This is a genomic window from Spongorhabdus nitratireducens (genome assembly GCA_947387575.1).
In the GTDB taxonomy this organism is placed as follows: Bacteria; Pseudomonadota; Gammaproteobacteria; order Pseudomonadales; family Endozoicomonadaceae; genus CANDOC01.
Genome location: CANDOC010000009.1, coordinates 57,672 through 115,342 on the forward strand (window position 1 = coordinate 57,672; position 57,671 = coordinate 115,342).

Below are 57,671 nucleotides of genomic sequence, written 5' to 3' on the forward strand. Positions count from 1 at the left end.
GCCTGCTGAAAATCATGTCAAAAATGGGAATCTCTACCATCGCGTCTTACCGGGGAGCTCAGTTATTTGAAGCTATCGGTCTGAGTGGTGAGGTGGTTGATACCTGTTTCAAGGGTGTTTCAAGCCGAATTCAAGGTGCCCGCTTTGAAGATTTTGAGCAGGAAAACAAGCTGCTTGCGGAGCATGCCTGGATCAAACGGAAAACTATTCAGACTGGCGGCCTGCTGAAATACGTCCATGGTGGTGAATATCACAGCTTTAACCCTGATGTGGTTCAGACCATACAAACAGCAGTAAAAACCGGCGACTATGTGATGTACAAGAAGTATGCGTCACTGGTTAACGAGCGTCCGGCTGCAACATTGCGTGATTTGTTGGGACTGAAGAAGGCCGACAAAGCTGTCGAGCTGGATAAGGTAGAACCGGTTTCAGCCATTGTACGCCGGTTTGATTCTGCAGCGATGTCGCTGGGGGCTCTATCCCCTGAAGCGCACGAAGCGCTGGCACAGGCAATGAACCGTCTTGGCGGCCGTTCAAACTCTGGTGAGGGTGGTGAAGATCCGGCTCGCTATGGCACTGACCGGGTGTCAAAGATCAAGCAGATTGCTTCCGGCCGCTTTGGTGTCACTCCACACTATCTGGTCAATGCTGATGTACTGCAGATCAAGGTGGCCCAGGGCGCCAAGCCGGGCGAAGGTGGTCAGCTGCCAGGTGGCAAGGTGAACAAGCTGATTGCACGGCTGCGTTACTCGGTGCCGGGTGTGACCCTGATTTCCCCACCGCCACACCATGATATCTACTCGATTGAAGACCTTGCCCAGCTGATTTACGACCTGAAGCAGGTTAATCCGGCAGCGCTGGTTTCAGTCAAACTGGTATCCGAGCCAGGCGTCGGCACCATCGCTGCCGGTGTGGCCAAGGCTTATGCTGACCTGATCACAATCTCCGGTTACGACGGTGGTACTGCTGCCAGCCCGATGACGTCTATTCGTTATGCCGGCTCCCCATGGGAGCTGGGGCTGAGTGAAGCGCAGCAAACTCTGCGAGGCAATGACCTGCGCGGCAAAGTACGACTGCAAACTGATGGTGGTCTGAAATCAGGTCTGGACGTAGTCAAGGCAGCTATTCTGGGTGCGGAAAGTTTTGGCTTTGGTACCACTCCAATGGTTGCAATGGGTTGTAAATACCTGCGGATTTGCCACCTGAATAACTGTGCGACAGGTGTTGCTACTCAGGATCAAAACCTGCGTGACAACTACTTTATCGGTACTGTCGATATGGTGACCAACTTCTTCACCTTTGTGGCTGAGGAAGTGCGGGAATGGCTGGCTTATCTCGGCTTCGAAAAGCTGGAAGATGTTATCGGCCGGACCGAGCTGCTGGAAGTGTTACCAGGACATACTGAGAAAACCCGTAATCTGGATCTGGAACCGATTCTGAGTCAGGCCAATATTCCAGCCGATAAACCTCTGGTTTGTCAGGTGGACCGCAACCCCCCATTTGATGAGGGTATGCTGGCTGAGCAGATGGTAAAAGACTGTCTGCCTGCCATTGAAGCAAGTAAAGGTGGTGAGTTCAGTTATGAGGTCGGTAACCAGGATCGTTCTATCGGGGCCCGTCTCTCCGGTGAGATAGCTAAACGCTATGGAAATACGGGTATGAGTGACAACCCGCTGGTTATCAATCTGAAAGGCAGTGTCGGTCAGAGCTTCGGGGTCTGGAATGCCGGTGGTCTGGATATGTACCTTGAAGGTGATGCCAACGACTATGTCGGTAAAGGTATGAGTGCAGGCAAACTGGTTATCAGTCCGCCGGCTGGTAGCGGTTTTGCTTCCCGTGATGCTTCCATTATCGGTAATACCTGCCTCTACGGAGCAACTGGCGGCAAGCTGTTTGCGGCCGGTCAGGCCGGTGAGCGACTGGGTGTCCGTAATTCCGGCGCGATGGCGGTAGTGGAAGGTGCCGGAGATCACTGTTGTGAATATATGACCGGTGGTCTGGTTGTGGTGCTGGGTAAAACTGGCCATAACTTCGGTGCAGGCATGACCGGTGGTTTTGCCTATGTACTGGATATGGATCGCAGCTTTGTTGATCGCTATAACCATGAGCTGGTGGATATTCATCGGGTTGATCCGGAATCCATGGAGATGTACCGGACTCACCTACGCGAAGTTATTTCCGAGTATGTAGCGGAAACCGGCAGCGAGTGGGGACGCGACATTCTGGAAGATTACTATGACTACATCGGCCGCTTCTGGCTGGTGAAACCCAAGGCGGCCAGCCTGGATAACCTGCTGGCAAGTACTCGCGGCAGACCGGAATAAGAGCATTGGGCCACAGGTAACAGCCTGCGGCCCGCTCTACGGTCAAACGTGAAAAAAATGTATGCGGGTACAGCAACTGCTGGAGAGGTTTTAACTGCAGAGGTTTTCAGCTGCAGAAAGCTTAAAGAGGTAAAGCGCCATGGCTGAACGATTAAATAACAACTTCCAGTTCGTCGATGTGGGGCGCAAGGATCCGTCCAAAAAGTCCTTGCGTGTGCGCAAGACCGGGTTTGAAGAAATCTATGAGCCGTTCACCGAGAAACAGGTGACAAGTCAGGCTCATCGCTGTCTGGAATGTGGTACGCCCTATTGTGAGTGGAAGTGCCCGGTTCATAACTACATTCCCAACTGGCTGAAACTGGTATCTGAAGGCAATCTGATTCAGGCTGCCGAACTGTCTCACCAGACCAACAGTCTGCCGGAAGTTTGTGGTCGGGTTTGTCCGCAGGATCGTCTGTGTGAAGGTGCCTGTACCCTGAGTGAAGACTTTGGCGCAGTCACAATTGGTGCGACTGAAAAATACATTACGGATACTGCAATTGCTCTGGGCTGGCGTCCGGATATGTCCAAGGTGGAATGGACTGACAAAAAGGTTGCAGTGATCGGTGCCGGACCGGCAGGACTTGCCTGTGCCGATGTGCTGGTGCGTAACGGTGTACACCCTGTAGTGTTTGATCGTCACCCGGAAATCGGTGGGCTGCTGACGTTTGGTATTCCGGAGTTCAAGCTGGAAAAAAGCGTTATGAAGCGACGCCGTGAAATATTCACCGAGATGGGCGTCGAGTTTCAGCTCAATACCGAGATCGGCAAAGATATTTCTATGGACCAGCTGCTGGATGAATACGACGCTGTGTTTATGGGAATGGGCACCTACACCTATATGAAAGGCGGCTTCCCGGGTGAAGACCTGCCGGGTGTGCACGATGCACTGCCCTACCTGATCTCCAATGTGAACCGTTGTCTTGAATTTGAAGAAAGTCCTGAGGACTTTATCGATATGAAAGACAAGCGTGTTGTTGTTCTCGGCGGTGGTGATACCGCGATGGACTGTAACCGGACTGCAATCCGTCAGGGTGCCAGAACGGTCAGCTGTGCCTATCGCCGGGATGAGGACAATATGCCGGGTTCCCGCCGTGAAGTGCAGAATGCCAAACAGGAAGGGGTTCAGTTTCTGTTCAACCGTCAGCCGGTAGAAATTGTCGGTAATGGACAGGTTGAAGGGGTAAAGGTGGTTTCTACCCAGCTGGGTGAGCCGGATGAAAACGGACGTCGTCGTCCGGAAGTGGTGCCGGGCAGTGAAGAAGTTCTACCTGCCGATGCAGTACTGGTTGCATTCGGTTTCCGTCCCAGCCCTGAAGCCTGGTTTACCGATCACGATATCCAGACTGATGACAGTGGTCGGGTGGTTGCACCTGAAGAGTCTTCTTACCCGTTCCAGACCAGCAATCCCAAGGTTTTTGCCGGTGGTGATATGGTACGTGGTTCTGATTTGGTGGTCACCGCTATCTGGGAAGGCCGTCAGGCTGCCGATGGCATCATGGACTATCTGAAGGTCTGATGTTTCTCTCACTGTAGCTGTTGCAAGTGACAGCTACAGTGATCCCTTCTTTATCTCGCGTTTTTCTTCTTCGCCTGTCCTTTTTGCCGTCTGTTTACAAAATCACAAGATTGGGTTGCGGCTTTCCTTCCTTTTTGGTGTTTTGTTTTCGTCGACTTTTGTTTTTCTTAGGTATTAATCGAACACTTTGTTCTTTTGGGTGAGTAACTGTGCTTGTCTGTGTCGGCAATCCGAATTGATGGGAATCAGGGGTGTGGTAGGATTTTTCGCCGGTTCAGGGGCATTTCGTCATCTGAGAAAAACATCACAACACTTTTCGCTCATGGCTTTTTGAGGCAAGGAATCTTCATTACCCATCATGGCAGAGGGAAAATGGTCAGAGAGCTTGTGAGGAAGAGATAGTGGAATCTACTCTGGTTGAATACGTCGGTTACGCGGCATCCGTGATGGTTGCTATTTCCCTGTCCATGAAGGACGTGAAATGGCTGCGCATCCTGAACTTCATCGGCTGCAGCCTGTTTGTGGCCTACGGTATCTGGATTGGTGCCATGCCTGTAATCGCTGCCAACCTGTACATTGCCTGCATCAATGTTTATTACCTGGCAAAGATGTATCGGACAAGCCCTAAACCGGCAACAGCCTGACGCCGGTTCAAATACAAGTCTGGTTTTACCTTCCCCCCGGATATTTAAACCAGACTTGTATTTAATCTCTTCCGCTCGATCTTCCCTTCTCAATCTCCCTGTTTTTCATCTGGCTTTTACTTATGCCGGAGAGTTGCTTATAGTGGCCGTGCTCTGATTGGTGCCGGATTCTACGGTGCCCGTATTTGCTTCTCGTCGGAATAAATATGAAGCCGCTACAAAACGATCGTTTTCTCAAGGCCCTGCTGCGTCAGCCAGTAGATATGACCCCGGTATGGATGATGCGTCAGGCGGGTCGCTATCTGCCAGAGTATCGGGCAACCCGCCAGCAGGCCGGTGATTTCATGAGTCTGTGTCAGGCTCCGGATCTTGCATGTGAAGTAACTCTACAGCCGCTGGAGCGGTTCGAGCTGGATGCTGCCATCCTGTTTTCCGATATTCTGACCATTCCTGATGCGATGGGACTGGGCCTGTATTTTGAAACCGGTGAAGGCCCCAAATTCCGCAAGCCGGTGGCAACCGCTGCCGATGTAGAAGCACTGCCGATTCCGAACCCGGAAGATGAACTGAAGTATGTAATCGATGCAGTTCGCGTGATTCGTCATGAGCTGAATGGTCGAGTGCCGTTGATCGGCTTCTCCGGCAGCCCCTGGACACTGGCAACCTATATGGTTGAAGGCAGCAGCACCAAGGACTTCCGCAAGATCAAAGGCATGATGTACAGCCAGCCGGAAGTACTGCATGCCCTGCTCGACAAGCTGGCAGATTCTGTTATCTCTTACCTGAATGCCCAGATTGCAGCCGGTGCCCAGGCGGTACAGATCTTCGATACCTGGGGTGGCGTACTGACGCCGGAAGCTTATCAGGCATTCTCTCTGCACTATATGCAGAAGATTGTGAAAGGTCTGGTACGTGAGAGTGAAGGTCGCAAGGTACCGGTTATTCTGTTCACCAAGAACGGTGGCCAGTATCTGGAACTGATCGCTGAAACCGGTGCTGATGCTGCCGGTCTGGACTGGACTACCGATATTGGTGATGCTCGTCGCCGTGTAGGTGACAAGGTGGCCCTGCAGGGTAACCTGGATCCTTGTGTACTCTACGCCCAGCCTGAGCAGATTCGTGAGCAGGTGGGTGTGGTACTGGAGAAGTTTGGTCCCGGTCCCGGTCATGTATTCAATCTGGGGCACGGGATTCACCCGCAGGTAAATCCGGATCACGCCAAAGCCATGATTGATGCAGTGCATGAGCTGTCAGCCAAGTATCACGCTTGATAGTTGGCTAATATAAAAAAGGCCTGAGTGCTAAATAGCGCTCAGGCCTTTTTTGTTAACGAGCTTCTGTCAGCTTATTCAGCTTCCTGCTCCCGGGCGATGGCACGGTAGCCAATATCCCTGCGGCAGAACATATCCTTCCACTGAATCTTGTCTACAGCCTCATAGGCTCGTTGCTGAGCTTCGGCAACACTCTCACCCAATGCAGTAGCGCAAAGTACCCGACCACCACTGGTAGCGACTTCTTCCTTATCATTCAGGCTGGTGCCGGCATGGAAGATATGAGCTGTCTCGTTGTTGGCGGCTTCAATTCCCGTGATGACATCGCCCTTGTTGTAGGAGGCGGGGTAACCACCGGCAGCGAGAACAACACCCAGTGCTGCGCGGGAATCCCACTCAACTTCGGTCTGATCCAGCTGACCTTTAACCGCGTCAGTGCACAGTGCAGTCAGATCGGACTTCAGACGCATCATGATCGGCTGGGTTTCAGGGTCACCAAAACGGCAGTTGTATTCCAGCACCTTGGGTGTGCCGTCTTTGTCGATCATCAGGCCGGCATACAGAAAACCGGTGTAAGGAATACCTTCGGAAGCCATACCCTGCACCGTTGGCAGAATAACTTCGCTCATAGCTCTATCGTGTATTTCAGCAGTTACGACCGGAGCCGGTGAATAGGCACCCATGCCACCTGTGTTGGGGCCCTGATCACCGTCATCACGAGCCTTGTGGTCCTGACTGGTTGCCAATGGCAGCACATTCTTGCCATCAACCATTACGATAAAGCTGGCTTCTTCACCTTGCAGGAACTCTTCAACCACAACCCGGGAACCGGCATCACCAAAACTGTTGTGCTGCAGCATATCTTCTACGGCATCAATGGCTTCCTGCTCGGTCTGGGCCAGAATAACGCCCTTGCCGGCTGCCAGGCCGTCGGCCTTGACCACAATCGGAGCGCCCTTGTCGCGAATATAAGCGACAGCCGGAGCAATCTCGGTAAAGGCCTGGTATTCAGCGGTAGGAATATTGTGGCGCTGCAGGAAGTCCTTGCAGAATGTTTTAGAGCCTTCCAGCTGGGCAGCCGCTGCAGTCGGGCCAAAAATAGCCAGATCTTCTTCCCGGAAACGGTCAACTACACCGGCAACCAGTGGTGCTTCCGGTCCAACGATCGTCAGGCCAACATTGGCTTCTTTGGCAAAGCCAACCAGCTTGTCCAGTTCCAGTACCCCGATATCAACATTCTGAATACCGGCTGCCTTTGCAGTGCCGGCATTACCCGGAGCCACATAGACAGTTTCAACCCCCTCACTCTGGGCAGCCTTCCATGCCAGTGCATGTTCACGGCCGCCGCTACCGATAATCAAGACGTTCATCTGTTACTGCTCCACCCGTTTGTAATAGGAAAGATTGGGTTGGTGAATGAGAAATAACTTTAACTACAATAATTGAACAACCCTGTGTGTACGATTCACAGGGTCGAGTTTCTAACTGTTTTCCGGCTATTAATGACGGAAGTGACGCATACCGGTAAAGACCATAGCCATGCCGGCTTCATTAGCCGCCTGGATCACTTCTTCATCACGCATGGAACCACCGGGCTGGATCACCGCAGAAATACCGGCTTCGGCAGCAGCATCAATACCGTCGCGGAACGGGAAGAATGCATCTGAAGCCATAACAGAACCGGCAACTTCCAGGTTCTCGTCAGCGGCTTTGATGCCAGCAATTTTGGCACTATAAACCCGGCTCATCTGACCGGCACCCACACCGATGGTCTGCTCATTACGGGCATAGATAATGGCATTGGATTTCACGAAGCGACCAACCTTCCACGCAAACATCAGATCCCGCAGTTCCTGTTCAGTCGGTTGACGCTCGGTCACGACTTTCAGCTCTTCCGGGCTGACAATAGCCAGATCGGCATTCTGTACCAGCAAACCACCATTTACCCGCTTGTAGTCCAGGCGAGGAGCCGGAGTTTCGGAGAAGGCACCACAGCTGAGCAGGCGTACATTCTTTTTGGCGGCAACGATTTGCTGTGCTTCCGCTGAAATCTCGGGAGCAATAATTACTTCAACAAACTGACGCTCGATAATGGCGGCAGCGGTTTCAGCATCCAGCGGGCGGTTAAAGGCAATAATGCCGCCGAAAGCAGAAGTTGGATCAGTCTGGAATGACAGGTTGTAGGCTTCCAGAATATTGGCGCCAACAGCGACTCCACAGGGATTGGCATGCTTGACGATAACGCAGGCGGGTTGCTCGAAAGATTTCACACATTCCAGAGCGGCATCGGTATCGGCAACATTGTTGTAGGACAGTTCCTTACCCTGCAGCTGTCGGGCAGTAGCAACGGAAGCTTCGGTGGCATTGGCTTCGACATAGAAGGCTGCGTTCTGGTGAGAGTTTTCTCCATAACGCATATCCTGAGTCTTGGTTACCTGCAGGTTAAAGGTGGCCGGGAATTCAGATTCGGTAGCGGCACCTTCGGATGTCCGGCAGCCAAGGTAGTTGGCAATAGCACCATCATAAGCTGAGGTATGCTCAAACGCTTTGACTGCCAGCTTGAAACGGGTGTCCTGAGCCAGACCGTTGGATGTTTTCAGTTCTTCAACTACCAGACTGTAGTCGCTCGGGTTGACGACAATTGCAACATGGTTGTGATTTTTGGCAGCAGCGCGCACCATAGTCGGGCCACCGATATCGATGTTTTCTATAGCGGTAGGCAGATCACAGTCCGGGTTGGCTACGGTGTTTTCGAACGGGTAGAGGTTAACAACTACCAGATCAATGGCCTGAATACCATTGGCGGCCATGACTTCATCATCCTGGCCGCGACGACCCAGAATACCTCCGTGAACCTTGGGGTGCAGGGTTTTAACCCGGCCATCCATCATTTCCGGGAAGCCGGTGTAATCGGATACTTCAGTAACCGCAATGCCCTGTTCCCGCAGCAGACGGCAGGTGCCGCCGGTTGAGAGGATTTCAATATCCAGAGCAATCAGGGACTGGGCCAGTTCAACGATACCGGTTTTGTCGGAGACGCTGATCAGGGCTCGCTTGACAGGGGACACGGACAGGTGATTATCACTCATGCTTTTTATTACTCACTACTGCGGGTCGCAAATCAATTCGATGTGGTGTCATCGAACAGCTATCAGAAAGCGATATAAAAAAGGCGGAATCATAATCCGCCTTTGAGTGGCCTAAATCAGGCCGTATTGTTTCAGTTTCTTCCGCAAGGTGCCGCGGTTGAGACCGAGCATTGTGGAAGCCCGGGTCTGGTTGCCTTTCACATAAGTCATCACGGCATCCAGCAGCGGGGCTTCGACTTCGGACATCACCATCTGGTAAATATCGGTGACGTCCTGCCCTTCAAGGTTGGCAAAGTAGTTGTGCATTGCTTTTTCAACACTGTCACGCAGGGTCTGGGCGTGATTCTCGGTTGAACTGACAAACTGGTGACGCGCGGCTGGCTCAGCCATGTTTCGTTCCTTGGGCGCCAGAGCTTCATGAGCCGTCATGCTGCGATGTCCTCTCCATTTTTTAAGCACGCAAAGTAGGTCGTGATCGCTTCGACCTGTGCTTCCGGGTCTTCCAATGCGTTGAACTGCTTACGGAACCCGACAGGGTCAGCACTGCTTTCGCTAACCTGGTCATTGTTGGGCCGGGCCTGCAGATACCAGCCTACATGCTTGCGGGCAACCCTGACGCCGGTGTACTCCCCGTAAAAACTGTGGAGCGCGCCAACATGGGACAGCAGTATCTGTTCAACTTCTTCAGTTGACGGTGGGGACAAGTGTTCCCCGGTTTCAAGATAGTGAGCGATCTCCCGGAAAATCCAGGGCCGCCCCTGAGCGGCGCGTCCGACCATAACGGCGTCGGCACCGGTTTTGCTGAATACTTCCTGAGCTTTCTCGGCGCAGGTGATATCACCATTGGCAATGACCGGAATCGATACAGCCTGTTTGACTGCAGCAATGGTCTCGTATTCAGCTTCGCCCCGATACATGCAGGCACGGGTGCGGCCGTGAACTGACAGAGCGTTAATACCAGCATCTTCGGCGATGCGGGCAATGTTAATGGCGTTGCGGTTTTCTGGACTCCAGCCGGTACGCATTTTGACTGTCACCGGAATATCAACAGCCTTGCGTACTGCGTGGAGGATTTCCTGTACCAGCTTTTCGTCACGCATCAGGGCCGAGCCGGCAGCCTTGTTACAGACTTTCTTGGCCGGGCAGCCGAAGTTGATATCGATAATCTGGGCGCCGCGCTCATGATTCTGGCGGGCGGCCTCTGCCATCTGCTCGGGATCGCCACCGGCAATCTGTACCGAGCGGGGTTCGGCTTCACCGGAATGATCCAGGCGCAGCCGCGACTTGCGGGTATTCCACAGTCGGGTATCTGAAGTCACCATTTCAGACACTACCAGTCCGGCACCAAGTTCTGAGCACAGGCGACGAAATGGTAGATCAGTCACACCAGCCATGGGAGCCAGTACAACCGGAGTTTCAATGGTATAGGGGCCTATTTGCAGCAAGCGAATGATGCCTCATCAATGCATTGGCCGACACGCTGCAATGCGGGAGTCCGTGCTTTTGTCGGCATTTCAGGTCACACGATCTTGTTTGCCTTTATCCCTTTGAGGCTGGCGTGTGCTGCTAACGAAGTATTAACTGACCATTTTATTGATCTGGTCAGCGGAATACTTCAAATCAGACGCGATATAATACTCTGTTGCAGCTGTTCAATAAAGCACCGGATTACGCGGAATCACCGGGGTTTATTACTGAGAACCCGTGGATTCAAGAAAAGAAAGATGATAGCTGACAGCATTTTCTCCCGGGTCAACAATATCCAGCGCCAGTCTCACCGGCTGATGGGGCTCCATTTGTTGTAGCCGTGCCGCCTCTCCTTCCAGATACGCTTCCGGGTTGAAAATCCGGCTGGCGATAACATTCCCCTGCAAATCACTAAAAACAAGTCCCAGTCGGGGAAAGGGCTGGGAGAAGTCAGCATCGTTATAAATGATGGCATCAACCCGCAGGGTATCGTCCTGATCAGGATGACTTCTTACCAGTAGCTGATCCACTCTGAGAGCATTCAAGTCGACTCGGGCTGGCAGGCTGCAGCGTGTCACTTCACAGAATACCTGGAGTACTGGCCACAACTGGTTTTTCCGAGCCAGAGAGTAACTGTTAAACCACAGGTATTGTCCGGCAAGAATTAATAGCGAGAGTGTTGTCCCTACTATCCAGAACGCTGTGCTGCGAAAAAAGGGGGGCTTGACCGGAGTGAGAGAAGGAATATTTGATGCCGCAATATCATCCAGCAGGCTGGTATCAGGTGCTGGCTTTGGAGGCTTACCCTGCTTGGGTGGCGTGCTTTCTTCTCTGGACGCGGTAATAACATCATCTTCCAGAGGCGCCGATTGGGTTTTGGACGGTTGGGAAGTAGGCGCTTTTGCAGCCGGAGTGACGGCCATATTTTTCAGCGCTGAAAAGACCTGACGGCATGATCCGCACCGGACTGAACCACTGGCGGCTTCAAGTTGCTTTGGGGTAACACGAAACGCGGTATGACAAAAAGGGCAGCGGGTCACTCGCGGTTCAGTCATGGCGTTCCGGGTATCAGGTTATGTTTTATGATTAAGCAGGCCGGTTCGAACCAACCAGACCTGCCTGAAACTGATAATGCCGGACAGGGATCAGCGCACTTTAATACCGTTGAGGCGACTCCATTCGTCATCAAATACCGGCTGATTCATATCGAACCACTCGGTGTACCGCTCCTGCACTGTACCTGCCTGTTCCCTGAGAATACCTGAAAGTCCCAGCAGACCACCAGTTTTTGTCAGGCGGGTAATAATGGGTGACAGCTCAACCAGTGGTCCGGCCAGAATATTGGCGACGGTGATATCGGCTTCCACTTCAGGTACCTGATCCGGTAGGTAAACCTGCAGCTTCTCCGGAGCAATCTTGTTGCGGCGGGCATTTTCCCGAGTCGCTTCCAGAGCCTGAGGGTCGTTATCCACAGCAATAACTTTTTCTGCCCCCAGCAGCAATGCCGCAATAGCCAGAATGCCGGAACCACAACCATAGTCCACTACGGTTTTTCCCTCAATATCGAGGCTGTCCAGCCAGTGCAGGCAAAGTGATGTGGTCGGATGAGTGCCGGTGCCAAAGGCCAGGCCCGGATCCAGCATCAGGTTTACACCGTCAGGGTCAGGCACATCTTTCCAGCTGGGGCAGACCCACAAGCGGCGACCGAACTGCATGGGATGGAAGTGAGTCATCCATTCCCGTTCCCAGTCGCGATCTTCAACGATCTCTACCCGGTAGCGAGGCATCGGCTCGGAGAACGCATCTTCCAGCCAGATGGTTACAGCATCCATCTCGGTAGCGGCATCAAACAGGCCGATAACCCGGGTTGCATCCCACAGCGGGGTTTCACCAAGGGCGGGCTCGTAAAGTGGCTGGTCTTTGCCATCCTGCAGGGTAACGGCACAGGCTCCGGCGCTCAGCAGCAGGTCTTCCAGTTGTTCGGCATGAGCCGGGGTGGTATCCAGCTTGATCTGAATCCACGGCATAAGGCGATTCTCCTGAGGGTAAACGGCGAGGAGATTACAGGGAGATGTCCGGTTAAACAATATTCCAGCCGGTATGGCAGGCAATTATAGGAGAGAGCTGGAGAGGTCAGGGGGCTGGAAGGAAAGCGAGGGGAGAGTTGAACTGCCAGGGTCAGATAACCCCGGCAGTTTATGAAGCCGGATTACATATCCAGTTTCTTCTCAAGGTAGTGAATGCTGAAGCAGCCTTTAATCACTTCCTTGTCGCGCATCAGGTCCTGATGCAGCGGGATATTGGTCTTGATACCGCTGATCATGGTTTCATCCAGCGCATTACGCATCCGGGTAATGGCGGTTTCACGATCAGGAGCATGGGTAATGACCTTGGCAATCAGGGAGTCATACCAGGGAGGAATGGTATAACCGTCGTACAGGTGAGAGTCCACCCGCACACCGTTGCCACCCGGTGCATGGTAGTAGCTGATCTTACCAGGGGAAGGCAAAAAGGTTGTCGGATCTTCGGCGTTGATCCGGCATTCAATGGCGTGGCCATTGAACTTGATATCTTCCTGCTTGATGTCCAGTGGCATGCCGCTGGCAACCTTCAGCTGTTCCTTGACGATATCAACACCGGTGATCATCTCGGAAACCGGATGCTCTACCTGAACCCGAGTGTTCATCTCGATGAAGTAGAACTCACCGTCTTCATACAGGAATTCAAAGGTGCCAGCACCTTCGTAACCAATTTCGATACAGGCCTGGGTACAGGCTGCAGCTACGTCACGACGCTTGGAATCATCGATGCCCGGAGCTGGAGCTTCTTCGATAACCTTCTGGTGACGACGTTGCAGGGAGCAGTCACGGTCACCCAGATGGATCGCATTACCCTTGCCGTCTGCCAGTACCTGGATTTCCACGTGGCGGGGACGCTGAAGGAATTTTTCCAGATACACAGTCGGGTTGTTGAACGCGGCACCAGCCTCTGACTGGGTCAGGGCAATGGATTCGATCAGGTCGGCTTCTTCATGCACTACGCGCATGCCGCGACCACCACCGCCACCGGCAGCTTTGATAATAACCGGGTAACCGATTTCACGGGCAATCCGCTTGCTGCGTGCGGCATCTTCAGTCAGCGGGCCGTTGGAACCCGGAACTGTCGGAACACCGGCTTTACGCATGGCGTTGATAGCAGAAACCTTGTCACCCATCAGACGAATAACGTCTGCGCTGGGACCGATAAATTTATATCCGCTCTGCTCAACCTGCTCGGCAAAATCAGCATTTTCAGCGAGGAAACCATAGCCGGGGTGAATGCCGGACGCACCGGTCACTTCCGCGGCACTGATCAGCGCCGGAATATTCAGATAACTTTCTGTCGCTGATTCCGGGCCAATGCAGACTGACTCGTCAGCCAGACGAACGTGCATCAGATCCTTGTCAGCACGGGAATGAACAGCAACGGTCTTGATGTCCAGTTCCTTGCAGGCCCGCAGTATACGCAGGGCAATTTCGCCGCGGTTGGCGATCAGTACTTTTTCCAACATGGCTATGGCTGCGTCACTCAGGCAATGATGATGAGAGGCTGGTCAAATTCGACCGGCTGTGAATTTTCCACCAGGATGGCCTGGACAGTACCGGACTTGTCGGCCTTGATCTGGTTCATCATTTTCATCGCTTCCACGATGCACAGTGGGTCACCTTCCTTCACGGTCTGGCCCACTTCGACGAAAGGCGCTGCAGTCGGAGAAGCTGCACGATAGAAAGTACCTACCATGGGTGACTTCACCTGATGACCGGCTGGTACATCGTCCTGAGCCGGAGCAGCAGCGGCAGCCGCTACAGGTGCCGGAGCAGGAGCAGCAGGTGCTGCGGCAGCAACCGGAGCAGCAACAGCTTGCATTGCAGGCTGGGCTACGATCTGTTGCTGGGTATGACGGGTGATGCGAACGGATTCCTCACCCTCGTGTATTTCGAGTTCATCGATACCGGACTGTTCCAGAAGCTCGATCAGTTTTTTGACTTTTCTGATATCCATGGATTGGCTCGCAGGTAAAATGTCTTGTCAGTGCTGGTTTTGCTTGTGGCTAATGTGCTTCAGCGCCGACATCAGGGCAAGTTCATAACCGTAAGCACCGAGTCCGCAGATCACACCTTCGGCAATGTCCGAAAAGTAGGATTTATGTCTGAAGGGCTCGCGCTTGTGGGTATTCGACAGGTGGACTTCTATAAACGGAATGCCAACGGCCAGCAGGGCATCCCGCAAAGCAATACTGGTATGAGTATATGCAGCCGGATTAAAGATGATGTAGGCAATATCTTCGTCTCTGGCAGCATGGATGCGATCGACCAGAAACCCTTCGGTATTGCTCTGGAAATCCAGTAACTCATGACCTTCAGCCCGAGCCTGAGCGGCCAGTTTTTCGGTAATGGCCGGAAGTGAATCAGCACCATAAATCCCCGGCTCGCGACTGCCGAGCAGATTGAGATTAGGGCCGTTCAGTAGCAAAATTTTAGCCATTACGGATTCCGGGAAAACTGGGGAAGCAAAGGTTCAGGTTATGACCCGAAGCCTTACAGGTTTGATGTAAGAGGCTTCGGTATGTTTATTCGCCAGGGAAATACCGCCATTTCGAAACTTCAGGAAGGAGGTGTTTCCCGTATATGGCTGTTTTTCAGCATTCTGCCGAAAGCACTTGTGACTGTCCACCGGTGACGTGTTACAGCACGTTATTAGCACGTTACAGGGTTTTAGCCGCCGAATCTTAGCTAAATATGTGACAGATTGTAACGGCTAAAGTTCAGTTGCTTTGCGAAGAGTGTTAGCCAGTTGCTTCAGGTCAGGTTCTCCCTGAATCCGTAGTGCCGGTTGTTCTTCACCTTCCTTCGAAAAGAAAATTAATGATGGAGGTCCGAACAGTTGATAGCGACTTAGCAGTGTCTGCTGAGCCGCAGTATTGGCTGTGATATCTGCACGAATCAGATACATTTTATCCAGCTGGGATTTCACTTCCGGCTTGGGGAATAGCTCGCGCTCCATGATTTTGCAGCTGATACACCAGTCAGCATAAAAGTCGACCATGGCCACTCGTCCCTGCTGTTGAGCCTTGACCAGCTCGGTTTGCAGCTCAGCAGGATCGGTAATGGTATGAAATACCAGCTCGGAGCTGACTGGAATGGCAGAACTGGCTACTGAACTGAATTCTGCAGTAGCCAGCGGTTGTAGCGGATCTTCGGCACCTTTCAGTGCCCCGACAAGCTGTGAAGCACCAATAACCAGCAGAATAATGCCGATGGTCTGACGCAGGGCGGCAAAGCCTTTCAAACCGGTAAAATTGAGTGCGCCAAGATAAATACCGCTGCCTGTAAGCAGGCAACCCCAGAGGAAAACACTCAGGCTCGCAGGAATCAGGCGCTCAATCAGCCAGAGTGCAACGGCCAGCAGCAACACACCAAATGCTGCACGCACGCCATTCATCCAGTTTCCGGCTTTGGGTATCAACTGACTGCCACCGATACCGATAAGCAGCAGCGGGAATCCCATGCCAAGCGCCAGGGAGAACAGTGCCGAGCCACCAAGCAGGGCATTGCCGGTTGTGCTGATGTAGACCAGAGCCCCTGCCAGCGGAGCTGAAACACAGGGCGAGACTACCAGGCTGGAGAAAACGCCCAGTAACAGTGCCCCGGAAAGGCTGCCACCCTGCTGTTTATTGGCCTTGCTTTCCAGCTTGTCACGCAGGAAGGCCGGGAGCTGCAGTTCATAAAGCCCGAACATGGAAAGGCTGAAAATAACAAACAGGATTGCAAACGGAATCAGTACCCAGGGGGACTGTAACTGGGCCTGCAGGTTTAGTGAGGCGCCGAACAGGCCAGTCAGTACTCCGGCCAGAGTAAACATGACAGCCATGCCGAGGATGTAACAGATGGTCAGCAACAGCATACGCTTGCGGCTGACTTCCCCGGCACCAACAATGATGCTGGAAAGGATAGGTACCATGGGCAGTACGCAGGGCGTCAGGCTTAACAGGATTCCGGCAAGGAAAAAACCGGCCAGAGTGGCAAACAGTGAGGTCTCGGAGAACAGGCTGAACCCGGCCGGTTTTTCTTCAGTTTTTGTCTGAACCGGCTTGTTAATAAAAGGAGAGGCCTGTTCCTGCTTAACGGCAACAGTTGATACAGATACTGCTGGCGCTGAAATACGGCTTAATGCCAGTGTGACAGTTTTCGGCGGATAACAGAGTCCGGCTTCCGCACACCCCTGGTATGTTACGGTCAGCAGTGGTTCGGTGGCTGTTGATGCGAGAGGCAGCGCCAGTGAAAAATCTTCAGTAAATACCTGAACATCCTGTTCCTGAAACTGGTCGTATTTCAGGACCGAATCAGGCCATTCAGGAGAACCAAGCGTATCCTGAGTGGAATCGGCTTTAAACCGGAAGCGGTCTTTATAGAGGTAATATTCCGGCGTAACGGTAAAGTAGAGAATGGCATTCTGGCCGTCATATGTCCCTTCCAGCTGGAAAGCTTCATCCACGCTAAGAAAGTCATTGCTTGCGGTACCTGAACCAAACAGGGATTTAAGATCCGCCTGAGCGGCGGTCATGACCATCAGGCAACCAAGGAGCAGTAACAGCCGGCTCCACAGTCCCATCGTATTATCTGTTTTATCCATGTATTCAGGCTTTTAGTTTGAACGGAGTTGCAACAATTGTAAGACGGATACGGACGGAGGCAAGTACGGTTGCTCCGGACCTGCGAAAGGTCCGGAACAGACAGGGATATGTTGCGATCAGGCGGTCTTGTAGGCTTCTACAGACTTGATGATAGCTTCGCGGGCAGCAGCGCTGTCAGCCCAGTTATCGATCTTGACCCATTTGCCTTCTTCCAGATCCTTGTAGTTCTCGAAGAAGTGCTCGATTTGCTGGATCAGCAGCTGAGGCAGGTCGGTGTATTCTTTTACGTCGCTGTACAGGCGGGTTACTTTGTCGTGAGGTACAGCGATCAGCTTGGCGTCTTCACCACTTTCATCGCTCATGTTCAGTACGCCAACCGGACGGCAGCGGATCACACTACCCGGCAAAACCGGCTGCGGAGTAACAACCAGAACGTCCAGCGGATCACCGTCATCAGCCAGAGTCTGAGGAATGTAACCGTAGTTGGCCGGGTAGAACATCGGGGTGGCCATGAAACGGTCGACAAACAGGCAGTCGCTGTCCTTGTCGATTTCGTATTTGATCTGGTTGCTGCTGTTGGCCGGGATTTCGATGGCAACGTTGATGTCGTCAGGAAGATTCCGCCCGGCAGAAATATCAGCAAAGCTCATAGGTGTTTTACCTGTGTCGGTGGGTGTAAAGCGGGGTGATTATAAGGTGGTTAAGGGTTTGCGGCAAAGGTGTCGGTAAAATCAGCTATTACTGAGTTGATGGTTTCTCAATAAATAGACTTCCAGCAGATTAATCAGGCTTCCTGCCAGTAGTCCCAATATTGCCAGAATCAGAACACCGGCTATCAGTTTATCTGTCTGAACCAGAGAGCCCGCAGTGAGAATATAGGCACCTACACCGTGTTCGGTGCCCAGCATTTCGGCGGCGACCAGCAGCACAATTGCCAGCGAGACAGAAATACGCAGGCCGGCAATTACTGTGGGCAGTGCAGCTGGCAGCTGAATATAGATAATCTGGCGTAGTGGCGATACCTGGTAACTACGGGCCATCACCAGCAATGATTGTGGCGTTGTATTCATCCCTGTCCAGACGCTAATAACGGTAGGGAAAAAAACGCCAAAGGCTATGGTGGTGATTTTGGCCGTTTCTCCAATACCCAGCCAGATAATAAACAAGGGCAATAGTGCGATCTTGGGGATAGCAAACAGGGCTGATACGCAGGGCTTGAGGGTATTTCTAAGGGCTGGAGATATTCCCATCGAGATACCCAGTAACAGCCCGGCAGAAAAACCGGTTAGCCAGCCAAGGCCTAAACGCGTCAGGGAGATCGTAATATCTTCAAGAAGCGGACCTGAAGTGAGCTCTGCCATCAAGGTTATGAGTACAGTTGCAGGTGATGGCAGCAGTGTGGGGCGAATAAGAGCAAAAGCAGTTGCCAGTTCCCACAGCAGGAATATCAGCAGAAATGGCAGAGCGGGATGAAACCGGGTCATGATGCAACAGACTCATTCATTGCCTGTCGCAGGATCCGCCACAGCTCTTGTTGTAACTTGAAGAGCTTCGGTTGGGCATCCTCAGATAACCGATCGGCAGCAACAACAGGGTTTGGAACTGACTTGATGATCCGGCCCGGACGGGGAGATACAATATGTATCTTGTCTCCCAATAAAACAGCCTCCTCCAGGTTATGCGTGACCATGAGTTGTAGCCGGGATGATGCTTGTTCAAGTAATAACTCTTCTCCCAATAGCCTGCGACTGATGGCGTCCAGCCCGGAAAAAGGCTCATCCATTAATAACAGATCAGGTTGGGTTACCATTGCTCTGGCAAAAGCAGCACGTTGTTGCATGCCGCCGGATAACTCATGGGGGTAACAGGCGCTGAACTGTTGTAAGCCGACTTGACTTAAAACCTGCCTGACCCGGGTTTGAGCTGTTTCCGAACTGAGCGGTAACGTCTTGATCATCAGCTCAATATTACTTTTTATTGTCAGCCATGGAATCAGAGTCGGTGTCTGGAAAATGAGGGCGGTACGATTTGAGCTGTCAGGTAACAAGACCTGACCACTGTCAGGCTGAATAAGCTCGGCAATAATTTGCAGCAGTGTTGTTTTGCCACAACCTGATGGCCCGATCAGAATATGAGTGAGATAAGGCTCTAGGGAAAGAGTAATGCTATCCAGTACTTTCAGCTGGTTAAAACTGTGGCTTATTTCCTGAATAGCTATTGTCATTCGTCTGTTGAGTCCGGTATCTGATCCAGCAGGTCGGTTGCAATAAACTGGCTGGAATCAATATCCGCTTTTACCAGTCCTGCTTTTTGGTACCAGCGGAGCTGACGGTGAATATCCTCTATATCAAGCCCAGCTTCAGGGTGGATATAAACGGCATTCTGACGAATCAATTCGGGTGACATCTCTGGTTTTACTGTACGACTAATGAGCTCGCTCAGGGCAACAGTTTCCGGGGTAACCGCCTGTTGATCCGGGCCAAACGCTGCATTGTACTCTCTGGCTGCTCTTGTCCATGCTCGAAGAAACCGTTTCAAAAGGTCAGGTTTATTTTCAAATAGCTGGCTATTGGAAAAAATCGCGCCCAGTTGCCATGAAAATATATCACTGATTCTTTCTATGGGCTGAGCCAAGCCAGCTTCAGCCAGCTTGCTGGCAATCTGGGGGGGCAGTATAGCGGCATCAATCTGCCCACTTTTTATTCCGGCAATAATATTTGGCAAAGTGTGAACGGGAGATAGCCTGACTTGCTCCAGCTCAAAGCCTCTATTGTCTGCCAACTGGCCCAGCATGTAGTGAAAGGTTGAGCCCATTTGGGTGATTGCAAAGCTATGTCCGGGTAGATCTTCAACCGCTGAGAGCCCGTCTTCAGTGGCTTGCTTGCTGGCAACCAGCATTGACCCGGGCCAGTCCTTATATTCTCTTGACTGGCCGCCGATGATTTTCAGGCTGCCATCAGCTGCCAGATTATAAAAGCCGGCAGTCAGGCCCGTGACACCGATATTAGCCTCACCACTTGCCACAGCTACAGCCACATGCTGGGCAGCCTGAAAACTGACAAATGACACATGCAAACCTTCTTGCTCGAAGTAGCCTTTTTCGAGTGCGATATAGAGTGGCGATGATCCGATTAATGGAACCGCAGCGACTTTCAACGAGTGAAATTCTGGAGAACCTGAATTTACTTGGTCAGACTGTTCCGACTTTTCTGAAAAAAATAAATAAGAGACAGCAAGAATAGTAATTATCAGGCTAAAAAAAATTAATCTAAATAAATAACTCAATTTAATTTCCAAAAAGTTATTAAAGAAAAGAAAATTAATCACTAATTGATCGTTTTTTAATCAAATTAAGCCGGTTTTTAATAATCATCTAACATTAATATGAGTACGTTTTGATAAAAGCGGCTTTCCTTATTGGATTTGGAATCAAGCCGTTTTGTTCAAAAATTATTGTATTCCCGCACAAGGGAACTGACGGGAAGTAGGGATACTATGAGTGGACCTCTTGGAAGAGTATCGGGCCAGGCCGGACCGCACGGCGTTTCTGCGCGTGCCGAACTCACAATTCCAAAGTCCAAAAAAGGGGTTTTCCATGGCCATAAGGTCACTAAAGCACCTCCGCAGAAGACCAAACCAAATCTTCTTAATGTTGTAAAGGACGCTCAAGCCCGGCAGAAAATCAAAACGCCTCTGCATGAGCACACTGTTTCAGAAGTTAACCCCAGGATTTCAATTAAACCCAAGGTTCGTAACCAAGGGTCGCCTGTTGATAATCCCCCGCCTCTCCAAACAACAACTCCAACGGGTTCTCCTTTGGAAGAAGAAATCAAAGAGAAAGGGCGGGATCTGTTGAGTGGTTTTCTGGAAGAGCAGAATCAAAAGTCAGGCAAACCCGTCAGACATCGTCCTAAGGGACATCGAAAACGTCCAGCAAGGCGTACGGATGGCCCTGATCTCTCCAGATTGCCTCGTGATGTCGGTAACTCATTCAAACAGCATGGTCAAAACTTGCGTGATGGATTATTTGATGTTGCGCGTAATGGTAGTCAGCGGCTTGGTGATGGTCTGAGAGATGTATCTGGAGCTATTGGTGACAGGCTGCGACAAAGGCCAGTTAATGATGATGAAGTTTCTTCCAATGGCTATGACAGTGGTTATGATACCGATGATTATGATGAATTTGACGAATACTCTGACACGGAGAGTGTGGGGAGTACAGATTCTGACGATTTATCAGTGACCGATGATTTCTCTGATGAGTATTCAGATCAATCAGGAGGCCCACGCTTAGAACGGCCTTCCAGAACTTTTTCTGATGATGAGCAGGCAAGAGCACTGGAAGAAGCCAGTACTACATCTGAACAGCCTGTAACAGAAGATGATCTGGACTCTGTAAGCGGAGACGATTTTTCTGAAAGACTGGAAGAGCCCAAGGGTGCTTTGTCAAAGTTATGGGGCTTTTTAAAGAAGCATAAAACTGCGATTTGTCTGGGTATAGGTTTGGCTGTCCTTGCTGCTGCAATTGTTGGAGTTGGAGCCGCGACGGGAGGTATAGGTTTAGGGGTTGGACTTGTTATTGCTGGATCTTTTGCGCTGGGGCTTGGGCTGGGTATGATGATAGCTGCCGAGACTAACTCTTCCCAGCCTGCACCGGCTCCTAACCCTGGTGATCCCAATACTGATAAAGACAAATCCGAGCCAGAGAATAAACCCAAGGTCAGCTCGTCTTCGTCAGACTCTTCAACGGATACCCCGGATGATACTGATGGCCTTGGTAAAACTTCTCGCAGCAGTGATATACAGCAAGACGATGCTGATGAAGAGCGCAAGCGACTGGAGCGGGAAAATGCGGCTCTACAAGCTAAACTCGATGCGCTTCAGCAAGAGGATGACTCGACTACGGATGATCTTGATGATGGCGATGATCCTGTATCTCAGGTTTCAACGAGTTCTGTTTCCACTACATCTAAATCTTCAGCCTCCTTACCTTCTACAAGCAGTACTGAAGTCGAGTTGAAACCTGTTTCCAGTACTACCACTTCTGCTCCAAAGTCTCCTCCTCAGGTTACTACAGCTCATCTGGACATTGCTGGATTTATTCCGGAATACAGTGCCGATGATGAAAAAAGAATTTTGAAAGATGCCAAAGTCAGTGAGGCAAGGTTGGATTTCTGGATCAAGGCAGTCAGAGCAGATATTGATCTGGCTTCTTCATACAAATTGACAGATAAAGATGAAGCCGAAGTGCGCCGTGCAATTCTTTCTGAGTTATCTGATGATTCAGGTCAGTTCAAAAACTATCAAAGTGAGAAATTCTCCAAAGCACTGAAGATCTATAAGTTCAGTAGCAAAAAGGTAGGAGAGTCTCTCGAAAAAATCTTTAATCAAGAGAAATTACAGAAAGAAGCCCGGAAGCAATAACTATCAGGCACAGCTCTCTCATTGAGGTGTGAGAAAACAGTGTCTTGATTCAGATGCTACAGTTAAAAATAGCTGTATGGACAGTGATCAGCTTTAGTAAGGAAGGGAGATTCCAATGGGTATAAGAGGACCTGTTGATACCCAGTCTGCACCTGGTGTCGATTTTAACAGTGTTGATACCAAGGCTTTCGAGCCGCTGGACGAAAGAGTCAGTGGAGATGGCGCCAGAAAACTGCGCCAGGCAGGCTTTTCCAGAGAAAATATCAAAACCATCCGCCGTATGGCTGATGCTGCCCAGCGTGCCCAGATTCAAAAGCAGGAGCTGGATGACCTTGAAGAGGTAATTCTAGGTAAGGTTCCGAATCTCAATAAACTTCAGGGTATTGAGAAAGAGACTGTTAAGATTCTGGGCCCATTCTTCTTGCTAAGAGCTGGTGGCAATCCGGGTAACTGGGATGGTGTTAATTACAAGGGACCTGCTCCAGATTTAATGGATAAGGTTCGTAATGGGGATGATGTTGATCTAGATAATGTCGATCTACAGTCGCTCATGATGGCTGTAATGGTCAAGCGCTCATCTCTGCTTCAAAACCAGCTTGAAGGCAGTATCAAGGGTGTTCAGGCAAAAAACGCAACACTTGATAAGGCTAACCAGATGCTGGCGCGTGCCAGGGAAAAGAAAAATCAGGCCGGTTCTGGAAGCAGTAAAATGGATCAGGATATGGTTGATTTCTGGAAGATGATGGGAGCCAAAACTGACGGAAGTGGCGGTGATAACAAGCATAATTCGGCACAGTGGGATGTTAATATTGAAGGATTGAAAGGTAAAATTGAATCTCTTTCGAGTTCTTCTCAGCTGGACTTGACCCGCCTGCAATCAACCATGAACAAATATAACCAGGCTTTTGAGCAGGTATCCAACTTCACTCAAAAGTACTTCCAGTCATTGAATACTCTGACAGCTAACCTTAAGTAAAGAATGATCAACGGAGGGTCGTATTGTGGTCACACCTGAAATGGAAAATGCTGCGAATGATGAGGGGCTGGAAGAGAAGCTCCTCGAATACTTTGGTAAAGGTGGCACATTCAAAGATTTAAAAAATATGAATGATGACACTATGGAAGCTATTTATAGTGTCGCTTTCAATCTTTATCAGGGTGGCAAGTTTGATGAAGCTCTGAAGGTGTTTCAGTTCCTCTGCTTTTACGATCACTTCAATAAAAAGTACTACCTTGGAATGGGTGCTTGCCAGCAGATGTTGAAGGAGTACGAATCTGCAATCGAAGTATTTACCTATGCCGCAGTTCTTGATGGTGATGATCCCCGTGCCATGATGTACATCGGTGACTGCCATATGGGGCAGGGTGATAAGGAAAAGGCTCGCCAGTCCTATGAAATGGCCATCGAGTGGGCCGGTGACAGTGCTGAATATGCCGAGGACAAAGCTCGGGCAGAGGCATTAATGCAAGCAGCTTCTGCCTGAAGCTGACAGAAGTGCAGGGAGTGCAGTTATGTCAGGACCTATTTCTTCCAATCCGGGATCCCAGATTCCCGGTTTCGATCCCTCCAGAGATCAGGACAAGCAGCAGAATATCCGGTCAACCGCCGATATTGCCGAATCTGCCAAGCTGGAATACGCTCAGTCGGTTCAGCGTAAAAATGAGCAGCCAGCCCAGAAAAATCTGACAATCAGTCATGCTGATACAGAAAAAACAGCAGACAATCTCAAGAACACCCCTCCTCGTCTGTCTCAGCCTAAAGTTGATGCGAATGACCCCAAAGTAGCAGCTTCCCTGAATGAGACTCTGAAAGGGCTGGATGTTAAAAGTGTTGATTCTGCGACTTTTGATAAAGCAGCTGCAACAGAGGGAAATGCCGGTGCTGTTCCTGAGGGTGGTGAGGTAGCGGAAGAGGGTTCTGTTCCCAAAGAAGCGCTGGCAGGTGGCAATGTGACTGTCGGCACAGGGAAAAAGAAAACAGACCCGACCACAGCCCAGACCAAAGCGGCTGCTGATGCACAAACTGCGGAAACAGAAGAAGCTCAGGCTACAGGCAAGGCCGGAAGTGATCTGAAAACCCAGCAAAGGGGACAGCAACTCGCTTCACAGGCACTTGACATCTATAAGCAGGGAGTGGACAAGTTCAAAAACAAACCTCTTCAATCATTGGTATTTGAACATCATGCACTTGAGGTGAGAGCTCAATTAAGCGGTTTACAGGATGGGCCTCCAGAGCTGATCAAGGAGATTGAGGGTGATTTGAAAAAGCTGCAAGCTGATATTGCTTCAGGAAAAATCACTGACCCGGAAGAAGCAACCCTCCAGTTAATGGAAATGCAGAGTAAGCTGACTGACCGACGCATGAAGTTTAGTGAGGAAACTATTGCAATCACAAAAGCCGAAAACCAGAAGTTACATGAAGATCGGATGCAGAAGATTCTCGATACAATTGCCAAAATGAAAAAGGCTGAAAAATCGGGGTTAATAGGAAAGATCTTCGGCTGGATTGCTGTTGCGGTTATGGCTGTTGCAATTGTGGCGCTTGCTGCATCGACGATTTTAACGGGTGGAGCAACCGCTCCTGCTCTGGTTGGTCTGGGTCTGATGATGGCAGGTATGGCTATCATGTTAACCATGCAGATTTCCAGTGAAACAGGTGGCTGGATGAACCAGATTTTCGGTGACTCCGAGAAAGGCCAGCTGGCTGCCAGTATTTTCTGGGCGGCACTGGTAACGATTCTCTCTGTGGGTGGTTCCATGGGCGTGGGTGCTGCCGGTGGTGCTGCTGGTGCTGCGGGCAGTGCTGCGAGTACTGCTGCGAATGCCGGTTCTACAACAGCAAATACGGCTGCTACCGCGAGTAGTGTGGCTGCAAAAGCTGCCAAAATGGCCAATATTGTTCGAAAAGTTGCCGTCTTGATTCAGGCCGGTAGTCAGGTAGGCCAGGGTTCAGCAGGTATCGCAACAGCAAAATATACCAAGGATGCCGAGATTCTGAGAGCCGAAGCTAAGGAAATACAGGCATTTATTCTTCGCAATGGCCAAATTATGGAAGAGACATCTGAGGAACTGAAAAAACTTCTTGAGGAAATGCAGGAAGGTATTGCTGCAATGACCCAGATTATTTCAGCTTCCCATGACACCAAATCACAAATCAGCCGCTCCATGCGGGCCTGAGTTTTTGAAATAAGGACGAGATGACAGGGAGTTAGGTTATGTCAGGACCGATTTCATCAGACCGCATTGGCGGACCCGATTTCAGCCCGTTACCCGGAAGTAATCCAGAGGCCGGGAAGAGTACTGAAGCCAGCACTGTATCGCGAGGTGTGTTGACCTCGACAGAGGGTGTTACTGTATCCCGGGATGGCGCAGCAGTAGCGACAGCAGGAAATGCCGCAGGCCAGGCCCACAGGCTCGATGCACCAAGTCAGGTATTAACACCCAGTAACTTTGCCACTGCCCAGGGAGAGGTGGGTGAGTTGCTGTTTGATTTTCAACCTCCTCAGCAGCGCAAAGGGCAGCCTAAAAAGAACCCTGTTGTTGCGCTGGCGGCATTGGCCGGAGAGCTGACACCTGAGGAGCTGGAAACAGAGTCCGCTGGTGGTTTACAGCAGAAACTTGAACGAAATCACAAAGACAAATCCCAGTTACGTACAGCTCTCGGTCAAAATGATCATGAAACCGGTAATAACCGCTCAGCTGACAGTTCTAGAGCTGATAACCGGGCAGAAGCAAAGCAAGGCGCTTTTTCATCTGCTCAGGCTGATGGAGAAGTAAATCCGGAGCAACTGGACTCTGCTGAAAGCACCCAGCGCCGCTTTGATCAGAGCCAGGACAAATCACAGGTTCGTTCTGCTGCCGGAGAGCAGGATACAGGCAGTGCTGAAGAAGCCAGAGAGGGTACTGATGCTTCAGCTGCCGATGGACGAAATAACAAGAAAGTCCGTAAAAACCCTCTGGCTGGATTGGCGCCAGCTCCGGGTGTTCAAACCGAAGAAGAACTGGAAGCTGAGTCTGCACTGGGTTCACAGCGTCGTCTTGAGAACAGACAGGATAAGTCAGAAGTACGCAAGGCTGCGAGTGGTGTCGATGAGCAGGCCAAAGAAGAAATCGAATCAGATAAGCTGGCCAGGCAGAATATTCCTGCCCTGGCTAACTATGATACATCCTCGGAAGAAGCCTACGTCGATATCTATCAGGTGATGGCCATTATGCACAAGATGGCTAACAGTAATCGTCAAATGGCCAAGGAATCACGGGCTGTCAGCTATGAGGCCGCAAAAAATGAAATTCTGAATCAGGCCAAGGAAATGAAGGCTGCCGCTACCAAACGCTTTATCGGTGCTGTGGTTCAGAATGCTGCCCAGATAGCCAGTGCCGGTGTGTCTTTGGGAGCATTAAAAGGTGCTGATCCGGGTTCGGCTCAAATCGCGAGCGCCAGAGCAACAGCTGCAGGCAGTGCGGTTACCGGTGCTGGTGGACTGGCTGCTGCAGCGTTTAACTTTGAGGCCTCAAAGCATGATGCCAAAGTTAAAGAGCATGAGGCTTATCAAAAGACCTATGAAAACTCGGCTCAGTCTGACACTGAATTTATGAATGCCATGCAGGATATGGTTCGAAGTGTGCAGAGTGCCATGGCCGAGATTATTCGTGCCAAGCATGAAACTGAGAAGAGCATTATCCGCTCTTGATGTTTTGACCGATAACCTCCGGGAAAAGGATGCTATATGTCAGGGATAGGGCAGATACAGGTCGGAACTCCGTCTGCTCTTACCAGTCCCGGAGGTTCTGTTGGTGAATCTGATGGTATTCAACAGACCACAGTATCCTCTCAGGGTGACGTAGCTACATTCAAGTCAGGTATTCCCTCTCCTTTAGCTGCTGCAATGAATGCTGCAGAAGAAATAGCAGCAAATATCAAATCCACTTCCACCATGGATATTGATAGTGAAGAAGAATTCGATAAAAAACTTGAAGAAGAGCTGCAGAGAAAGCTTGAGCAGGTTCCTGACCTCCCACCTTTAGAAAATGTTAAAAGTTTCCTCAAAGATGCAGCCCGTCTGAAAAATGCCTCGGCTGAAGACTTGCGGAGACTTGCCGGTGACTATTCCAGAGACCCTGGGCACCAGGATGAACTTCTCGACCTGCTAGCTCAGTTCTCTAAGGGGGATCAGGAGTATCAAGAACGGGTTCAGCAGGCTCGTGATGGACTGGATCAAACTGCGGTACAAATCACCAAAAATGTTACCCGCTCCCTGCATGACAGTGGGTTTAATGATGATGAAAAACAGTATGCCCGTGATTTTATGGGGGATACGCTGGTTGCCATTCTTGATCCGTTAAATATGTCCTCTGTTCAGCGAGCTGTATCCGAAATCAGTACCAGAGCCTCTTCTCCGGAAGAAGCGTATCGTGTAGTTGATACTGTTATGGCGGGAGCTTCAGCCGAAATGGCAGCAGAAAGCCATGCAATGGATCACGCTCAGTTATCTCACTTTATTAAAACAATGCAGGGCGGAAAAGTTATTAAAACATTTGTTGAGCTGAGTGCGATGACTGTTGACAAGCTGGAACGTATTGCAAGGTCTTCACCTTATTAAGATTGAGTGACGGGTAGGGTACAAAATAATGGCGTTAACAGCTCTTGCTCTGACAGAACAGTTTTTTCGGTTTGCTGAGCAGCAGTGGGTAACAGAAGTTGAAGTGAACCGTATTATGGATGAGCTTCAGGTTACAGAATTGCATATGCAGATTGCATTTCTGACTCAGCTGATGGAAATGGTTCGTGAAATACCTGAAGAGCTGTTTGCCGAAAGAGAGCAAAAAACAACCCTGTTGAATGTTGTACAGGAAGTACTGGACGAAAAAATAGAAATTGAAGAAGAAGGCGAAGATGAAGACGATGATGAATGGGATGATGACGATGACTTCGATTTCTGATTTGTTCTACTCATCAAAAGGGATGGGGGCTGACTAATGGCTGAGTTTATTGATAGCGCCCTGAATGAGTTCGGCCAGAATATCGGATTTGATAGTCTGGGCTTTGATGCTGCCGGGCTGGTGCACATCGACTTTGAGCACAAGGGTGCATTCTTTATTGAGAACCGGGAAGATTTTCTGCTGGTTTATCTCATGCGCCAGGTCGATACCTTCGGTTCATTGTCTGTCATGAAAAATGTACTGGAGGCTTGCCACTACAAAAAGAACCTGCCTTTTCATGTGCAGCCGGCAATGACAGAGGATGATGCCCTGATTTTGTCGGTATTTGTTACCCCGGAAGAATGTACAGCATCTGGCCTGGCCACCATGCTGGATTTGCTGGCCAGGCTCCACGAACAGGCCAAAGGCTAGAATCGCATAATAAGTCCGTGAGTATTGACTAAACTGTAATAAATATACTGGAGATTGTTGCAGTTCGACGCTTCAGGGATGGTTTCAAGAGGTGAACGGTATGGCCGATAATATGATCGGTACCGGTGGAGGCATACAACCGGATTCGCTGGAACCGGGAAAAGGTCTTGCTCCCGAACAGACACCGGATGCGGACTCGGCAGATCAGTTCGATAAACTGATGAATGCCGGGCAGCAGCCACAGGAGCAAACACCGGCAGAATTACCCGATGCAGTTAACAAACTGGATGGCACTGAGCAGGCATCCAAGCCGACTCTGGGTGATAAAATTTTACAGGGATTCCAGGGCGTCAGAGACAATATTGAAGGTCAGGCGGCCAATATTCATCAGAAAATGAATTCCAGTGAGATCATGAGTACCAAGGACATTATCGAGACTCAGCAGGCTCTGGCCAAACTGCAGGTAACAGAAGATCTGGTGGGTAAGATCGTTTCCAAGTCAACGCAGAACCTTGAATCACTGCTAAAGAACCAGTAACTCTCCTGAGTCGTGCAGCCAGGCTGCTTCAGGTGTGCTTGAGAAGTAAAGGGAATATTGCTTACAGGGAGCATACTTTGAACAGGCTGAAGCAGGCACTCCTTGTCTTTACCATGCTTTTCCTGGCTGGGTGCCGGGTTGAACTCTATTCCGGGCTGACCGAGCGCGAAGGCAATGAAATGTTTTCGGTGCTGATGGATCATGGCATCAAGGTCGAGAAGGCACTGGATAAGGACAAGATGGTCAGTTTGACGGTACCGACTGATGATGCCTCCCGTTCCATCAAAATCCTCAAGGCTGAAGGTTATCCGAAGGATAAATTTTCTTCAGTCGGTGAAATATTTCCTAAAGATGGTCTGATTTCTTCTCCGACCGAAGAACGTGCTCGCTACACCTACTCCATGTCCCAGGAGCTGTCATCCACACTCTCCATGATTGATGGTGTTATAACTGCCCGGGTGCATGTGGTTTTGCCTCATGAAGGGAATAATCTGGATGATGTCGGTTATCCCTCTTCAGCATCGGTCTTTATCAAATACACCCCTGAGCTGGAGTTGTCCGGCTTCTCTCTGAAAGTTAAAACACTGGTTGCCAACAGTATTGAAGGTCTGACACTGGATAAGATTACGGTATCGCTGTTCCCGGTTGCTGATGGTGCCGGGTTTGGCAAGTTCAATTCTGCTTCAGAGAGTTTCCTTTCAATTGAAACCAGCCCCGACAGCCTGATACGGCTGCAAATCCTGTTTGTGACCCTGTTTGTACTGCTGTTACTCGCAGTGATGGGCTGTATTGTATTGTTCTGGATGCACTACCTGAAAAAAGGCAGCAAAGATAAAGCCAAAAAGGGCAAGGGTTCTGCTAAAGCTGTAAAAGGTGGTGAAGGTGCTGGCGCATGACGGATATGGTGTCTGCGTCGCAGCTGGAGCAAATTACCAGCTTTAATTTCTGCCCGCTTGATTATATCGATGCTTCCTGGCTTGAAGATATGAAAGGCGGCAAGATGATTGTCCGCCTTAAAACCTCACCTCGCTGCGAGACACTGTTAAACCGCTTTCTTATTCGTCACTTCAAGCTTGAAAACCAGTATGAGTTTGATCTGGTTCAGGGAGTTCGCTCTGTTGCACTGCTGGATATGGATGCCATCACACAGTTGGCCCGAACTCTCGGCATGGTGGCTAATCGTAAAGTGTTAAGGGCCGTTATACGCAAGCAGGATCGTGAAGTCCTGAAAGAACATGCCGGTGAGGGCTATTACGACCTGGTCATGAAACATGCCAGCCATTTAAAACTGGAGCAGTTCACAGCCTTTGACTTCAGAATCGACTGGAATGATATGGCCGGTTTTCAGAATCAGATGCTGCGTACAGGGCTTCACTGCATGGGCGCGGCACTGTCTTCGGAATCCCGAAGTTTGAGAACCCGAATGCAATTGAAACTGCCGGCAGGCTGGAAAGCAGAGCTGGATATCGGTGCAGAAGAATTTGCCGGTGCCAGCGGGCAGGCAAGGGATGTCATGTTACAAATTCATCAGGAGGTGAACAGGGAATGGCTCGAATCCTTGTCCTGAAACCCGGTGACTTTCAGCTGGCGCCCGATACCCGGGTGATCAAGGCCAGTGAATATGCGGAACTGCAGGATGCAGAGAAAATCATTGAGGCTGCCAATCAGCAGGCGGAACTGATTCTGCAGAATGCTCGTGAAGTGTATGAAGAGCAGAAAAAGAAAGGCTACGAAGAAGGGATTCAGTCGGCCCGTATCGATCAGGCAGATCAGATGTTCAAGATGGTCAGTCGCTCAATTGAATACCTGGCAGGACTGGAAGGTACGCTGGCTAATATTCTGATGTCGGGTATTCGTCGCATTCTGGGCCAGTTTGATGATCAGGAAATGGTCATATCGCTGGTCAAGAATGCCTTGCAGCATGTACGTCATGAAAAGTCAGTCACTGTGCGGGTACCACCAACCCAGTTTGCTGTAGTTCAGGCCAGAACCAGTGAAATTCTTGCTGACTATCGTGGCGTTGGCTTTATCGATGTTGTGGCTGATGAAAGACTCAAGACTGGTGACTGTATTATTGAAAGTGAACTGGGTGTGATCGATGCCAGTATTGATGTTCAGATGAAGGCGTTGGAGCAGCGCATCCGTCAGGTCAATGCCAAGGCTATCGAGAAAGCCCAGGCGGAGGATTCCGAGTAATTCCTCCGCTGTTTTCTGCCAACTCCCTCCACTCGTCCAAATTTATTCCTTAGACTAACAACCGGGTTTACAGGTTAACTACCCGGGGTGTTATCAGGAACAATCTGACCTGCTGCTGAACATCTGAAGACTCGGACCGGAACAGTGCGCCAACGACCGGCATATCTCCCAGTACCGGTATCTTGCTGGTGGTTTCACTGTCGGACTCCCGGAAGAAACCACCGATCAACAAGCTCTCATTTTCATTGATTACGGCCTGAGTGCTAATGGAGCTGTTACTGACGACAGAATCAATGCTGGGCTTGGCATCACTGCTACCGTCCTGAACATTGACACTGAGATGAATTTTTTTGCCATACCGCTCTTCCACGATACGGGGCGTCACTCTCAGTACCGAGCCGTAGGTAACCGGGAACAGCTGGGCATCTTCCTGACTCTCTACCTTCACATAAAAGGTGCTGCTGTTATCGAGTACCGCTTCCAGATTATCCAGTGTCAGTACGGATGGGCGGGAAAGCACTTTGGCTTTGCCTCTCTCAGCCAGAAACTCGATCTTGGCCTGGAGCGAGTTGATCGTACCGGACAACACGGTAGTAAAGGCCGGAGCGTTGGTTGCGCCGGAGGGGAAGGGCTCAAATCCAAACTCGGATTTGCCGGAAGGGCGCTTGTTTGACCACTCAACACCCAGAGCATCCAGACTGGTACGGTTGATATCAATAATGGAGACATTGATTTCAACCTGGGATGTCTGCCGGTCCAGCGAGCGTATCAGCTCTTCATACATTGGCATGCGTGATTCAAGGTCATGAACAATGATGGCGTTAAGACGTGGATCAGCATTGATCATCACATCTTCAGTCCCATCGATATCACCGGCCATTGGGTTGGCTCGTCCAGGCTGCTGACCTTTATTATTTCCGGTAACCGTCTGTGCTGGTTGCATACCATGAGGCTGGTTCATGTTTTTGGCTGCTTTGGTAGAACCTGTAGTAATACCACCGCCGTTAATAATGTTCTGCAGTACAGTTGCAACACCGGGGACGGTTATAGCCTGATCGCGAAAGGCAAAGCTGCGGTCAGTCGCCCAGGCATATTTGAGTTTGAAGATCCGAACCGTCAGTTTACTGTTCTGCCGGTCATATTCCTTGCTATCCAGTAACAGTGCTGTTTCAGCCACCATATCAACATAGCGTGGTGGACCGGAAATGTAGATCAGGCCTTCATTTGGTTGTTCGCGCCAGTAGAAACGCTGATCCAGCACACCCATCCGGTTGAGAGTGTTCCGAAACTGGGGAACGGTCATGGCCTGTAGATTAATGATTCGCTTGGTGACTTCATGGCTGGCATTGATATACAGAGTGTGGCCATCGTGATACCAGATATATCCATAGATATTGGCGAGGTGGTTGAGAAAGTCCACTGGAGCCATCGGGCCAATCCGGCCATTGACCTGACCACTGACGCCTTCACTGATCACAACCGGGATATACAGGCTGGAAGCAAAGTTGCTGAGAACATCGGCAATCGGTTCGCCACCGCTGTAATAACTGTAAGGCTGATTGCCAAATGCCTGCAGAGTGGAGTTGTTGGGTGTTGTACCGTTCATGGCCGGGTTGAAACCATGCTGTGGTGCTGTTCCCTGCAGGTGCCAGTCAGCCGGAGGCATGGCTGATGATCCCATTGGAGCAGAAGGCATCATGCCCCTGTTGTTCATATTGGGCATGCTGCCGTAGTTGCCAGCAGAAGGTTGTTGCCCGGAGCCAACAGGGGGAATCATTAACACCTGACCAACCTGAATCGGACGATTAACGTTCAGATTGTTGTAGCGAACGAGCAGATCAAGTGGTACCCGGTAATCTGCGGCAATCCGTGACAAGCTTTGGCCTGGAAGCACCATATGCTCGGTTTCCGAACCGGCCTGGGCAGCAGGTAGTGCGAGCAGCAGGAACATGATCGTGGCAGCTGCCAAATCCCTCAAACCCATCAAGTTATTGCCTCCCTGCCGAAACCCCTCTGTAGAGAGGCTTCAAGCGATACATTCATTCCGTTGTCATCGTACCGCTGATGAGCATGTTAGCTGTGAGATAGCTGCAAGCAGAGTCTGATAAAGCAAACTGCTTAATTCAAAGTCTATATGCTTTTGCACTATCAATCAGTTTATCTATCGGCAGAAAGCCTACTATTAACAGTGAGATTAGGGAAAAGAGTGCAGGGATATGGACCTTACCTCATTTAAAACGGGAATCGACAGTTTTTCCTACCAGCCAATGGAGACAATGGGTGGTGATTTCCCGGATTCCAAGTCTTCGCTCGGAACCTCTGCCAAGAATGTTGTAGCTGCTGAAGTCTGGAAACTTCAGGGATTTAGCCAGAGCTCGGAGCATCAGATGCTGGTGAGTGTCGGTGCAACCAACGAACCGCTACCTTCATTTTCACCGCAGGAAAGTCAGGAGCTGGAAGCCAATACCATGCAGCTGCTGCAAAACGAACTTAAAAAGAATCCTGAAGCAGAGAATGTCATGAAAACGGCACTGGGTGTTATTCAGGATACGATTGAGCTGCGGGGCATGGTGAACCTGACCCGTTCAGCATTGCAGCAGGTATAAACCATGAAACCGGTACTCAGACAATGGATGTTATCCCAGTCTTACTGCTTCCTGCAGTACCAGAAACTGGATAAAGCCTGCGCTCTGCTTGAAGCGCTGGAAGTGCTGGATCCGGAAAATCCGGATATTCACCGCATGCTGGCATACACCTATTTGCAGCAGGGACGCACTGAAGACTGTATCAAGAGTGCCGATAAATTCAGAAGTTGTGCCGGTCCCAAAGACGACATGCGAACCATTGACCTGATCAGCAAACGGGCTCGCTACAAGGCACGGCAAAAGGGTGAAGAACAATCACAAGCTGAAGTTAAAACTAAAGTTAAAGCCTGACAGCCCGGCACCGGTATCTGATCAGACAGGCAAACGGAATCGCCTTCTATGAGTGGCATAAACGGCTTACTGCAGAAAATGGGCCAGCGCAACGATATTGTGCTGGCTTTGCTGTTGGTGGCGATTATCGTCCTGATCATTCTGCCCATGCCGACATGGCTGGTGGATATTCTGATTGCGACCAATATGGGGTTGTCCGTTATCCTGCTGATGACGGCTATCTATCTGAAGTCGCCACTGGAATTTTCATCGTTCCCTGCGGTGCTGCTGGTAACTACGCTGTTCCGACTGGCGCTTTCCATCACGACCACACGACTGATTCTTCTGCAGGCTGATGCCGGTCAGATTGTATACGTCTTTGGTAACTTCGTAGTGGGCGGTGACCTGGTTGTAGGTCTGGTTATCTTCCTGATTATTACTATTGTTCAGTTTCTGGTAATCACCAAGGGTTCCGAGCGTGTGGCTGAAGTAAGTGCCCGTTTCTCGCTGGATGCCATGCCCGGTAAGCAGATGAGTATCGACGCCGACATGCGGGCCGGCTCCATTGAGATGGAAGAAGCCCAGGCTCGACGTCAGGCAGTTCAGAAAGAATCTCAACTTTATGGTTCGATGGATGGTGCCATGAAGTTTGTAAAAGGTGATGCGATCGCCGGTCTGATTATCATCTTTGTTAACATTCTGGCCGGAGTCAGTATTGGTGTCAGCCGGGAGGGAATGTCGGCAGGAGATGCGCTGCAGTTATATTCCATCTTGACCGTGGGTGATGGTCTGATCTCACAGATTCCGGCCCTGCTGATCTCTATTACCGCGGGTATTATCGTTACCCGGGTATCTTCCGAAGACTCCTCCGACCTGGGTAATGAGATTGGGGTTCAGCTGCTGGACAAACCCAAGGCGCTGCTGGCAGGTGGTGGTTTGTTGTTCGGTTTTGCGCTGGTACCCGGCTTCCCGTTCCTGACCTTTTGTACATTAGGGCTATTAATCGCTGGTGGCGGTTATATGAAGCTGAAGAAGGAAGGTCAGGCTGGAGATATGGAAGACGATGATCATATTCCGGCTATGGCAGCAGCAACTGAATCTCCGGACAAGATGAAGCAGCGGCTGGACCAGCAAGAAGAATTCTCCCAGACCTTACCGTTGATTATTGATGTACCTGCCAGTATTCAGCAGCACCTCAAACCACAGTTACTTAATGACGAGCTGGTCAAGGTACGTAAGGCGCTTTATATGGACCTCGGGGTGCCGTTCCCGGGAATCCACCTGCGTTTTAATGAAGCGATGGAAGACAATACCTATTCAGTCCTGCTGCAGGAAGTGCCGGTTGCAACCGGACGCTTCAGGGAAGGCTATGTCCTTGCCAGAGAGACCCGCGAGCATCTGGATGTATTGAAGATTCCCTATGAAGTTGATGAAGAATTCTTGCCAAACCTTGAAACGCTCTGGGTTGAGGAAGACCTGCAGGAAACACTGGAAAAGACCGGTGTCAGTTATATGACGGCCCCGAAAATCCTGACTTTCCATCTGGCTCATGTACTGAAAAAATACGCTGAAGATTTCGTCGGTATTCAGGAAACCCGTTATCTGCTGGAGAAAATGGAAGCCAGTTTTGGTGAGCTGATCAAGGAAGTTCAGCGACTGTTGCCGGTTAACAAAATTACCGAAATTTTCCAGCGACTGGTATCGGAAGATATTTCGATCCGTAACCTGCGTTCTATCCTTCAGTCGCTTGTCGTCTGGGGGCACAAGGAAAAAGAAGTAGTACAGCTGACAGAGTATGTACGAAGCAGTTTGAAGCGCTATATCAGTTATAAATACAGCAACGGCAATAATATGCTGCCGGTTTATCTGCTGGATCAGGATGTGGAAGATGTTATTCGTGGTGGTATTCGTCAGACTTCTGCCGGTAGCTACCTGGCACTTGATCCTACTCAGTCAGCCCAGTTTGTGGAAAACGTCAAAGCTGCGGTTGGCAAAATCGGACACCTTGAAAACAAGCCGGTGCTGATTACTTCGATGGATATTCGCCGCTATGTCCGCAAGCTGCTGGAAATGGATCTGTATGAACTGGCAGTGCTCTCTCACCAGGAGCTGACTGAAGAAATTACCGTACAACCGCTGGGCCGGATTTCGCTTAACTAAACCCAATTACAAACTGCAGGCTTTCGCCTGCAATTTTCAGATTATATCAGTGTATCGAGCCGGTGTTGTGTACCGGACTAACTTCACTATATCGGAATGGAAGCCATGTCAGAGCTGATACCTCCCAAAGACCGAAAGGAGTGGATAGAAATGGTCGAAGGGAAGCACAAAATGGAAAAGTTTGTCCTCCAGTTACAGATTGACCGAGCACGGAAGAAGCTGGAGGCCGGAGATATCAACCAGGATCAGGCCATCGACGAACTGTATCGTTATTTTGAAAAATACCCGAAAGGCTTTAAGAGTGACCTCGTTGAGGTCTTCAAAAGCTGGTAAGTGAAACCCGGGACGGAATTCAAATTCAAGGAATGAAATGATGAAAAAACTACAGTCTGTCGAAGAGGTTTCACAACTGATTCAGCAGGGAAAAATACTCTCACTGGCAGGTGATCAGAGGGTTCTGGATAAACTTCCGAAAGGACAGTGGGTTGCAGGTACCACACCTTATTTTATGAGTGAAAATCAGGGTGAGTTTACCCAGGATATGATTTATGTCGATGTGCTGGGTAATCATGTATCCGGGCACAAAATCCAGAACTATAACTGCGACAATATCGATCAGATTACTGCTGACCGGTTTGATAACGGCTATACGATTCTGGTCATTCCGGCATTCTCAAAGCTGCATTCCGATTATGCCCTGCATGCACCCGACTTTGAGGGGATCTATGACTCACCAATTCTGGGATGGGTGTCGGGTATCGATCTGTCTTCCGAAGACAAACCCAGAATTTATAATGGTCTGACCGGTGAAGCATCCTCGGATGAAGCGGTAGCACTCCATATCCAGATGCCGGAAGACAAGATGGCCCAGCTGGAAATCCTCAATATCCATCAACCTGACCCTGCCAGCCCGGTAATAGAGTTTGAGGCAGACAGCTTTCAGGTCCGCCGCTGTAAGGTCGATGGGGTGGAGTACAGCTTTGCTGAGTACATTAAAGACAAGCAAATCAATATCCAGTCACCACTGACATGTGACTACTCGGGTGCTGTATTTAATGTCTGCATCAAGGAAGTTAATGAGGATGCTGGAACAGTTGACTTGTATGCGCCGGTTTTCAAGGGACGTCAATACAGACTGGCTATTCCTTTGGAAAACTATGCAGAAGAGTTTGCCAAAAGCCTGCCTCAGCAAAACAACGCTGCTGCATTCTCATGCAACTGTGTGCTGAATTACCTTTATGGTGAGCTGGAAGGCAAGCAAGCAGGTTTTCCGGGGCCAATTACCTTTGGTGAAATTGGCTATTTGCTGTTGAATCAGACAATGACCTACCTGAACATTGTAGACGTCAGCTAATCTTTATAGGCACTGCCTGCTGGAAAAGGCAGTGCCCTCTCTCGTCAAGCATCCAGCTTTTTGTAGATTGTCCCCAAAATATCCCACTTCTTCATCGCCCACTCGGGAGAAAGCAAATACTGTCGTTCACCTGATCCGGTCAGGCGATGGAATAACAGATGCTTTGGTGCTCGGCGGATAATTTCAGCCATGACATCGGTATATTCTTCCATGGTCATTTCGCGCACTTTGCCCTGCTTCCAGGCGCGAGCCAGCTGGGTTCCCTTGACGATATGCAACGGATGTACCTTGATAGCGTCAACACCCAGCTCAACAACCTTGTCAAAGCTGGTCAGTGTGGCCTCGGGCTTTTCTCCGGGAAGACCCATAATCAGGTGAGTACAGAGTTTCAGGTCAAACTGCTTGGCCCGCTGAACGGCGTCGATGTATTCACCAAAGCCATGTCCACGGTTAACAGCAATCAGGGACTCGTCATAGGTTGATTGCAGCCCCAGCTCCAGCCAGACCTCATAACCCTTATCCTGGTACTCCTTCAGCAGTGCAAGTACCGGATCCGGTACGCAGTCAGGACGGGTGCCTACTGCCAGACCGATAACGTCCGGATCTTCCAGGGCTTCATCATAAAAACGACGCAGGTCTTCAACGGCTCCATAGGTGTTGCTGTAGGACTGGAAGTAGGCAATAAACTTGCCTGCGCCGGTGCGTTTGGCAACCTTTTCCTTCCCGGCTCGAATCTGGTCGGTAATGGTGCCGGCCTTGGTTGTCTCCGGACTGAAGGAGTCGTTATTGCAGAAGGTACAGCCGCCGATGCCCTTGGTGCCATCACGATTTGGGCAGGTGAATACCGCCGGGCTGACTGAAATTTTATGTACCTTTTCACCATACTTTTCACGCAGGTAGCGTCCGAAAGTATTGACGAAGCGAGTCATATCCATAGGGTTGCCGCCTGATAGCTAGTCGAAAACAGTGAGTCTTGGAGGTGGAAAATCAAAGAAGCTGCACAACATAGCGTTAGAAGGCGCTTACTCCAATACGAACATGGCGTGGTTCTTTTTCGTTAACATAATGCAAATAAAAACCATATTGACGTTACTGATCGTTTGCCAGTATCGTTAGCCCCAATTGTCCCATAAGGACAATCCTCGTTCGTGACCAGCCTACAGGCCGGATAAAAAAAATAATAAACGCCCCTGACGTCGTACAACGGCAGAGGGAAAGGGTAAAAACTTCATGCGCAAGCCAATAACACCTATGGCGCACTATCAGTGCAGCCACCGCCGCTATTACTGCAAGAATCGTCTTTTAACTGACGCTCCTGAACGGAACTGAAGCCGACGCTGGCCAGTTAGTTCAACTTTCAACTCAGGTTTAATGATTCCCGGATAGAGGAAAGGGTATTCCTGCGTCCGGTAGCCATCCAGAAACCATTTGGAAACAATGGAGTTTCAGTTATGGGGCAGGTCTCACTGCAGGATAAGTGGGAAAAAACGTCCGGTCGTGTATATATGACCGGCAGCCAGGCCTTGGCGCGACTGCCAATGCTGCAGGCTGATCTGGACAAGAAGAACGGTTTGAATACCGCCGGCTTTATTTCCGGCTACCGGGGTTCACCACTGGGTGGTTTTGACAAAACCCTGTGGCAGATACGTGATTATCTCAAGCAATCAAGAATTACTTTCCAGCCCGGGGTCAATGAAGACCTGGGAGCGACAGCTGTCTGGGGAACCCAGCAGGTGAATGTTTTTGAAGGCGCCAAATACGACGGCGTCTTCGGTATGTGGTATGGCAAGGGACCGGGCGTTGACCGGACCGGTGACGTGTTCAAACATGCCAATGCCTTTGGTACCACGCCTTATGGTGGCGTACTGGCAGTAGCCGGTGATGACCATGCCTGTAAATCATCCACCCTGCCGCATCAGAGCGATTACGCCTTTATCGATGCCATGATGCCGGTACTGTATCCGTCCGGCATTCAGGAAATGCTGGATCTGGGTCTGTATGGCTGGGCCATGTCCCGCTACTGTGGCTGCTGGGTCGGTTTCAAAACTCTGGCCGAAGTGATGGACTCCTCGGTTTCTGCCGAACTGGATCCTGAACGCATCGACATCAAACTGCCTGAAAATTTCGAGCTGCCGGAAGACGGCGTCAATGCCCGCTGGCCGGACAAGCCGATGCAACAGGAAGCCCGTCTACACCAGTACAAGCTGCGTGCCGCCGAAGCCTTTGCCCGTGCCAACAAGCTCGACAAAACCATTATTAATGCCCCAAGGGCACGACTGGGTATTGTTACTACCGGCAAATCCTACCTCGATACCCTGCAGGCACTGGAAGACCTCGGTATCAGCCATGAGCAGGCTTCCGAGCTGGGAATCAAACTATATAAAGTTGCCATGCCCTGGCCGCTGGAGCCGGAAGGCATGCGCGAGTTTGCGCTGAACACAGACGAACTGCTGATTATTGAAGAGAAGCGTGGGCTGATTGAAGACCAGCTGCGTAATCAGCTTTACAGCTGGCAGGACAGCCAGCGCCCTGTAATTGCAGGCAAGCGTGATCTGGATGGCACCGAGCTGTTGAGCTCACTAGGGGAATTGACTCCGGCGATGATTGCCCGGGCAATTTCCAGACGTATCCAGTCATTCTATTCCAGTGATCAAGTGATTGAACGCCTGGGCTTCCTCGAGAAAAAGGAAGCCGAACTGGCTGAGCCACGTAAAACCGAAGAGCGCACACCTCACTTTTGCTCAGGTTGCCCTCACAATACCTCTACCCGTTTGCCGGAAGGCAGTCGCGCGCTGGGCGGTATTGGTTGTCACTATATGGCAACCTGGATGGATCGTGGCACCGATACCTTTACCCAGATGGGTGGTGAAGGTGCGACCTGGATTGGCCAGGCGCCGTTTACTGAAAGTGGTCATGTATTCCAGAACCTTGGCGATGGAACCTACTTCCACTCCGGCCTGCTGGCTATTCGTGCATCTGTAGCGGCCAATATCAATATTACCTATAAGGTGTTGTACAACGATGCAGTTGCCATGACCGGTGGTCAGCCGGTTGATGGTCAGCTGAGCATCCAGCAGATTACCCATCAGCTGTATGGTGAAGGCGTCAAGCATATTGCGCTGGTCAGTGATGAACCGAATAAATACCCCAGTCGGGCTGATTTTGCTGATGGTGTGACTTTCCACCATCGTGAAGATCTGATGGCAGTGCAGAAAATGTTGCGGGACACAGAAGGCTGTACCGCAATGATTTACGACCAGACCTGTGCTGCAGAAAAACGTCGTCGTCGCAAGCGTGGTCAGATGCCTGATCCGGACAAGCGACTGGTGATTAATACTGATGTATGTGAAGGCTGTGGAGACTGTGGTGTACAGTCCAACTGTCTGTCGCTACTGCCGAAAGAAACAGATCGTGGCCGTAAGCGGGCCATTGACCAGTCCGCCTGTAATAAGGATTACAGTTGTGCAACCGGTTTCTGCCCCAGCTTTGTTGCCGTAAAAGGTGGCAAGTTGCGCAAGGCGACAGCAACAGCCCAGCCGTTACCTTTCCCGTCTTTGCCTGAGCCGAAACTGCCGGAAACGAATGGTGTGTATAACATTCTGCTGTCCGGTGTGGGTGGAACCGGTGTTGTAACCGTCAGTGCCTTGCTGGGTATGGCCGGGCATGTTGAAGGCAAGGGTGTTGGCGTTCTGGACCAGATTGGTCTGGCACAGAAATTCGGTGCGGTAATGAGCCATATCCGTATTGCTCAGGAGCAGGACAATATTCACTGTGTTCGTATTCCTGCCGGTGAAACTGATGCGCTACTGGGTTTTGACCTGATGGTGGGTGCCAGCGAAGAAGCATTGGGTAAACTGGATCGTCAGCGTAGCCGGGCGGTGATCAATAATCATGAAACCATGCCGGCGGCGTTTACCCGTAATCCGGACCTGCAAATTCCCAATGCTGAAATGCAGCAGGTAATTGAAGCCAGCTGTCGGAATGCCCAGAGCACCAGTTTTGATGCCACCCGTCTTGCGACCAAGCTGATGGGGGATGGCATGGCCGTCAACCTGTTTATTATTGGTTTTGCCTGGCAGAAAGGCCTGATTCCACTGAAAAAGGAATCCATTCTCGAAGCCGTTAGGCTGAATGGTGTCGCGGTCGACTCCAATACCCGTTCATTTGAATGGGGCCGCTGTGCTGCCCACGACCTGAAAGCCGTAGAAGATATTGCGTATGGCCGTCAGGATCAGCAGGTTCAGGTACTTCATCTGATGCCGAGCCTGGAAGATATTATCCAGCGTGAGCGTAAGCATCTGATTGAGTATCAGGGCAAGGCACTGGCAGACCGTTACGAAAAGCTGGTGCGCAAAATCAATGCGGCAGAGCAGAACCTGACAGGTCGTACTGATCTGAGTCTGGCAGTTGCTGAAAACTACAGCAAAGTGCTGGCCTATAAAGATGAATATGAAGTTGCTCGCCACCTGAGCTCGGACGCTTTCCGCAAGCAGCTGGAGCAGCAGTTTGAAGGTGATTTCTCGCTTGAATTCAGCATGGCTCCGCCTCTGATCAGCCGTATCGATCCGGCTACCGGTCGTCCTCGCAAGCGTGCTTTCAGTGAAAAGGTAATGCCTGTGTTCCGAATGCTGGCCAAAATGAAAGGCCTGCGTGGTACTCCACTGGATCCGTTTAGCTGGACTGAAGACCGTCGTCTGGAGCGAAGAATTATCCGTGAATATGAGCAGGATCTGAAGCTACTGGAAAAGCACCTGGGTTCCCATAACTACGATGAAGCCTGCGAGCTGGCAAAGCTGCCTTTCATAATCCGTGGCTATGGTCCGGTCAAGGAAGCTAACTATGCCAAGGCTCAGGAACAACGTACCCGACTGCTGGATATTCTGACTTCGGATAAATACGAGCTGGCAACAGAAATTGCTGCATAAAAAGCTATAAGCGAACGAAGCTCTTTTGCTCTCCGTGTGGGTAAAAAGAGCTTCTCGATAAAAAGTATAAATAATAAAAAAGCTGTGAAAGCGCCGTGTATCAGAAACTGAAGAAAACCAGCGGCATTTTCATGGCAATAAAAGGAAACAGGCCATGAGCGTTTTTTCTCACCACGAATTCGACAAGCACCAGCAGGTACACTTTTTCTGCGACGATAAAACCGGACTGAAAGCCATTGTTGCCATTCATAACACCAACCTGGGGCCGGCCCTCGGTGGTTGCCGTATGTGGCAATACAACAGTGATGAAGAAGCACTGAATGATGTGCTGCGACTGTCCAAAGGCATGACGTACAAGTCGGCTGTTGCCAATATCGGCCTGGGTGGCGGCAAGTCAGTTATTATCGGCGATCCGCGCAAGCATAAGACCGAAGCCATGCTGGAAATGATGGGACGCTGTCTGGAAACGCTGGGCGGCTCCTATATTGCGGCAGAAGACTCCGGTACCTCGGTTGCTGACCTGAAGGTCATGGGCCGTCACACCAAATATGTTGCCGGTGTTACCGAGCGTACGGGTATCGATGGCAAACCCTGTAATGGTGACCCCAGCCCGGCCACTGCCTACGGTACTTTTATCGGCCTGAAAGCTGCAGTGAAGCATCGTCTGGGTGCAAGTAGCCTGGCGGGACTGAAAGTTGCTGTGCAGGGTGTTGGTAATGTGGGCTTCCGTCTGGCAGAACAACTACAGGCTGCAGGTGCAGAACTGTACGTCAGTGATATCCATGCTGAGTCGGTAGAACGTGCTGTCAATGAACTGGGTGCGACCGCTGTAGACGGCAAAGACATTCTTTCTCTGGATGTTGATGTGCTGGCTCCCTGTGCTCTGGGCGCAGTACTGAACGACAACACTATTCCCGAGCTGAAAGCAGCGGTGATTGCCGGTGCTGCAAATAACCAGCTGGCTGCAGCTCACAATGACCAGATGCTGAAAAACAAGGGCATTCTGTATACCCCGGACTTTGTTATCAATGCCGGCGGTATTATCGATGTTTACTACGAGCAGTCCGGTCATCAGCACGAAAACGTGCGTAATCACATTGAATCCATTGCAGATACCCTGGACGAGATTTTCCAGCGCAGTGATGCTGACGGTCAGCCTACCGGTGAGGTGGCAAACCGTATAGCTGAAGAGCGTTTTATGAGAGAAACTCTGGTCTCGGCCTGATCCGTGTGGTGCCTTGGGAGTTTGAGGGACTTAAGACAATTCTTCAGGCTTCCTGCGCAGGGGCACCTTTTATTATCCAGTCATAAAAATAACAAGCTGGAGTACATGAAGTGAGTGAAGCAACGCAAACTGCCACCGCAGGCACTGTGGCAGACGACGCCCGTCATGATAACCCGATGTGGTCTTCGCGACTGGCATTTATCCTGGCGGCCAGCGGTTCCGCTGTTGGCCTTGGTAATATCTGGAAATTCCCCTACATCACAGGAGAAAACGGCGGGGGGGCTTTTGTTCTTGTTTATCTGTTGTGTATTGCGGTCGTCGGTATTCCGATCATGATTGCAGAAGTCATGATTGGTCGTCGCGGGGGACGCAGTCCAATCAATACACTGCGGATTATTGCTGATAGAGACAAACTGAATCCCCGCTGGAAACTACTGGGATGGATGGGCATTGCCGCTTCTTTCCTGATCCTGTCCTTCTACTCCGTTATTGGTGGCTGGGCTATCAACTATGTCGGCCATGCTGCCAGTGGCGCCTTTGCCGGTGCCAGCAGTGATGCTATCGGCAGTATGTTCGGTGGTCTGCTGGGTGATGCTTCCAGCCTGCTGATGTGGCATACCCTGTTTATGGTTGCTGTGATGATGATTGTGGTACGCGGCCTGAAGTCGGGTATGGAGCGGGCAATCAATATTCTGATGCCTGCACTGTTCCTGCTGTTGCTGGTGCTGGTTGGCTATGCGGCAAGCACTGATGAGTTCAGCAAAGGTCTCAACTTCCTGTTTGCTGCTGACTTCAGCAAGCTGACGACTGAAGGCGTATTGTCTGCATTGGGTCATGCTTTCTTTACCCTGAGTCTGGGTATGGGCGTTATGTTGGCTTATGGCTCCTATCTGCCGAAGCGGGTATCCATTGTTAAAACCGCAGTAACTGTTTCTGTGGTTGATACCGTCGTTGCCCTGCTGGCAGGTCTGGCTATCTTCCCGCTGGTATTTGCCAACGGACTGGAGCCGGGCGCAGGTCCAGGCCTGATCTTCCAGACCCTGCCTCTGGCATTCGGTAAAATGGCTGGCGGTTCCTTCTTCGGTACCCTGTTCTTTGCCCTGCTGGTGATTGCGGCACTGACCTCTGCGATTTCCTTACTGGAGCCGGTTGTTGAATGGCTGGAAGAGCAAAAAGGCATTAGTCGTCTGACCGGTACCCTGATCGGTGGTGTATCCATCTGGCTGCTGGGTATTGCAACGGTTCTGTCGTTCAACGAGTGGGCCGAGTTCCATCCGCTGGCATTCCTGCCGGTGTTTGAAGGCAAGACTGTATTCGACATTCTCGACTATGTGACTGCCAACCTGATCATGCCTCTGGGCGGCCTGTTGATTGCGATTCTGGCTGGCTGGTTTATGAACAAGCAGGCGGTTGAGAATGAACTGGATATGGGTAACGGCATTGGCTTCAAGAGCTTTATGTTTGTGCTGCGCTTCCTGGCTCCGGCTGCGGTTGCTGTAGTATTTATCTATAACCTGCTCTGAGTACCTATTTGTAAGAGGGCTTGTATCATCAGGCCCTCTCCTTCCTGTATATTCACTGATCAAAATGCAGTAATACTTCGCGTTGCACGTTTAACCGATATCGCCGACATTCTGTCGTTTTGACACTATGTTCTCTGGATATATAGCACGTGCTTAAAAAGCGTCTTTTAACGTCCCTGATTGTGGCCTGTTTCCTCTCCACAGGGGCATTTGCTGCAAATCTCCCCAAAATGAAAAAAATCGAAAAGTTCATTAATGATAGTGACCGGGAGATCGGCTGTTATCACTATTTTGCGATGACAGGTAACAAGAAAAAGCAGGAAAAGTATCAAGGTATTCTTCGCTTGAGTGGCCTGTTTCACAAGATGGACGGAAGCGAAACTGACTTTGGTATTGGTTATGGAGTGGGACGAATTGAATTCAGCCTGCAGGATAAACCTGCCCTGAGAAAAGCAGTTTATAAAAAGTTGGCCAAAAGCTGTGATTAATTAAGGTGTGATTAGGGCAAGGTCAGGGCTGAGAGGTTGTGTATAAAAGAAATGACGCCTTGGAATAAGGCGTCATTTTTTCGGCGAGCCTTACTCTTCTTCGCGCTTCATGCGTTCCAATGCCTCGGCAACAATTTCCTTGGCTTCAGCTTCACAGGCTTCCATCGTTGCTTTGCCTTTGCCCGGTTTGATACGCCATTCGATGATTCTTTTGGCCAGCTTGCGGGCCATGGCACCGACTACTTCGTCCAGGTAGTGTTCATCCAGCATAGGGGAGTCGACGAAGCGAAGGTGGACCAGCAGTTTCTCCCTCTGGCCCTTTTCCTTGATATGAATTGCGAAGTCCCCGTTATCCGAGGCACTTTGGCTGATGGTGAGAGTGAAATGATCGCCGCTCATATAAGGAATCTCCACGGGTAACATTATCCTGTGTCGGCGATATTGGGCTGCGCTTTATCATTCGATATATGAAGTTTTAGATATATAAAGAGATTTTTATATTTCCAAAAAAATAGGGTCTAGACTTAGGGGTATGTGTAACCGAGCGGGCCGCTGATTCTTAGGAATACGAGGCCTGAGCAAGGCAGGAAGCCAAATGGCAAGTATTAACAGTACCGGTTCGATCGTCCCCTCTCCATCGGAGCAGATTGATGGGGTTCAGCCGATTAACCCTATCCACAAGCAGGATGAAGGGCAGGAGCACTTCTCCGAACTGATGGAGAAAAAGCAGGATCACGACAAGACTCAGGAGAAACAGGCCAAACTGGAAGGTGATGAGGCCGAGATTTCCCCTGATGAGCTTCACAAGCAGATTATGGATAACTTTGTGAAGAAGCAGATTCAGAAGCAGAAAGAGCGCATGGATGAGATGCGCAAGGACATGGAGTCCTGAGCTACTGCTGAGCCTGCTGAACAGAATCACCCCTTCGGCCAGAGCCTTGCGGCTCTGGCTGTTTTTTATTGTTGTTCGGCCTCGGCCGCATGACGCTGGCACCAGAGCAGTGAACCGGCGATAACAGCCGCAGGCATCAGAATCAGGTTAACGCCGGGAATCAGCATCGCCAGAGAAAGACAGATACCCAGCCCCAGAGAGCCTCCCCAGTCATCCTTAAGCTGTCGCAGCATCGCCTTGAAAGAGATCTGCTGGTTATCAGCTGCAAAGTCACAGTATTGAATCGCCAGCATCCAGGCCGAAAACAGAAACCACAAAATCGGCGTGATCAAGTTAATAACCGGAATAAAAGTCAGCACCAGCAGCAGAAGTGCCCGTGGCAGGTAATACATGATTTTCTGCAATTCGCGGCTCAGCGAGCGCGGAACCAGCATCATCCAGTCTTTCATACCAAATGTCTGGGGCAGGCTATCCGGTGCATGCTGTTGCTGAATCCGTTCAGCCAGCAGGCCATTAAAGGGTGCTGCAATCAGGTTGGCAACGATGGTGAACAGGAAAAATACGGCAACGGCAATTGTCAGGGCAAAAATCGGCCAGAGAACATATTCAAGAAAGGACAACCAGCCCGGAATCGACCCCATAAATCCGCTCATCCAGTCACTGAACTGACTTGAGCCATAATAAATCATGCCGCTGAATACCAGCAGGTTGGCCAGCAGGGGCAGAATGACAAAAGCTCTGATTCCGGGTTTGGGGAGCAGGCGGATGCCTGTGATGAAATATTTGACGCCTTCAGTCAGTGCTTGGCTCACAGCGTTCTCACTAATAATTATCAGTTGGATTCAAATTGGAATTGTGACTGCCTACTGCGTTTTAAATCAAGGTTATACAATACAAAAGTTATATCGCAGTGATTAAGAATAACTACTTTGTCTGACCGCAGACAGTGGTTATGATGACTGCAATTCTCTGCCTTTCAGGCAGCCAATGAAAAATAGAATTTCTGGAGTTTTCCAATGAGTGATGTCAAGCATTGTCCTCTGCTGATTCTGGGTTCCGGCCCGGCAGGTTATACCGCTGCAGTCTATGCTGCCCGGGCTAACCTGAATCCGGTACTGGTTACCGGTATGCAGATGGGGGGACAGCTGACCACTACCACTGAAGTTGATAACTGGCCGGGTGATGTTGAAGGTTTGCAGGGGCCGGATCTGATGGAGCGCATGCGCAAGCACGCTGAGCGTTTCGATACCGAAATTGTGTTCGACCACATTCATACCGTCAATGTTGAGCAGCGCCCGTTCCGCTTGGAAGGTGACAGCGGCGTTTACACCTGTGACTCACTGATTATTGCTACCGGTGCCAGCGCCCGTTACCTGGGGCTGGAAAGCGAAGAAGCTTTCAAGGGCAAGGGCGTTTCTGCCTGTGCAACCTGTGATGGTTTCTTCTACCGCAAGCAGCATGTGGCTGTTGTCGGTGGTGGTAATACTGCTGTTGAAGAAGCACTGTACCTGTCCAACATTGCCGAGACCGTTACCCTGATTCACCGCCGTGACAGCTTCCGTGCCGAGAAGATTCTGCAGAAGAAACTGATGGAGCGAGTCGAGAACGGCAATATCCGTCTGGTGCTGGACAGCGTGCTGGATGAAGTACTGGGTGACGACAGCGGTGTAACTGGTGCCAGGGTCAAGCATGTAGAAACCGGTGAAACAACTGATCTTGATGTTGCCGGTGTATTCATCGCAATCGGTCACTCTCCGAATACCGGTATCTTTGAAGGCCAGCTGGAAATGAAGGATGGCTACCTCAAGGTACAGGGTGGCTCTGAAGGTAATGCGACCCAGACATCTGTTCCTGGCGTATTTGCTGCCGGTGACGTTATGGATCACGTTTACCGTCAGGCCATCACTTCTGCGGGTACCGGCTGCATGGCTGCACTGGATGCCGAGAAGTTTCTGGATGCACAGCACTGATCAGTACTGTGCAGATATAAAAAAACCGGCATTTGCCGGTTTTTTTATGGGTTCAAACAGTCTACATGCTCAAGTAATCAGGAGGACTGTTTGACAGCGAACTCTTCAGACAGTGTGCCTTCCTGCTGATTGCCGTTTTTTGGAGCATAATCCTTGGGCGGCTCGATGGAGTCGGCATTTTCAGCCTTGGTTGCTCTGCCATTGGCCAGCGTCTGACTGGAAAGCAGGGCATCAGATACTTTGTGACGGGTCACATCATCCGTGCACAGGTCTTCAGCGGTATTGGCCAGATGTTCATTAATTTCGCGATAGTTCTCGGTCATGCGGTTGACCAGGGTCGCGGTCTTGGCAAAGTGATCCGTCACTTTTTCCTGATATTCTTTCAGCTGTTCCTTGACCTCATCCAGCTCGGACTTCATTTTCCCTCGCTGTGCAGCCGAACCACTGAACAGATGATAAAACAGTGCACCAATCAGCAGACCGGCTGAAAAGGCTGCAATCCCTACAATTAACAGCAGGTTGGTTTGTTCTTCCACGCGTGCGCCTCTATTCTTCCTCGATTCCGCTTGCAGAGAGTCATTTGGCGAGCGGATATGTGGCGGTTTAATTGATAGCCATCAATCGGGATTGTATAGGTAGATGCCGAGTCATGCCATTACCCTTTTGTAACGGCTGTAACGGTATTTGCCTGATTACGGAGGCGTGGGTAAAGTTGTCTCCATTCGCCAGCTGTACACATTGGAAAGCATACAGTGACACCAGAAGCACGCTACCGCAGAGATATGGCGCGGGACGACTTTTTTGAAGATCAGGCTCAGGCTCGGGCCGTCGGACATCTGCAACGGCTATATGAAGACCTGATCAATGCTGAAGCCAGCTATAACAAAGGCGGGGCGCTGGGAATCGTTAACCGGCTGTTCCCCCGTAAACGCCACCCGTTAAAAGGACTCTATTTCTGGGGCGGGGTTGGCCGGGGAAAAACGTATCTGGTGGATATGTTTTATGACAGCCTGCCGTTCGAGGCCAAGATGCGAACCCACTTCCACCGTTTCATGCGCCGGGTACATGGTGACCTGAAACAGCTGGAAGGTGAAAAAAATCCGCTGGAAAAGGTGGCTGACGGACTGGCAAAAGAAGTCCGGATTATCTGCTTTGATGAATTCTTTGTATCGGATATTACCGATGCCATGATTCTGGCTGGTCTGTTGCAGGCGCTGTTTGATCGTGGTGTAACGCTGGTAGCGACATCGAATATCGTACCTCAGGGGCTTTATGAGAATGGCTTGCAGCGAGCTCGCTTCCTGCCAGCCATTGACCTGCTACTGCAACACACAGAGGTTGTAAATGTAGATAGTGGCGTGGACTACCGGTTGCGGGTGCTGGAACAGGCTGAAATTTATCACTGGCCGGCAGGACAGCAGGCCGATATCGAACTGCATAAAAGCTTTCTGCAGTTATCTCCTGACAAGGATCATATTCGGGAGAGTGGAGAGCTGATTATTGAAGGGCGGCCAATTCCGTTCAAACTAAGCTGTGAAGATATTGTCTGGTTTGATTTCAAGGCGTTATGTGACGGTCCTCGAAGCCAGAATGACTATATTGAGTTGGCGCGGGAATATCACACGGTGATTTTGAGTGATGTGCCTCAAATGTCAGGTGGGCAGGATGATCAGGTGCGCCGGTTTATCAACCTGGTTGATGAGTTTTATGACCGTGGCGTCAAACTCATTATGTCGGGCGCCACTGAAATGATGATGCTTTACAGTGGCGGGCAACTGGAGTTCGAATTCAAACGCACCCTGAGCCGACTGCAGGAAATGCAGTCGCACGAATATCTCGCTCGACCACATTTACCTTAGTTCATCTCTTTATTGGGAATTCCGGTGCTGAAGTTCAGGCTTCCAGGTCAGACAGATCAATGCGATAGCCAGAACGCAGGCACCGGTCAGTACAATAAAGCCGCCATGCCAGCCCCAGAGGTCCACTACAAACCCCATCGCAATATTGGCAAACAGGGCGCCGCCTAAATATCCGAACAGGCCGGTCAGCCCTGCAGCTGTGCCGGCTGCTTTCTTTGGTACCAGATCCAGCGCATGAACCCCGATTAGCATCACCGGGCCATATATAAGGAAGCCAATGGCAATCAGGGCGCTGATATCCACCCAGGGACGGCCTGCCGGATTCTGCCAGTAAACAATCACCGCCAGCAGGGTTAACAGCATATAGACAATATTGGCGGGTGCTCGCCGCCCGTTAAATACTTTGTCACTGAGCCAGCCACAGAACAGGGTGCCTGGGATACCTGCGAATTCGTAAGCAAAATAGGCCCAGCCTGTTTCCTTTATAGAGAACTGTTTGGTTTCCGCCAGATAGGTTGGTGCCCAGTCCAGTACACCGTAACGCACCAGATAGATAAAGGCATTGGCAACAGCGATGTACCACAGCAGGCGGTTATTCAGTACATAGCGGAAAAAGATTTCGCGGGCTGATAGTTCTTTTTCATGATCGGAGGAATAGGTAAAGCTCTTGGGATAGTCACCGGTATAGGTCTCGATACTGGGCAGCCCACAGGACTGGGGAGTATCCCGCACCAGCATCCAGGTAATAAGAGCAACCAGCAGGGCAACAATGCCCGGAACATAAAACTTGCTGTGCCAGTCCATGGTCATCATCATGCCGACAATAGCCAGAGGGCCGATCAGTCCGCCGCCGACATTGTGCGCCACATTCCAGATTGCCATCCGGGTACCGCGTTCACTGGGAGAAAACCAGTGCACCATAACCCGGCCACTGGAAGGCCAGCCCATTCCCTGAAACCAGCCATTGAACATCAGGATCATGAACATCACAGGAATAGAAGCTGTTGCAAACGGTGCCATGCCCATCAGGATCATGGTCAGTGCGCTGAGTGTCAGACCAAGGGTAATGAAGATTCTGGCATTGCTTCGGTCTGAAACGTTACCCATCAGGAACTTGCTGAGACCGTAGGCAATAGATACCCCGGACAGGGCAAACCCCAGTTCGGCTTTGCTGAATCCTGCTTCAACCAGATCCGGCATGACCAGCGTGAAGTTCTTGCGAACCAGATAGTAACCGGCGTATCCGGTGAAAATTCCCAGAAAGACCTGATTACGCAGGCGTCGGTATTCAGAATCAACCTGTTCAGAAGGTAATTCAGGCTGATGGCGGGCAGGTTTCAAAAAGCTGAGCATAAATTTGGTTGTTCTTCGACAGCGTATGAAAAGTGCATCATTTTTGAGTCAGGGGAGAGCAAATAGTTCATATTGCTTGCCGTTGGCGCAGCTTTTGGCATTTGAAACAGCTTTTTCTTCAATGAGTTAGATGGGGGCTGAAAGCGGCAAATTACCTACTGTTCGTGGATTATTATTGTCGGGCGAGAGCGGGATAAGGGCAGCATAAATGCCGGTTGCGGTATCCCACAGAAAAACCTTTTGGAGAAGGGGTTTTAATCCTTGATCTTCAAGCTATAATACCGCACCCGTTTCCCAATAAAGAGCGCCCGCTATTTGAACAGCGATTCTCTGGAGCGTCTCCAATTAGCCTGGTTCGGGTGTCCCAGGGAGCAATAGTTTGAATAACGAAAGTCGTTTACCTTACGACCTTTGAGGCGAAGAATTCATGAAAACCTATAGCGCTAAGCCAGAAACAGTCAAGCGTGACTGGTATGTACTGGATGCTTCCGGCAAAACGCTGGGCCGCATCGCAACTGAGATTGCTAGCCGTCTGCGCGGTAAGCATAAGCCGGAATACACTCCGCACGTTGACACCGGTGACTACATCGTTGTTATCAATGCCGAGAAAGTACGCGTTTCCGGTAATAAAGCGTCTGACAAGATGTACTACCGCCACACCGAATTTCCGGGTGGTCTGCGTTCCATGAACTTTGAGAAGCTGATCAAGCACGCTCCTGAGCGTGTTATTGAGCTGGCTGTTAAAGGCATGCTGCCGCGCAACCCGCTGGGTCGTGCTATGCGTCGCAAGCTCAAGGTTTACGCTGGTAGCGAGCATCCGCACGTTGCTCAGCAGCCGCAGCAACTCGAAATTTAATTGGAGGAGTGCCCATGTCTGTGACTCAATACTATGGTACCGGACGCCGCAAGTCCTCTACCGCGCGCGTTTTCATCAAGACTGGTTCCGGTAGCATCACTGTTAACGGTCGCCCGCTGGATGTTTACTTCGGTCGTGAAACTGCTCGCATGGTTGTTCGTCAGCCGCTCGAGCTGACCGAAATGCTGGATCGTTTCGACATCAACGTCACTGTTATCGGTGGTGGTAACTCCGGTCAGGCCGGTGCTATCCGTCACGGTATCACTCGTGCGCTGATGCAGTACGACGAAACTCTGCGCAGCCCGCTGCGTGCAGCTGGTTACGTTACTCGTGACGCCCGTGCTGTTGAGCGTAAGAAGGTTGGTCTGCGTAAAGCGCGTAAGCGTCCGCAGTTCTCCAAGCGTTAATTCGCTGGCCTTCTGGCTTTCGCGCTTTTGCGCGATCAAAAAACGTCTGCCCTTGTGGCAGGCGTTTTTTTTTACCTTTAAATGTGTGAAATCCTGACATCAATTTCAGTCCGGATTATTTGTTCGAAAAACCAATTGATTTGGATTATCAGTCACGACTTTTTTCGTGTCGGGGGCTTATTCCTCTTGCATGTTATTCGCACTGATAAAGGTCAGTGTTTTCTAAATAAAAAGTGTGTGATCGCATGGCTGTATCGAGCCAAAGAATGTAATATTACGCACTGTTTGCAGAATGGGTGTGGTAATTGCGTAGCAAAAGGGATTTCTTTACCATGCCCACCGTTTTACTGTGAAGCTCGGTTTTTGTTCGCGGGGCAAATTGATAGGGATTGGCTGTTCTCATAATCGGTTGCTCGCATGCCTGTTGCCCGAATGGATATTCGCGGGCTGGTGCTGGTGAGAAATAGCTGTCGCGAAAACTAAAAGACCAGAGTCGCTCAGGAATGTGCACAAGAAGTAATACGAGCACATGCTCTGATGGGAGACTTGCTCTGATGGGGAGAGTTAAATGAATAACGACGGCGTTAATAAAGGCCGGCGCCGCTTTCTTGTGGCGGCGACTTCGGTCGTCGGTGCTGCAGGGGCTGTAGGTGTGGCTGTGCCTTTCCTTGGTTCCTGGAATCCGAGTGCCAAGGCAAAAGCGGCAGGTGCGCCAGTCAAGGTGAACCTGGACAAGGTAGAAGCAGGACAGCAGGTTGTCGTAGAGTGGCGTGGTAAACCGGTTTTTATTGTACGCCGTACCCAGGAAATTCTGGACAATCTCGCGAAGCAAGACGAGCGGATGCTGGATCCGTCTTCCAAGGAAGATACCCAGCAGCCTGAATATTGCCAGAACGAATTCCGTGCCCGTCAGGATCATAAAGAGATTCTGATTCTGGTCGGACTTTGCACGCATCTGGGTTGTTCACCCAAGTTCCTGCCTGAAGTAAAACCAATGGACTTCGAGGCCAAGTGGATGGGTGGCTATCACTGCCCTTGTCACGGTTCCAAGTTTGATCTGGCTGGTCGCGTTTATAAAGGGGTGCCAGCGCCTCTGAACCTGGAAGTGCCTCCTTATCATTTTGTCGATGACAGCACCGTGATCATCGGTGAAGACGGGGGTGTAAGCTGATGGGTGAAAAATTCATGGGGTGGGTGAATGAGCGCCTGCCGGTGACCCAGGTGTGGGAAGATCACTTAAGCAAGTACTACGCACCGAAAAACTTTAACTTTTGGTATTTCTTCGGCTCCCTGGCGCTGCTGGTTCTGGTTAACCAGATTCTGACCGGCATCTGGCTGACCATGAGCTATGTACCGAGCGCTGAAGCTGCTTTTGCTTCCGTTGAATACATCATGCGTGATGTAGAGTACGGCTGGATTTTGCGTTACATGCACTCCACCGGTGCCTCTGCATTCTTTGTGGTGGTTTACTTCCACATGTTCCGTGGTCTGATTTACGGTTCCTACCGCAAGCCGCGCGAGCTGGTGTGGATCTTCGGTATGGCAATCTACCTGCTGCTGATGGCAGAAGCTTTCATGGGCTACCTGCTGCCATGGGGTCAGATGTCTTACTGGGGTGCCCAGGTAATCATTTCCCTGTTCGGTGCGATTCCGGTTATCGGTCCTGACCTGCAGCAGTGGATTCGTGGTGACTTCCTGATCTCCGGTATTACCCTGAACCGCTTCTTTGCGCTGCACGTTGTTGCACTGCCAATCGTTATTCTGGGCCTGGTGCTTATGCACATCATTGCCCTGCACGAAGTCGGCTCCAACAACCCTGACGGTATCGAAATCAAGAAGAACAAGGGCCCGGATGGCATTCCGCTGGATGGTATTCCGTTCCACCCGTACTACACCGTGAAAGACATCGTAGGTGTGGTTGTTTTCCTGTTTGTGTTCTGTGGTGTCATCTTCTTCTATCCGGAAATGGGTGGTTACTTCCTCGAGCACGCCAACTTTGAAGAAGCAAACAGTCTGAAGACCCCTGAGCACATTGCTCCGGTATGGTACTTCGGTGCGTTCTACACCATTCTGCGTGCGATTCCTGACAAGCTGATGGGTGTAGTCGGCATGGGTGGCGCGATTGCCATTCTGTTTGTGCTGCCCTGGCTGGATCGTAGCCCGGTTAAGTCCTGGCGTTACAAGGGCGGTTTCACTCGTGCCCTGATCGTTCTGTTTGCCATTGATTTCATTATTTTGACATGGCTGGGAACCAAGCCGGCAACGGACACCTATACCCTGATAGCGCGTATCGGAACTGTTTTCTATTTTGGCTTCTTCCTGTTGATGCCGTGGTATTCCGTCTGGGACAAGACCAAACCGGTACCGGAAAGGGTGACAGGCTAATGAAAAAGATAATACTGACCCTCGTAATGAGCATGATGCCGGCGCTGGGGCTGGCAGCGTCCGCGGGCTACCCGTTGGACAGCATTGATCTGGATCCGTCTGACAAGGCTTCACTGCAGCGTGGTGCAGCGCTGTTTCAAAATACCTGTTCCGGTTGTCACTCAACCAAGTTTCAGCGTTATGAGCGGGTTGCAGATGACTTGGGTATTCCTCATGACCTGATGATGGATAACCTGGTCTTCACTGATGCCAAAATTGGTAACTTGATGGAAAACTCCATCCGTGAGCAGGATGCCAAGAAATGGTTTGGGGCGGCACCGCCCGATCTGACCATGGTGGCACGAGTGCGTGGTGCGGATTGGCTCTACACCTATCTGCGGACCTTCTATGAAGATCCGAAGCGTCCCTGGGGTATGAACAACAAGGTATTCCCTGATGTCGGTATGCCTCACGTTCTGCTCGAGCTGCAAGGCATGCAGATTGATACCTGTGGCAAGGATGATGATCCGAGCAGTATCGATCCGTTGACCGGCGAGAAGATGTGTGGTCTGCAGGTTGACCCGGATCGCAAGGGTTCCATGACCCCGGCTGAGTATGACCAGGCCATGTACGATCTGGTTAACTTTCTCGGCTACTCTGCCGAGCCGATGAAGATGGAGCGTCAGCGCATCGGTATCTACGTGATGCTGTTCCTGCTGGTATTCTTCATCTTTGCCTACCTGCTGAAGAAGGAATACTGGCGCGACGTTCATTAAGACGTTTCGTTAGCATTTTCGAGTCTTCAACGCGCATGCCGTTTTCGCCGCAAGGTGGAAGCGGCATGTTGCGTAGTAAGAGGGGGGCGATTTGTGCTAGTATTCCCCGTTACCTGTATGTTCCGGATTTATACGGGTTCGGACATAAATTAATTTTCAATGTGATTGTGTCAGGTTTTCAGGTCGGTTTGTTCCGTACCGCTGGTGTGCTTCGTTCAAGCTTCCCGGGTGCGTCATCTGTAATCCTGTGCATCGTTGCAGTCATTTCTGACCTATAGATATGTAGGCGGGGGTAAGTAGATGGGCGTAGTCGCCAAGCGTTCCTCGATGACCTTCTATTCTGATCCAGCTGACCATTACAGTCACCGCGTGCGCATTGTGCTGGCAGAAAAAGGTGTTGCTGTAGATATTCGGGATGTTGACCCGGAAAACAAGCCGGAAGAGCTGGCGGATATCAATCCCTATAACAGTCTTCCTGCTCTGGTAGATCGTGACCTGGTTTTGTATGAATCCAATGTCATGATGGAATACCTGGATGAGCGTTTCCCGCATCCGCCGCTGCTGCCGGTTTACCCGGTAACTCGCGCCCAGAGCCGTCTGATGATGTATCGCATTCAGCGCGACTGGTGTGTACTGGCTGATGAGATCCTGGATCCGAAAACCAAGGAAACTCCGGCTGCTCGTGCTCGCAAGGCCCTGCGTGAAAGCCTGCTGGCTGTTGCACCGATTTTCGCAGAAAAGCCATACTTCATGAGTGAAGAGTTCACTCTGGTTGACTGCTGTGTGGCACCGCTGCTGTGGCGTCTGCCGGTACTGGGTATTGAGCTGCCGAAACAGGGCAAGGCGATTCAGGATTACGCCTCTCGCCTGTTTGAGCGTGATTCCTTTATTGACAGTCTTTCAGAAATCGAAAAAGAGATGCATCTCTGATTCGGTTTGCGGTGTGTCCGCTGTTTGATATACCGCTACGCTGAAGAAAAAAGCAGGCTTTGTGTTATCGCAAGCCTGCTTTTTTTAACTTGGAATGCCGCCATTTTTATTCTTCTTTGGCAGGCATTATCTGCACGCT

The 57,671-nt window shown here is 50.6% G+C and carries 54 protein-coding genes (1 of these 54 only partly in view); 34 read left to right on the forward strand and 20 right to left on the reverse strand.

The window, feature by feature from the left end; translation table 11 throughout:
• From gltB to hemE, 4 genes are all read left to right on the forward strand, one after another.
• Positions 1-2,324: the 3' portion of a glutamate synthase large subunit gene (gene gltB / locus ACYZZ0_RS16375; protein ID WP_461537727.1), read on the forward strand. The gene continues 2,128 nt to the left of window position 1, outside the view; the window shows 2,324 of its 4,452 coding nt (coding positions 2,129-4,452); the start codon falls outside the window, past its left edge; it ends in the stop codon at positions 2,322-2,324.
• Between the two features lie 139 nt (positions 2,325-2,463).
• Complete coding sequence (locus tag ACYZZ0_RS16380) at positions 2,464-3,882, forward strand: FAD-dependent oxidoreductase (protein WP_461537728.1); 1,419 nt, start codon at positions 2,464-2,466, stop codon at positions 3,880-3,882.
• A gap of 401 nt (positions 3,883-4,283) precedes the next feature.
• Positions 4,284-4,526 (forward strand): hypothetical protein, encoded by a 243-nt coding sequence (locus tag ACYZZ0_RS16385; RefSeq protein WP_461537729.1) that lies wholly within the window; start codon positions 4,284-4,286, stop codon positions 4,524-4,526.
• Between the two features lie 206 nt (positions 4,527-4,732).
• A complete protein-coding gene (hemE, locus tag ACYZZ0_RS16390; RefSeq protein WP_461537730.1) occupies positions 4,733-5,797 on the forward strand; it encodes a uroporphyrinogen decarboxylase in 1,065 nt (354 codons plus the stop codon).
• A 74-nt stretch (positions 5,798-5,871) separates the two neighbouring features.
• Here hemE and purD read toward each other — a convergent pair whose 3' ends face one another.
• The 14 genes from purD to ACYZZ0_RS16460 form a co-directional block, all read right to left on the reverse strand.
• Complete coding sequence (gene purD / locus ACYZZ0_RS16395) at positions 5,872-7,167, reverse strand: phosphoribosylamine--glycine ligase (RefSeq protein WP_461537731.1); 1,296 nt, start codon at positions 7,165-7,167, stop codon at positions 5,872-5,874.
• 129 nt (positions 7,168-7,296) lie between these two features.
• On the reverse strand, positions 7,297-8,886 hold the full coding sequence (gene purH / locus ACYZZ0_RS16400; RefSeq protein WP_461537732.1) for a bifunctional phosphoribosylaminoimidazolecarboxamide formyltransferase/IMP cyclohydrolase: 1,590 nt from the start codon (positions 8,884-8,886) through the stop codon (positions 7,297-7,299).
• A 111-nt stretch (positions 8,887-8,997) separates the two neighbouring features.
• A complete protein-coding gene (gene fis, locus ACYZZ0_RS16405; RefSeq protein WP_461537733.1) occupies positions 8,998-9,276 on the reverse strand; it encodes a DNA-binding transcriptional regulator Fis in 279 nt (92 codons plus the stop codon).
• Between the two features lie 35 nt (positions 9,277-9,311).
• Complete coding sequence (dusB, locus tag ACYZZ0_RS16410; RefSeq protein WP_461537734.1) at positions 9,312-10,331, reverse strand: tRNA dihydrouridine synthase DusB; 1,020 nt, start codon at positions 10,329-10,331, stop codon at positions 9,312-9,314.
• Between the two features lie 246 nt (positions 10,332-10,577).
• Positions 10,578-11,408, reverse strand: coding sequence for a zinc-ribbon and DUF3426 domain-containing protein (locus ACYZZ0_RS16415; protein ID WP_461537735.1), 831 nt, complete (start codon positions 11,406-11,408; stop codon positions 10,578-10,580).
• Positions 11,409-11,498: 90 nt separating this feature from the next.
• Complete coding sequence (gene prmA / locus ACYZZ0_RS16420) at positions 11,499-12,380, reverse strand: 50S ribosomal protein L11 methyltransferase (RefSeq protein WP_461537736.1); 882 nt, start codon at positions 12,378-12,380, stop codon at positions 11,499-11,501.
• Between the two features lie 182 nt (positions 12,381-12,562).
• A complete protein-coding gene (accC, locus tag ACYZZ0_RS16425) occupies positions 12,563-13,903 on the reverse strand; it encodes an acetyl-CoA carboxylase biotin carboxylase subunit (RefSeq protein WP_461537737.1) in 1,341 nt (446 codons plus the stop codon).
• Between the two features lie 17 nt (positions 13,904-13,920).
• Positions 13,921-14,394 (reverse strand): acetyl-CoA carboxylase biotin carboxyl carrier protein, encoded by a 474-nt coding sequence (gene accB / locus ACYZZ0_RS16430; RefSeq protein ID WP_461537738.1) that lies wholly within the window; start codon positions 14,392-14,394, stop codon positions 13,921-13,923.
• Between the two features lie 27 nt (positions 14,395-14,421).
• A complete protein-coding gene (gene aroQ, locus ACYZZ0_RS16435) occupies positions 14,422-14,877 on the reverse strand; it encodes a type II 3-dehydroquinate dehydratase (RefSeq protein ID WP_461537739.1) in 456 nt (151 codons plus the stop codon).
• Between the two features lie 273 nt (positions 14,878-15,150).
• Positions 15,151-17,025: a protein-disulfide reductase DsbD gene (gene dsbD, locus ACYZZ0_RS16440; RefSeq protein ID WP_461537740.1), complete on the reverse strand. Its 1,875-nt coding sequence runs from the start codon at positions 17,023-17,025 to the stop codon at positions 15,151-15,153.
• A 117-nt stretch (positions 17,026-17,142) separates the two neighbouring features.
• Positions 17,143-17,676, reverse strand: a complete 534-nt coding sequence (ppa, locus tag ACYZZ0_RS16445; RefSeq protein WP_461537741.1) for an inorganic diphosphatase — start codon at positions 17,674-17,676, stop codon at positions 17,143-17,145.
• Positions 17,677-17,757: 81 nt separating this feature from the next.
• Positions 17,758-18,510 (reverse strand): ABC transporter permease, encoded by a 753-nt coding sequence (locus tag ACYZZ0_RS16450; RefSeq protein ID WP_461537742.1) that lies wholly within the window; start codon positions 18,508-18,510, stop codon positions 17,758-17,760.
• Positions 18,507-19,250, reverse strand: a complete 744-nt coding sequence (locus ACYZZ0_RS16455) for an ABC transporter ATP-binding protein (protein WP_461537743.1) — start codon at positions 19,248-19,250, stop codon at positions 18,507-18,509. The genes ACYZZ0_RS16450 and ACYZZ0_RS16455 overlap by 4 nt, the downstream gene beginning before the upstream one ends.
• The gene (locus ACYZZ0_RS16460; RefSeq protein WP_461537744.1) at positions 19,247-20,353 is read right to left on the reverse strand and encodes an ABC transporter substrate-binding protein; all 1,107 of its coding nucleotides are present in this window, start codon (positions 20,351-20,353) and stop codon (positions 19,247-19,249) included. The genes ACYZZ0_RS16455 and ACYZZ0_RS16460 overlap by 4 nt, the downstream gene beginning before the upstream one ends.
• A gap of 168 nt (positions 20,354-20,521) precedes the next feature.
• Here ACYZZ0_RS16460 and ACYZZ0_RS16465 point away from each other — a divergent pair, with 168 nt between their 5' ends.
• The 12 genes from ACYZZ0_RS16465 to ACYZZ0_RS16520 all read left to right on the forward strand — a co-directional run bounded on the left by ACYZZ0_RS16465 (position 20,522) and on the right by ACYZZ0_RS16520 (position 31,535).
• The gene (locus ACYZZ0_RS16465) at positions 20,522-22,450 is read left to right on the forward strand and encodes a hypothetical protein (RefSeq protein WP_461537745.1); all 1,929 of its coding nucleotides are present in this window, start codon (positions 20,522-20,524) and stop codon (positions 22,448-22,450) included.
• A gap of 115 nt (positions 22,451-22,565) precedes the next feature.
• Positions 22,566-23,426, forward strand: coding sequence for a hypothetical protein (locus tag ACYZZ0_RS16470; RefSeq protein ID WP_461537746.1), 861 nt, complete (start codon positions 22,566-22,568; stop codon positions 23,424-23,426).
• 25 nt (positions 23,427-23,451) lie between these two features.
• Entirely contained in the window at positions 23,452-23,934 is a 483-nt protein-coding gene (locus ACYZZ0_RS16475) for a SycD/LcrH family type III secretion system chaperone (RefSeq protein ID WP_461537747.1), read from the forward strand.
• Positions 23,935-23,962: 28 nt separating this feature from the next.
• On the forward strand, positions 23,963-25,627 hold the full coding sequence (sctE, locus tag ACYZZ0_RS16480; RefSeq protein ID WP_461537748.1) for a type III secretion system translocon subunit SctE: 1,665 nt from the start codon (positions 23,963-23,965) through the stop codon (positions 25,625-25,627).
• A gap of 38 nt (positions 25,628-25,665) precedes the next feature.
• Entirely contained in the window at positions 25,666-27,141 is a 1,476-nt protein-coding gene (locus ACYZZ0_RS16485; protein WP_461537749.1) for a hypothetical protein, read from the forward strand.
• Positions 27,142-27,177: 36 nt separating this feature from the next.
• Positions 27,178-28,050 carry an HrpJ domain-containing protein gene (locus ACYZZ0_RS16490; RefSeq protein WP_461537750.1) on the forward strand — a complete coding sequence of 291 codons (873 nt, stop codon included), beginning with the start codon at positions 27,178-27,180 and terminating at the stop codon, positions 28,048-28,050.
• Between the two features lie 28 nt (positions 28,051-28,078).
• Positions 28,079-28,390, forward strand: coding sequence for a TyeA family type III secretion system gatekeeper subunit (locus ACYZZ0_RS16495; RefSeq protein WP_461537751.1), 312 nt, complete (start codon positions 28,079-28,081; stop codon positions 28,388-28,390).
• Positions 28,391-28,426: 36 nt separating this feature from the next.
• Complete coding sequence (locus ACYZZ0_RS16500; RefSeq protein WP_461537752.1) at positions 28,427-28,801, forward strand: hypothetical protein; 375 nt, start codon at positions 28,427-28,429, stop codon at positions 28,799-28,801.
• Positions 28,802-28,901: 100 nt separating this feature from the next.
• The gene (gene sctI / locus ACYZZ0_RS16505) at positions 28,902-29,339 is read left to right on the forward strand and encodes a type III secretion system inner rod subunit SctI (RefSeq protein WP_461537753.1); all 438 of its coding nucleotides are present in this window, start codon (positions 28,902-28,904) and stop codon (positions 29,337-29,339) included.
• Positions 29,340-29,416: 77 nt separating this feature from the next.
• Positions 29,417-30,235 carry a type III secretion system inner membrane ring lipoprotein SctJ gene (gene sctJ / locus ACYZZ0_RS16510; protein ID WP_461537754.1) on the forward strand — a complete coding sequence of 273 codons (819 nt, stop codon included), beginning with the start codon at positions 29,417-29,419 and terminating at the stop codon, positions 30,233-30,235.
• Positions 30,232-30,906, forward strand: a complete 675-nt coding sequence (locus ACYZZ0_RS16515; RefSeq protein WP_461537755.1) for a SctK family type III secretion system sorting platform protein — start codon at positions 30,232-30,234, stop codon at positions 30,904-30,906. Before sctJ ends, ACYZZ0_RS16515 begins: the two co-directional genes overlap by 4 nt.
• Complete coding sequence (locus tag ACYZZ0_RS16520) at positions 30,885-31,535, forward strand: HrpE/YscL family type III secretion apparatus protein (RefSeq protein ID WP_461537756.1); 651 nt, start codon at positions 30,885-30,887, stop codon at positions 31,533-31,535. The genes ACYZZ0_RS16515 and ACYZZ0_RS16520 overlap by 22 nt, the downstream gene beginning before the upstream one ends.
• Positions 31,536-31,602: 67 nt before the next feature.
• Here ACYZZ0_RS16520 and sctC read toward each other — a convergent pair whose 3' ends face one another.
• On the reverse strand, positions 31,603-33,519 hold the full coding sequence (gene sctC / locus ACYZZ0_RS16525) for a type III secretion system outer membrane ring subunit SctC (RefSeq protein WP_461537757.1): 1,917 nt from the start codon (positions 33,517-33,519) through the stop codon (positions 31,603-31,605).
• A 232-nt stretch (positions 33,520-33,751) separates the two neighbouring features.
• Here sctC and ACYZZ0_RS16530 point away from each other — a divergent pair, with 232 nt between their 5' ends.
• The 5 genes from ACYZZ0_RS16530 to ACYZZ0_RS16550 all read left to right on the forward strand — a co-directional run bounded on the left by ACYZZ0_RS16530 (position 33,752) and on the right by ACYZZ0_RS16550 (position 37,964).
• A complete protein-coding gene (locus ACYZZ0_RS16530) occupies positions 33,752-34,141 on the forward strand; it encodes a hypothetical protein (RefSeq protein ID WP_461537758.1) in 390 nt (129 codons plus the stop codon).
• Between the two features lie 3 nt (positions 34,142-34,144).
• Positions 34,145-34,471 (forward strand): tetratricopeptide repeat protein, encoded by a 327-nt coding sequence (locus tag ACYZZ0_RS16535; RefSeq protein WP_461537759.1) that lies wholly within the window; start codon positions 34,145-34,147, stop codon positions 34,469-34,471.
• Positions 34,472-34,519: 48 nt separating this feature from the next.
• The gene (gene sctV / locus ACYZZ0_RS16540) at positions 34,520-36,610 is read left to right on the forward strand and encodes a type III secretion system export apparatus subunit SctV (protein WP_461537760.1); all 2,091 of its coding nucleotides are present in this window, start codon (positions 34,520-34,522) and stop codon (positions 36,608-36,610) included.
• A 105-nt stretch (positions 36,611-36,715) separates the two neighbouring features.
• Entirely contained in the window at positions 36,716-36,943 is a 228-nt protein-coding gene (locus ACYZZ0_RS16545; protein ID WP_461537761.1) for a hypothetical protein, read from the forward strand.
• A 37-nt stretch (positions 36,944-36,980) separates the two neighbouring features.
• The gene (locus ACYZZ0_RS16550; protein WP_461537762.1) at positions 36,981-37,964 is read left to right on the forward strand and encodes a DUF6976 family protein; all 984 of its coding nucleotides are present in this window, start codon (positions 36,981-36,983) and stop codon (positions 37,962-37,964) included.
• A gap of 44 nt (positions 37,965-38,008) precedes the next feature.
• Here the strand turns inward: ACYZZ0_RS16550 and mnmL are convergent, their stop codons facing one another.
• On the reverse strand, positions 38,009-38,899 hold the full coding sequence (mnmL, locus tag ACYZZ0_RS16555) for a tRNA modification radical SAM protein MnmL/YtqA (protein ID WP_461537763.1): 891 nt from the start codon (positions 38,897-38,899) through the stop codon (positions 38,009-38,011).
• 480 nt (positions 38,900-39,379) lie between these two features.
• Here mnmL and ACYZZ0_RS16560 point away from each other — a divergent pair, with 480 nt between their 5' ends.
• The 4 genes from ACYZZ0_RS16560 to ACYZZ0_RS16575 all read left to right on the forward strand — a co-directional run bounded on the left by ACYZZ0_RS16560 (position 39,380) and on the right by ACYZZ0_RS16575 (position 46,125).
• Positions 39,380-42,889: an indolepyruvate ferredoxin oxidoreductase family protein gene (locus ACYZZ0_RS16560; RefSeq protein WP_461537944.1), complete on the forward strand. Its 3,510-nt coding sequence runs from the start codon at positions 39,380-39,382 to the stop codon at positions 42,887-42,889.
• A gap of 154 nt (positions 42,890-43,043) precedes the next feature.
• Positions 43,044-44,114, forward strand: coding sequence for a Leu/Phe/Val dehydrogenase (locus ACYZZ0_RS16565; RefSeq protein ID WP_461537764.1), 1,071 nt, complete (start codon positions 43,044-43,046; stop codon positions 44,112-44,114).
• A gap of 110 nt (positions 44,115-44,224) precedes the next feature.
• The gene (locus tag ACYZZ0_RS16570) at positions 44,225-45,637 is read left to right on the forward strand and encodes a sodium-dependent transporter (RefSeq protein ID WP_461537765.1); all 1,413 of its coding nucleotides are present in this window, start codon (positions 44,225-44,227) and stop codon (positions 45,635-45,637) included.
• 230 nt (positions 45,638-45,867) lie between these two features.
• Positions 45,868-46,125, forward strand: a complete 258-nt coding sequence (locus tag ACYZZ0_RS16575; protein WP_461537766.1) for a hypothetical protein — start codon at positions 45,868-45,870, stop codon at positions 46,123-46,125.
• Positions 46,126-46,215: 90 nt separating this feature from the next.
• Here ACYZZ0_RS16575 and ACYZZ0_RS16580 read toward each other — a convergent pair whose 3' ends face one another.
• A complete protein-coding gene (locus tag ACYZZ0_RS16580; RefSeq protein WP_461537767.1) occupies positions 46,216-46,524 on the reverse strand; it encodes a hypothetical protein in 309 nt (102 codons plus the stop codon).
• Between the two features lie 196 nt (positions 46,525-46,720).
• Here ACYZZ0_RS16580 and ACYZZ0_RS16585 point away from each other — a divergent pair, with 196 nt between their 5' ends.
• Positions 46,721-47,017 (forward strand): hypothetical protein, encoded by a 297-nt coding sequence (locus ACYZZ0_RS16585; protein ID WP_461537768.1) that lies wholly within the window; start codon positions 46,721-46,723, stop codon positions 47,015-47,017.
• A gap of 65 nt (positions 47,018-47,082) precedes the next feature.
• Here the strand turns inward: ACYZZ0_RS16585 and cysZ are convergent, their stop codons facing one another.
• Complete coding sequence (gene cysZ / locus ACYZZ0_RS16590) at positions 47,083-47,829, reverse strand: sulfate transporter CysZ (RefSeq protein ID WP_461537769.1); 747 nt, start codon at positions 47,827-47,829, stop codon at positions 47,083-47,085.
• A 204-nt stretch (positions 47,830-48,033) separates the two neighbouring features.
• Here cysZ and trxB point away from each other — a divergent pair, with 204 nt between their 5' ends.
• On the forward strand, positions 48,034-48,987 hold the full coding sequence (gene trxB / locus ACYZZ0_RS16595; protein ID WP_461537770.1) for a thioredoxin-disulfide reductase: 954 nt from the start codon (positions 48,034-48,036) through the stop codon (positions 48,985-48,987).
• A gap of 77 nt (positions 48,988-49,064) precedes the next feature.
• Here trxB and ACYZZ0_RS16600 read toward each other — a convergent pair whose 3' ends face one another.
• Complete coding sequence (locus ACYZZ0_RS16600) at positions 49,065-49,523, reverse strand: Z-ring associated ZapG family protein (protein WP_461537771.1); 459 nt, start codon at positions 49,521-49,523, stop codon at positions 49,065-49,067.
• 216 nt (positions 49,524-49,739) lie between these two features.
• On the opposite strand from ACYZZ0_RS16600, the gene zapE reads away from it, so the two are divergent.
• Positions 49,740-50,846, forward strand: coding sequence for a cell division protein ZapE (zapE, locus tag ACYZZ0_RS16605; protein ID WP_461537772.1), 1,107 nt, complete (start codon positions 49,740-49,742; stop codon positions 50,844-50,846).
• 9 nt (positions 50,847-50,855) lie between these two features.
• On the opposite strand, the gene glpT is transcribed toward zapE, so the two are convergent.
• Positions 50,856-52,199, reverse strand: coding sequence for a glycerol-3-phosphate transporter (gene glpT / locus ACYZZ0_RS16610; RefSeq protein WP_461537773.1), 1,344 nt, complete (start codon positions 52,197-52,199; stop codon positions 50,856-50,858).
• 427 nt (positions 52,200-52,626) lie between these two features.
• Between glpT and rplM the strand changes: the two genes are divergently transcribed.
• The 6 genes from rplM to sspA all read left to right on the forward strand — a co-directional run bounded on the left by rplM (position 52,627) and on the right by sspA (position 57,532).
• Positions 52,627-53,055 carry a 50S ribosomal protein L13 gene (rplM, locus tag ACYZZ0_RS16615; protein WP_461537774.1) on the forward strand — a complete coding sequence of 143 codons (429 nt, stop codon included), beginning with the start codon at positions 52,627-52,629 and terminating at the stop codon, positions 53,053-53,055.
• A 14-nt stretch (positions 53,056-53,069) separates the two neighbouring features.
• A complete protein-coding gene (rpsI, locus tag ACYZZ0_RS16620; RefSeq protein ID WP_461537775.1) occupies positions 53,070-53,462 on the forward strand; it encodes a 30S ribosomal protein S9 in 393 nt (130 codons plus the stop codon).
• A gap of 568 nt (positions 53,463-54,030) precedes the next feature.
• On the forward strand, positions 54,031-54,633 hold the full coding sequence (petA, locus tag ACYZZ0_RS16625; RefSeq protein ID WP_461537776.1) for a ubiquinol-cytochrome c reductase iron-sulfur subunit: 603 nt from the start codon (positions 54,031-54,033) through the stop codon (positions 54,631-54,633).
• The gene (locus ACYZZ0_RS16630; RefSeq protein ID WP_461537777.1) at positions 54,633-55,847 is read left to right on the forward strand and encodes a cytochrome b; all 1,215 of its coding nucleotides are present in this window, start codon (positions 54,633-54,635) and stop codon (positions 55,845-55,847) included. Before petA ends, ACYZZ0_RS16630 begins: the two co-directional genes overlap by 1 nt.
• Entirely contained in the window at positions 55,847-56,602 is a 756-nt protein-coding gene (locus ACYZZ0_RS16635; protein WP_461537778.1) for a cytochrome c1, read from the forward strand. Before ACYZZ0_RS16630 ends, ACYZZ0_RS16635 begins: the two co-directional genes overlap by 1 nt.
• Positions 56,603-56,902: 300 nt before the next feature.
• On the forward strand, positions 56,903-57,532 hold the full coding sequence (gene sspA / locus ACYZZ0_RS16640; protein WP_461537779.1) for a stringent starvation protein SspA: 630 nt from the start codon (positions 56,903-56,905) through the stop codon (positions 57,530-57,532).
• Positions 57,533-57,671 lie beyond the last annotated feature (139 nt).

Coding starts and splice junctions, on each gene's coding strand:
- ACYZZ0_RS16380 (WP_461537728.1), top strand. CDS start 2,464: ATGGCTGAACGATTAAATAACAACTTCCAGTTCGTCGATGTGGGGCGC.
- hemE (WP_461537730.1), top strand. CDS start 4,733: ATGAAGCCGCTACAAAACGATCGTTTTCTCAAGGCCCTGCTGCGTCAG.
- purD (WP_461537731.1), bottom strand. CDS start 7,167: ATGAACGTCTTGATTATCGGTAGCGGCGGCCGTGAACATGCACTGGCA.
- purH (WP_461537732.1), bottom strand. CDS start 8,886: ATGAGTGATAATCACCTGTCCGTGTCCCCTGTCAAGCGAGCCCTGATC.
- fis (WP_461537733.1), bottom strand. CDS start 9,276: ATGGCTGAGCCAGCCGCGCGTCACCAGTTTGTCAGTTCAACCGAGAAT.
- ACYZZ0_RS16415 (WP_461537735.1), bottom strand. CDS start 11,408: ATGACTGAACCGCGAGTGACCCGCTGCCCTTTTTGTCATACCGCGTTT.
- prmA (WP_461537736.1), bottom strand. CDS start 12,380: ATGCCGTGGATTCAGATCAAGCTGGATACCACCCCGGCTCATGCCGAA.
- accC (WP_461537737.1), bottom strand. CDS start 13,903: ATGTTGGAAAAAGTACTGATCGCCAACCGCGGCGAAATTGCCCTGCGT.
- accB (WP_461537738.1), bottom strand. CDS start 14,394: ATGGATATCAGAAAAGTCAAAAAACTGATCGAGCTTCTGGAACAGTCC.
- aroQ (WP_461537739.1), bottom strand. CDS start 14,877: ATGGCTAAAATTTTGCTACTGAACGGCCCTAATCTCAATCTGCTCGGC.
- dsbD (WP_461537740.1), bottom strand. CDS start 17,025: ATGGATAAAACAGATAATACGATGGGACTGTGGAGCCGGCTGTTACTG.
- ppa (WP_461537741.1), bottom strand. CDS start 17,676: ATGAGCTTTGCTGATATTTCTGCCGGGCGGAATCTTCCTGACGACATC.
- ACYZZ0_RS16450 (WP_461537742.1), bottom strand. CDS start 18,510: ATGACCCGGTTTCATCCCGCTCTGCCATTTCTGCTGATATTCCTGCTG.
- ACYZZ0_RS16455 (WP_461537743.1), bottom strand. CDS start 19,250: ATGACAATAGCTATTCAGGAAATAAGCCACAGTTTTAACCAGCTGAAA.
- ACYZZ0_RS16465 (WP_461537745.1), top strand. CDS start 20,522: ATGAGTGGACCTCTTGGAAGAGTATCGGGCCAGGCCGGACCGCACGGC.
- ACYZZ0_RS16470 (WP_461537746.1), top strand. CDS start 22,566: ATGGGTATAAGAGGACCTGTTGATACCCAGTCTGCACCTGGTGTCGAT.
- sctE (WP_461537748.1), top strand. CDS start 23,963: ATGTCAGGACCTATTTCTTCCAATCCGGGATCCCAGATTCCCGGTTTC.
- ACYZZ0_RS16485 (WP_461537749.1), top strand. CDS start 25,666: ATGTCAGGACCGATTTCATCAGACCGCATTGGCGGACCCGATTTCAGC.
- ACYZZ0_RS16490 (WP_461537750.1), top strand. CDS start 27,178: ATGTCAGGGATAGGGCAGATACAGGTCGGAACTCCGTCTGCTCTTACC.
- ACYZZ0_RS16495 (WP_461537751.1), top strand. CDS start 28,079: ATGGCGTTAACAGCTCTTGCTCTGACAGAACAGTTTTTTCGGTTTGCT.
- ACYZZ0_RS16500 (WP_461537752.1), top strand. CDS start 28,427: ATGGCTGAGTTTATTGATAGCGCCCTGAATGAGTTCGGCCAGAATATC.
- sctI (WP_461537753.1), top strand. CDS start 28,902: ATGGCCGATAATATGATCGGTACCGGTGGAGGCATACAACCGGATTCG.
- ACYZZ0_RS16515 (WP_461537755.1), top strand. CDS start 30,232: ATGACGGATATGGTGTCTGCGTCGCAGCTGGAGCAAATTACCAGCTTT.
- ACYZZ0_RS16520 (WP_461537756.1), top strand. CDS start 30,885: ATGGCTCGAATCCTTGTCCTGAAACCCGGTGACTTTCAGCTGGCGCCC.
- sctC (WP_461537757.1), bottom strand. CDS start 33,519: ATGGGTTTGAGGGATTTGGCAGCTGCCACGATCATGTTCCTGCTGCTC.
- ACYZZ0_RS16530 (WP_461537758.1), top strand. CDS start 33,752: ATGGACCTTACCTCATTTAAAACGGGAATCGACAGTTTTTCCTACCAG.
- ACYZZ0_RS16535 (WP_461537759.1), top strand. CDS start 34,145: ATGAAACCGGTACTCAGACAATGGATGTTATCCCAGTCTTACTGCTTC.
- sctV (WP_461537760.1), top strand. CDS start 34,520: ATGAGTGGCATAAACGGCTTACTGCAGAAAATGGGCCAGCGCAACGAT.
- ACYZZ0_RS16545 (WP_461537761.1), top strand. CDS start 36,716: ATGTCAGAGCTGATACCTCCCAAAGACCGAAAGGAGTGGATAGAAATG.
- ACYZZ0_RS16550 (WP_461537762.1), top strand. CDS start 36,981: ATGATGAAAAAACTACAGTCTGTCGAAGAGGTTTCACAACTGATTCAG.
- mnmL (WP_461537763.1), bottom strand. CDS start 38,899: ATGGATATGACTCGCTTCGTCAATACTTTCGGACGCTACCTGCGTGAA.
- ACYZZ0_RS16565 (WP_461537764.1), top strand. CDS start 43,044: ATGAGCGTTTTTTCTCACCACGAATTCGACAAGCACCAGCAGGTACAC.
- ACYZZ0_RS16575 (WP_461537766.1), top strand. CDS start 45,868: ATGAAAAAAATCGAAAAGTTCATTAATGATAGTGACCGGGAGATCGGC.
- ACYZZ0_RS16580 (WP_461537767.1), bottom strand. CDS start 46,524: ATGAGCGGCGATCATTTCACTCTCACCATCAGCCAAAGTGCCTCGGAT.
- ACYZZ0_RS16585 (WP_461537768.1), top strand. CDS start 46,721: ATGGCAAGTATTAACAGTACCGGTTCGATCGTCCCCTCTCCATCGGAG.
- trxB (WP_461537770.1), top strand. CDS start 48,034: ATGAGTGATGTCAAGCATTGTCCTCTGCTGATTCTGGGTTCCGGCCCG.
- glpT (WP_461537773.1), bottom strand. CDS start 52,199: ATGCTCAGCTTTTTGAAACCTGCCCGCCATCAGCCTGAATTACCTTCT.
- rplM (WP_461537774.1), top strand. CDS start 52,627: ATGAAAACCTATAGCGCTAAGCCAGAAACAGTCAAGCGTGACTGGTAT.
- rpsI (WP_461537775.1), top strand. CDS start 53,070: ATGTCTGTGACTCAATACTATGGTACCGGACGCCGCAAGTCCTCTACC.
- petA (WP_461537776.1), top strand. CDS start 54,031: ATGAATAACGACGGCGTTAATAAAGGCCGGCGCCGCTTTCTTGTGGCG.
- ACYZZ0_RS16630 (WP_461537777.1), top strand. CDS start 54,633: ATGGGTGAAAAATTCATGGGGTGGGTGAATGAGCGCCTGCCGGTGACC.
- ACYZZ0_RS16635 (WP_461537778.1), top strand. CDS start 55,847: ATGAAAAAGATAATACTGACCCTCGTAATGAGCATGATGCCGGCGCTG.
- sspA (WP_461537779.1), top strand. CDS start 56,903: ATGGGCGTAGTCGCCAAGCGTTCCTCGATGACCTTCTATTCTGATCCA.